Here is a 43117-nt window from a genome sequence, read left to right as displayed (position 1 = left end):
CCGCATCTCGCTATCTCTCGTGCGGAATGACAAAAGGAAGGGAAGTGCGGAATCTCACTGTACCGAAGACAAAGCAAACTTCCTACTAAAAAACATGTTCAGAATTCCAATTCATAAGATTCCGCATCTCGCTATCTCTCGTGCGGAATGACAAAAGGAAGGGAAGTGCGGAATTACAAGAATAAGAAGGGATTGTGTGGTTTAAAATTCAAATGAAATCTATACTGTAATCAAATCTTTCCATTCTGGATTCTCCTCTTCAATCAGAGCTATTTTCCAAGCTCTTTTCCATTTTTTAAGTTTTTTCTCTCGTGCAATTGCATCAATAATATACTGAAATTCTTCGTAATACACTAGATGAGTGACATTGTATTTTTTAGTGAACTTACTTCCTTCACCTAATTTATGACGCTCGAGTCGGCCATGGATTCCCGCTGTAACACCAATGTATAAAACTCCTTTAGGTTTGTTGCATAAAATATACACATAATAAGTATGATGGGTGCGTTTCATTATTAAAAGTTAGTCGGTCTAAATAAATTGTTATTTAAATAACTTACAAGTTTTTTCTTTTACTACCTCCCACCTTGACCTGTCATTCCGCAAATTTTTGAGAAAAAATTATGCGGAATCTCCCCGTAACGAAGACAAAAACATCCTTCCTAACAAAAAACACTTTCAAGTTTCCAATTCATAAGATTCCGCATCTCGCTATCTCTCGTGCGGAATGGCAAAAGGAAGGCGAACATGCGGTAATACTTATCAAGTCTGAATTTATAAAACGCTTAAAATAACCGGTTAAGACTTTAGTTCATCATCTATATCAGCTGTAAGTGTTTTCAGAAAGGCTATAATTAAGTCCACATCCTTTTCCGATATATCTTTATTACTTTGTAACTTACCCATAATTTTTACCGCTTGTGCTAAATCATCAACTGAACCATCGTGAAAATATGGATTTGTTTTTTCGATATTTCTTAAGCTAGGAACTTTAAAAATGTATTTATCCGAGTCCTTTCCTGTTACTTGGTGTAAGCCTGTATCTATTTTTTTACTGCCTGTCATTTCCCAATAATTACCAAATAAACCAAACTTTTGCTTTATATGTCCGCCTAAAGCAACTCCTGTATGACAGGTTATACATTGGTTATCTATAAAAGCCTGTAATCCCTTTTTCTCTTTTGTATTTAATGCCTTTTCATCTCCATCTAAATACTCATCAAACCTACTACTTGCATAAAGTTTTCTTTCAAAAGCTCCGATGGCGTTAGTTATATTTTCAAAAGTAATAGGTTGCTCTTCTTTGTAAATTTCAGCAAATAAATTTTGATATTCTTCAATTTTTCTAAGTTTATTAACTAAATATTCTTCATCAGGAATACCGTGTTCAATTGGGTTTAAGATGGGCATACCTGCTTGTTCTTCAACATCTTTAGCTCTTCCGTCCCAAAATTGAGAAGTATGAAAAGAAGCGTAAAAGGTTGAAGGTGAATTTCGATCTCCTAATTCTTTTGAATCTCCTGGCGAGGTAGGCAGATTATCAACGCCAAAATTGTTTAGTTGATGACAAGAATTACAGCTAATCGTATTGTTTTTAGATAAACGCTTGTCATTATATAATTGCTTTCCCAAAGCAACTTTTTCATCTGGAATAGCTTCATAGGTAATACTAGAAATAGGTTGAAAAAAAGTAGTTGCTTTTTTCATTAAGTCAGATTTCTCTTTTTTGTTTTCAGAGGATTTTAATCCATAACTAGGTTTGTTTTTCTCTTCATTAGAACATGCTAATGTGGTAATTACTAATAAAATTATGGGAATTATTCTTTTCATTTTTTACTTTTATTTAAGTTAAAATAGCAAAAAGCCCTAAAGAAATTAGCTTTTGCAATGCACCGAGTTTGATTATTTTTTCATCCTGATTTTAATTAATTAAAAGGGAAGTTTGTTGTTTTCAAAGCGTATTAAGCAACAAATAACAAACTTTTCCCTTTTCGAATTAATTAGTTAGAAAGCGTTTCAATTTTTACAACAAAGTTGTTGGACAAACATATGCTGTAACCTGCGCGTCTTTATGTTCTTTAATTTCATCAAATCCGCCTCTTACATCTACAAAATTATCCCAACCACGTTGTTTTAAAATAGAAGATGCAATCATACTTCTGTAGCCACCTGCACAATGAATAGCAAACTTTTTGTCTTTAGGAAATTCGGCTAGATATTCGTTGATTTGATTGAGCGGAGTGTTTTCTGCACCAATTAGATGCTGGCTATCAAATTCACTTTTCTTTCTAACATCAAAGACTTTAATTTCATCATTATTAAAGTTGGCTAAAAATTCATCTACGTCTAATCGATTTACTTGATCGGTTTCGCGATTGGCTTTTTTCCAAGTATCAAAACCTCCTTTTAAGTAGCCAATAGCATGGTCATAGCCTACTCTAGCCAATCGAATGATGCTTTCTTCCTCTTTTCCTGGTTCTGTTACCAAAAGAATTTGTTGTTTGATGTCAGGAATTAATTCGCCAACCCACATAGCAAAATTTGAATCTAAGCCGATATTTATGGAATTAGGAATAAAACCTTCCTTGAAGTTTTCTGCCTCTCTCGTATCAAGAATCAAAGCTCCTGTTTCATTTGCAGCTGCCTCAAATGCATCAGCTTCTAGAGGTTGTTCTCCTCGGTCTATTACATCATCAATACTTTCATACCCCTGAATGTTCATCAACACGTTTTTAGGAAAATAACCAGGAGGTGCTGTTAACCCATCTAAGAGTTTTTCAATAAACTCTTCTTTTGTCATGTCTTGCAAAGCATAGTTAGTAGCTTTCTGATTTCCTAAGGTATCTGTAGTTTCGTTACTCATCATTTTACCGCAGGCACTTCCCGCACCATGATTAGGATACACGATTAAATGATTGGGGAGCGGTAAGATTTTATTTCTTAACGAATCATATAAATGAGCGGCTAATTTTTCTTCTGTAAGGTCTTCAATAACATGTTGCGCTAAATCTGGACGACCAACATCTCCGATAAATAAAGTATCTCCCGTAATTATTCCATGCATTTCTTCATTTTCATCTACTAGTAAATAGGTAGTAGATTCCATCGTATGTCCAGGTGTATGTAATACCTTTACTTGGTAGTTTCCAATTTTAAAAATTTGATTATCTGCTGCAATTAAAGCTTCAAAACCTGGTTTTGCTGTAGGTCCAAAAACTATTTGAGCGCCAGTTTTGTTTGCCAAATCTAAATGACCTGAAACAAAATCGGCATGAAAATGTGTTTCAAATACATACTTTATTTCAGCTCCATCTTTAGTAGCTTTATCAATATAAGGCTGTACTTCTCTAAGGGGGTCAAAAATAGAAGCTTCGCCGTTACTTTCTATATAATAAGCAGCGTGGGCAATACATCCCGTATAAATTTGTTCGACTTTCATGATTTTTGTTTTTAAATTATGATTCAAAAATATAAACAAGGGAATCCTTGTTATGTTACTTTTGATACACAATGTTTTTTAAATCAACAAAATATGATAATAATCAGTTTTGAAAATACTTTAAGTTTGCTTCAACAAATTCATCAAAAAAATAAATTTTAAAGTACTACATCTGTGACTATTGTCATTTAATAGCTTCTGCTTCTACCCTATTTTTGTTTGATGAATTTGTAAAATTAAAATAATGAAAATTAACTGGGGAACATCTATAGTTATTGCAATGCTGTGTTTTATTGGCTTTATTATGTTTTTTGTGGTGCAAATGTTGTCCTCAAAAAACGATCAAGATTTAGTAGTAGAATCTTATTACCATAAAGAATTGCAAGTACAAGATGAAATTGATAAGGTAAATAATCTCAAAGGCTTAAATTCGACTTTCGAAATTGAAAAAACCTCTGAAGGTATTATTATTAACTTTCCAAGTGAATTTTCCGCAAAGCAGCTCACGGGAAAGTTAACGCTGTATAGACCTTCAGACAAAAAGCTTGATTTTACCCTCCCAATTCAACTTAAAGAAAGTAAACAACTTATTCCTCAATCGCTTTTAGCTAATGGCCGATGGAATATTGAATTAGACTTTGAGGTTGAGAATGTTCCTTACGCCTACAAAAAAGAATTAATCTGGTAACTATGATTTGGTCGGCTTTCATTCTCGGACTTTTAGGAAGTTTTCATTGCATAGGCATGTGTGGTCCAATTGCATTGATGTTGCCTTTGGGGAAAAGCACACCCGTTCAAAAGGGAATAAAAATAAGTCTTTACAACCTTGGTCGAATAAGTTCTTACGCCCTCATTGGCTTAGTTTTTGGTTTACTAGGCGAAGGTTTAATGACCTTTGGTGTTCAACAACAAATTTCTATACTTATTGGAATCCTAATGATTTTAGTCGTTTTAATTCCTGCTTCACAGTTAAATCGTTTTAAATTAACCCAACCTGTTTATAAACTTATTGGGCAGGTAAAAAAAGAAATGGGACTTGCCTTTAAAAAAGATGCTTTTTCAACATTCTATCAATTAGGTTTTTTAAATGGATTTTTACCTTGTGGTCTAGTTTATATGGCTGTTTTTGCATCTATTGCAACGCCGGGTTTATGGGAAAGTTCAGCTTATATGATTCTTTTTGGGTTAGGCACCGTACCTGTAATGGCTGGCATTATTTATTTTAAATCTTATATTGAAAAAATAAGCAGTTGGAATCCTAGAAAAATAATTCCTTATGCCGTTGTTATTTTAGGACTTTTATTTATACTTAGAGGCTTAGGTTTAGGCATTCCTTATCTATCGCCAAAACCTGTAAATACACCGGTTGATTCTAAAATTGAATGCCACAACTAAAAAATTAAACGAAGCATAAAGTTAGGCGTAAAACCTAAACCTAATTGATGAATATGTTTTACCGTTTCTTCTTCTTGGTTAGGTTCAAAAAACGAATTATACACATTTTTTTTATCGGTTAAATTCCAAAAAGCGAGTCCCGATTTTAATCTTAATTGGCTGCTGAGTTCAACGGTGTAATTTACCGAAGCATCTAACCTGAAATAGTTAGGTAATGTACGCTGATTAGGTGAATCAAAAACTAAAGGAAAATCATTTCCAGATTGCGCTAAACCTGTAAATGGAACTCCAGAGTGCCAGTTTAAGCCCGTAGAAAAATCAAAATCACCTAGTTTGTGCTGTACTCCAATATTAATAACATGTGATAGTTGATTATTACTAGGAAAAACTGAAGGCTCCAACTGATTAAATTCATAGTTATTATCCATCAGTGAATAACTAAACCAGGTAGAAGTTTTTTCAAATTGTTTATTAATTAAAAAATCTAAGCCATAAACATTGTATTCTCCAAACTCATTTGTAAATTGAAACTGATTAACAAATCCCTGACTTTGTGTGCTAATACCTTCAACTGTTTTTACATAACCTGCAATACTGAAAAGCCAGTTGTTTTTGAAATATTGAAGCGCTAATTCAAATTGTTGCGATTTTAAAATTGGTCTTTGCTTTGGATTTGCCACTACCCACCTCCTATTTTCTACACCTAAAAAATCAGTTTGTAAGTCAACCAACTGAGTAGTTGCCTGCGATTTTTGCTCTGCGGAAACTTCGAGGCTAAAATGATTAAAAAATTTTCTTCTAAAATATAATCGAGGTTCAAAAGTAAGCGAATTAAACTTGCTAAAATGATTTATTCTTCCTCCCAAGTAAAGCTTACTTAATTTATCTTTTGATGAATAATTTAATCCAGCATAAGCTCCACTTACTAAGATAGTATTTCGTTCTTCACTGAAAAAAAAGGGACTATCAAATTCTTCAATATTAGTTACTGCTGTTTCATTGAACTGAAACCCGTAAGATAAGTTAATTTGTTTGTTCCATTGTTGAATATGATGCCAATTGAAACTCCAATCTTGAACTTTATTTTGCTGAAATAGAGATTGATTTGTATTAAAAGATGCGTTAAATCCCTCTAAAGTATATTCGCTAATGCCCAATTGTATTTCTGATGTATTTGATGAATTCCATTTTCTTTTCCAGTTAAAACCACCACTCCAGTTAGATTGAGCCAATTCACTTCGCAAAGACGAATGAGTAGTTAAGCTACTTTGATTTTTAGATAAATTGAAGTCGTTTTGATGATACACAAAATTGACCCGAATAAAGTCGTCTGCTGTAATTTGGTTGAGGTACCTAACTGCGGTGTCAAAAAAATTAAAACTTTGTTCTTGAGCTGTATTATTGGTTAAGGCGTTATCAACTTCTGTATTTTGAAATATTTTGTCAAAAAAAGAATTATAAGTGGGTGTATTTAAAGCGAAATTTAACGAATGTCTGGCCGATATTTGAATGGATGATTTAGCATTAATTGGTTGATTGGTAAACACATCGGCGTTAATCAAATTAAAGCCTATTTCAGTAGTTGATTTTGTGCTTATTTGGTCTGCAGTATTCAACAAAACGCTGCCTGAAACACCGTCAAAATAACGAGCGTTTGTTGCATTTTTACTAACTTCAGTTGATTGAATCATGTAAGGACTAAAAGCTGATATCATTCCAAAAAAATGAGAAGTTTGGTACATTTTTATACCGTCCCACAGAAATAAATTTTGATCGTGAGTGCCTCCTCTTATACTCAAATAAGACAGGTCTTCTTTAGAGCTATTAACTCCTGGTAAAATTTGAATATTTTGTAACACATCTGCTTCTACAAGGCCTGGAAAGCTTTTAAATTTATTAACCTTTATTTCCTCGTTTCCTGAATTAAGTTTATTAATTCCAGAAGCAATATAATTCGAAATCAATATACTAGCCAATTCTTCGGCTTGCCTTTCTAAATAGAAAACAGAAACCTGATTTGGTTTTAAGTTTGCAACTGAAGAACGTTTAATTTTGTAGTTTTCAGCATCAATTAAAAGTGAGTTAGTAGAATAAGATTTGGGATAGTTAAGAATAAGTCTAGAGGAATCTTCAGATTTAAATATTAAATTTTTTAAAGAAATCGTAAAGGAGGAAATAGGATAATTATTAGACAAATCGATTAACTCAATTTCTGCCTTATTCAGTTCTTCTTTTAAAACTAGTGCATATACACGTTTAGATATTTGATTAATTTCAACATAAGTAAAATCTTGTATATGTTTTACGTTTTGATTTAAATTAGCAAAACTTCGATTAGGAATATAAAGACTTTCAATGGCATGATCTGCATACGAAAATAAAATTTCAAACTCAGTCTCAACAGAAGACAAGTATTCGGTTAATCGAATGACTTCGTCATTTTGCGCATTAGCATTGACAAAAAAAAATAAAAAGAGCCAGCACAATCGTTTCACAAGCTAAGCTATTTATTGTAGATAATTGCTTTGTTTTCTAAGATTTCAAATTCAAGCGATAGCGGTTGGCAAATAGATTTAAGGGCATTTTCTAAATTATCGTGCTCAAAACTACCAGAAAATTTGAGGTCTTTATTGATGCTAGAATAATTGATTTCTATAGCGTAGTAATTTTTTAATTCTCGAATTACCTGACCTACGGCAATAGTATTAAAGGTCGAAAAATTTTTACGCCAATCGGCTGATTTTACCGAAGTTTTAGATTTATTCACATTTCCGTCAAAGTTTTGAAGACGTTCTCCAGCTTCTAAAATAAAAGATTTTCCGCCTGTATCAACTTGAACTTTTCCTGAAAAACACTTGACTTCAAAGAGTTTTTCTCTATGTTTTACGTTAAACTCGGTACCTAAAACACTTACATTTCCCATACGTGTATTAACCACAAATACTTTTCCTTTTTTTACATTAAAACTTGCTTCCCCTATTAGCTTTAAAGAGCGATTATTTAACCATGTTTTGTTAGCTAATAATAAATTAGAATTAGGAGCTAAAAATACCTGAGATTGATCGGGTAAATCAAATTCAGATTTTTCTGCAATTCCTGTATGGAAGTTTTCGGTGTGAGTAAATAAATCAGCAAGTACAAAAACTCCTATTACTAACAACGCTGCAATAGCCCCAATAATTGATAAACTAACTAATTTACCACGTTTAATTTTTTTCTTATTAATTTCTTGTTGAAGATTTGTATAAGATGAATTGGTATTATAATCTAATGATTTAAAGGCTTTAGCATGAGTAATTAGAGCCTTGTATTCTTGATAAACATCCGATGCTAAAAACGAATCTAGTTCTGCGCCTTTAAGTTCGTTATTTAAATATTTATGTAGCATTTTCTCCTCTTCCATACCTTTGATATCTGCTAATTAAACAATAGTAAGTCTTTTTTTCCTACTTTAAAAATGTTAAATCTCTTTTATGTGTTTTCTTAATTCACTGATGGCTGAATATAATCTTTTTTCTACAGCTTTTCTAGAAACACCTAATAATTCAGCTACTTCTTGATGCTTTTTACCTTCAGCTTTACACATTAAAAAAGTAGCTCTTTTTTCTGGTGTTAGTAAAGATAGGGCTTGTTGATATTTTTTTAAATACTCAGCTTCTTCCATAAGAAAAGAGGGATCTTCATTATTTTGTTGTGATGAAAAGTACTCATTTTGGTATTTTAGAACAACTTGATGATGTTTAAAAGTATTAATTGCTAGGTTGTTAGTAACTGTAAATAAAAAACTTTTTGCTTTTTCAGGTAGTATATCTTTGCAGTTTTCCCATAATTTTAAAAAGGCATTTTGAACTTTATCTGCAGGGTCTATTTTTTCACCATATTTATAATACGTGAAATTATATAAATCTTGAGCATACTTTTTATGAACTTGCTCAAATATTTTTTCATCGCAAACATTAGAATTATTTTGGCTTGGCATTGGTTTTATCTTTCTAAACATAAAATTAAGATAACAATGGTAGGAATTTTTTATCTAAATTTGTTTTATTTATGAATAAATTAGTACGATGAAAAAAATTTTAAACCTGTTTTTTGTGGTTTTATGTTTCGGTTGTTATGATGATGATTTAACCATCATTGAAGACTCTGATGACGCTTTACATAATTCTTCAGAATTAACTGCCCTTCTAAGAGGAGTTAGTTCTCATAATACAATATTTGATCAATTTATTGATGGTTCAACTTGTTTTAGTATTGAGTTTCCTTATAAAGTTAAATTGGAAGATAATCATATTTTGGAACTAACTAATAAGGAAGAACTTGCTGAATTTGCTAGTCAAAATCATCAAAATTACGAGTTTCTATATCCATTACAAATTAAAACTGCCGATTATACAGCTCATCAAGTTGCGCATAAAAATCAGCATTTAGACTTATTAACTCAATGCAAGGAAGGACTGCTTTTTAAAAATCATATTGATTGTGCTGAATTAATTTATCCTATTCAATTGAAAGTAGCTTTTACCAAAAATAATAGATTTGAACAACGAGCCTTGAATGATGCTGAAGCGCTATACAACTTTCTTTCTAATCTTTCAGATGATGTACGTTTTGAGATCAAACAACCCATTGATTTATTCTTATACCAAAATGAACATTATAAAACTACAAGTAATGCAGAGTTATTGGCACTTATTTTAGAAGCTTCAAGTCAAAATTGTGACGTTATTGATTAATTTTAAATCTTATTCCCAAATTATTACTGCCTGATATTTTAAATAATTTAAGTGCCTACTTAAAATCTAAATGAATTTACAAAATTATGACTTGCATCAATAAATTCTTCATAAATAACAAATTTTAGTAATAGCTTGTTATGTATTATCTTTAATTTTTACTATTTTAGAGTTCTAAAATAAATAATTATGGATATCAATTTTAATTATGTACACGTTACAGCAAGCGAGCGTCTTGAGGAGTTTACTACTAAAAAGCTAAACAAGTTATTTGAGCGATACAATTGGATTGTTAGAGCAGAAGTCTTTTTTAAAAAAGAAAATACCAGCGAACAGGATAAGGGGATGATTTGTGATATTAAATTGAGTGCTCCTGGCCAAAATATGTTTGCTTCAAGTAGTGAAAAAAACTTTGAATCTGCTATATCTTCAAGCATTGAAGATGTAACAAGACAATTACGAAAAAAGAAAGAAAAAATGACAGCACATCATTAGTGCTTGAGAGAATTATTATTTAAAAAAAAGCCGTTTCAGATTTGAAACGGCTTTTTTATGCGCTTATAGTTTCTTCCGGTTATCTGAAGAATTTCTATCAATCAATTTGTTGTAAGGATCTATACCTACTTCCGTAGGCTCTAAATCAACCTCTATCGTGAATTCATTGAAAATGTCTTCAATTAAATGCTTCTCTAGGTAAAGAATAATTTCCTCTCCATCTTCGTCTTTACCAAAAACACCAACTTCAACATAATCTTTTAAAGGATAAGACACAAGCTCATCTTCGTCTAAATTATAACTCAATTTCTGATTAAATTGATCTTCGTAAGATTTATTTCCGGTATCATCAGATTTATATTTAGATACAATCCCAGAAAAATTCACTTGGAACTTCCCTCCTTCTTCTAATTTTTCAAATGAAGCATCTACAACTTTATTATCATATAAAGTAATGGTTTCCAACAAATCTACTACTAAGTATTGAAGCTCTTCTGGAACTATTTCACTTATATATTTAGTAAATTCTATAGACGTAGTATAAGGAGGCTCCTGAAAAGCAACGTCTTCAATATACTTGGAAAGCATTTTATTAAAAGCTGTATCGCCCACATAATCACTTATGGCGTATAAAACTAGTGATCCTTTGTTGTAATGAATATACTGTTGGTTTTCATTCAAAATTAATGGCAACTCTTTCTGACTTTCAAAAGTTCTTCCACTTAGGTATTTATCAAGCGCATCTTTTAAAAATTGACGCATTTGATTTTTTCCATAACGTTCTTCTAACACTTTTAACGAAGAATATTCTGATAAACTTTCAGACATTAGAGTTGCCCCTCTTACGTTAGCACCAATTACTTGATGTGCCCACCATTGATGCGCAACTTCGTGAGCCGTAACCGAATAAGGATAATCTACCCCACTTTCTTCATCTACATCGGCAATAAAACCAATGCCTTCAGAAAAAGGAACGGTATTAGCGAAGGCTTGGGCAAAAGTTCCTCCGGATGAAGGAAACTCTATAATTCGCAATTGCCTAAACTGGTAAGGACTAAAATTTTTTCCATAATAAGATAAAGCATCTTTAGCCCCGTTCATCATTCTGTCTAAATTATAAGTATGACCTGGATGGTAGAAAATTTGAACTGCAATACCTTCATGCTCTTCTTCCATAACTTCATATTCGGCCGACATGAAATTGTAGAAATTCAAAATCTTGTCATCCATTTTATAATGAAAATAACGTTGTCCATCTTCTACCCATTCCTTTTCCAAATAACCAGGAGCAATAGCAATTTGATCTTCACTTGTACTTACAATGGTTTCAAAATCTATCCAATCAGCTTGGTTAGAAATATAAGTATTTTGAAGTGCATCTTCATCAAAAGGAGATTTCATACGTTCTTTGAAAGGTAAATCGTATTTTTCTCTCAATTTAGCATTGTTTATTTCATAGGCTTCTTGGTATCCAAAACTAGGGAAAATATTGTTGTTTATAAACGTACCATTATACCTGACGGGCGAATTATTTCTCAACCAAGTATTAGGTTTATTTTTCATTTCAAAGCTGAAAATCAGCTCCTCACCTGGAGCTAGCGCTTCAGTTAAGTGAATGACCTTAAATTCGTAATCTTCATTTTCTAGAGATACTGAAAATTCTTTTGAGAAATCAAAATTCAAAATATCATCTTTGCTTAAATTCACCCAAAGAGAATCTATAGGTTGCTTAGTTTTATTAGTTAAGGTAAACTTTCCTTTGGCATGGTAATCTCTAGTTTTTGGGAACAAGTCTAATTCAATTTTAGTAGCTGTGATTCGCGGATGCTTCATTTGATTATAAGTACCAAAATCTCGTTCATAAGCAACCCGTTGAAGTTCTCTTTCTTTGCCAGAATAGCGCTCATTTTCTACATTATTTACGTAATAAATGTACGTTCCCAAACCTATAAAAAAGAATAAAGAACAAAACAAAATCAACTTTCGTTGAATTGAAAAACGCTCAATAAACACTTGAAGCCTTTCTTTTACGTCAACGGTTAATCCACGTTTGTAAAAAAGTGTAGCTAAAACAAGAAAAACAATACCTAGTAAAAACCAGTAAAGTTTATAAACAAAATAGCGTTTTTGGCCACTTCCAAAACCATCCATATCGGAATAGTAAACACCAGGGTCTTCTCCTAAAATAAAGATAGATTGCTCTATTCCAAAACTTGGAAAGAACCCTAATAAAATACTAAATGCCAATAAACTTACAAAGCCAACTACATAATTTTTAATCAAACTATGAAATAAAAAAGCTAGCATTACCCAAGTTATCCAATCTGAAAGTTTGATTATAAAGTAATGGTATAAATACAATCCTATTTCAAAATCATAAAAACCATTATAGGCCTGAAAACCTATTGAAATTAATATTGTTGATCCGTATAAAACTAAAATCATTAACAGAATAGCGACAAACTTAGAAATCACAAAAACCCAAGTTGGTTGCGCGCTTGCATCTAAAAGTTGATGCATTTTTGCTAAGCTACCTCGGTGAATTAACATTCCTGAAAACAAAAACACTAAAATCATTAAAAAAAAGCTGATATTTTGACTACCCAAATCAACCATAATTCTTGTTACAGGTAAAGTCTTTGTTCCTAAAATGCTAAAACCTTCACTAAGTATTAAAAACAAAACAAAAACAGACACAACATAAATACTTATGAAGGCCCAATTCTTTAAAATGTATTTTAAATCAAATAAGGCATGAGTCCATGTAGTTTTGATAAGTCGTAAGTTTGAAAAATCAAGATTTACTTTAGGTAATTCAGCAATTTTATACCCACCAAAATTTCTTTTTGTGAATCGCTTTTCATTCTTTCTTTTAAATAGTTTTAATTTTGGAGCAGCATGTTGAAAATTAAAACGATTATAGATGAAGGCAAAAACAATGAAGCTTATTCCCAGCCATAGCAAACGGTTATAGAGCAAGTAACCTTCAAATGGTATCAATTGACTATTTTGTTCTTCTACAGTCCAATATTCGGTAATAAAACTTATGGCGTTCGTTCCTAATGGGTCTAGAAGTGCGCCTATAGCTTTTGTATCTAATTCTGCCATATAGCTGCCTGCCAAACCTTGTAAAACCAGTAAAACTAAAACCACAATAAAGCCAACAAATATATTTCTTGAAAATGTAACCACACCAAAAACTATCGAGCCAAAAAAGATAAAGTTAGGTACAATAATTAATAAAAATGGCTGAAGATAATTGATTAGTTGAAACTCGTTTAATAAATCTTGATTTACTCCAGGTAAATAACAGGCAATTATAATACCTAGAAGTGCAACAATAACAATAAGTAAAGAAGCAAATAAGCTACTAAAAAACTTAGCTAGTAAATACTGGGCTTTGGTAAAGGGATAAGAAAATAAAACCTCGTGCATTTCTGATTTATAATCCTTATAAATAGAATTTCCTATTATAGAGGGAAGTAAAAAATAAATCAAGAAAGCAATTCCAGAAAGTAATCCAGCAATAGCTAGTGGCGAATTCATTTTTTTGATACCTACTACACTCATTGTAGAATTATCAAAAATTCCTAGCGCTATACCCATAACAAAGATAGAAAGCACAAATATTAATGCCATGTAGGTATAAAAGAGATAACTTTTAAACCAATAGCCGATTTCAAATTTAAAAATTTTCGCAAACATATAATTATGAATTTGGTTGAAGGCTTGGTTCATCTTGTTTTAGGTGAACAAAATACACATCATTTAAATCAGCTTGAACTGATTGAAAGTTTTGATTAGGTTTTTCTTCTGAATAAACACGAACGTTTAAACTATTATCTTGGTTAAAGCTTGAAGAAATTACATTAAGTTCCTTGCTAAGTTGTTCTTCTCCTTCTCTATTGGTAACGGTTGTCCAAATTTTGCCATTCAAATCTTCTACCGCATTAACTGGATTCATTTTACTTAAAATTTTACCGCCGTTAAGAATAGCCATATCATTACAAAGTTCTTTTACATCGTCAACAATATGTGTAGATAAAATAACAATATTATTGGTTCCAATTTCCCGTAGGACGTTTAAAAATCGGTGTCTTTCTGCTGGATCTAGCCCAGCTGTAGGTTCATCAACAATAATTAATTTGGGGTTATTGAGTAACAGTTGTGCAATACCAAAACGCTGTTTCATACCTCCTGAATAACCTGCTACGTGCTTGTCTTTTACATCTGTAAGGTTAGTAACTTCTAAAGCGTAGTCCACTATTTTTTTCTTTTCCATTTTGTTTCCAATTCCTTTTAAATCAGCAAAATAGTGTAAAAGTTTTTCGGCAGACATCTTAGGATACACCCCAAATTGTTGAGGCAAATAACCAAGCACTTTTCTTAATTCCATTTTCTGTTTTAAGATATTGATGTCTCCTAAATGAAGTTCTCCTTCGTCAGGTTTTTGAAGCGTGGCAATTGTTCTCATTAAAGTAGATTTGCCCGCTCCATTAGGTCCGAGTAGGCCAAACATACCCGGCTCAATCGTTAAATCGATATGGTCTAAAGCTTTTACTCCGTTTGGATAAGTTTTAGTAACATTTTTAAGTGCTAATTGAATCATTGATTTTAAAGTTTAAGTTACAATTGAATAAGTAGGAAGAGTATTGATTTTGTTACAAAAAAATTAAGCTTTATTCTCAGCCACAAAAAGTTCATCAATTTCATAAATCACAAGCATAAAAAATCCCGATTTCAATACTAGAAATCGAGATTTTTAAAATTTAAATTAAATAGGCCTAGTTGTTTCCAAGAATAATAGGCATTCCATCATCTCCAGAACCAATTACAACAACTTTTGAATTATTAGACTTGGATAATTCAACAGTAGCTTGAATACCTTTTTCTTTCAAAATTTTATCGGTAAGCGACTTACTAAGAATATCGTTAGCTCGAGCTTTACCTTCTGCATCAATTCGTTGTCTTTCGGCTTCTTGAACAGCTTTTGTTAAGCGGTATTCATATTCTAAAGCTTCTTGTTCTTGTCTTAACTTACGTTCAATAGCTTCCTTTATAGTTGAAGGCAAAGAAATATCTTTTACTAAAACACGTTTTACTTCAACGTATTGTCCAATTAACATTTCTTCAGTTTCTTCGTAGATTTCATTTTGTATGGCTTCTCTTTTACTGGCATATAATTGTTCAGGCGTATATCTACCAACAACCGTTCTTGTGGCTGAGCGAATTGCGGGTTGCAAAACACGTTGAATGTACTTTTCTCCACGCTCTTGATGTAACTTACCAATCTGTCCTTCTTCTGGTCGAAACCATATTGAAGCATCTAAACGAATATCTAGACCATTTGAAGATAGCACTTTCATACTCTCTTCCAAGGATTGTTGTCTTACTTCATAAATAAATACATCATTCCAAGGAGCTACAATGTGAAAACCTTCCCCCATGGCTGGTTCATCGGTAACTACACCTCCACCAAATCGCTCAAATAAAACCCCTGCTTGACCAGATGATATGTTTATTGCAGATTTTGAAATAATAATAATAACCACTACCGCTAAAATAATAAAGGGTAATGCAATCTTAGGTAATCTTTCCATAGTTTATACTTTAAATTAATCCGTTATATTTTCTAAAAAACCATTCTAATGACAAAGATACTATTAAAAAAATGAATAAAATCTTCCAATCAATTAAAGGTTTTAAATTTATACTTTCTTTTTGAATTAGTTGGTAAGTCTTGCTTTCTAAGAGGCTTCTCTTTAAAACTTCAAAGTCATTTAGGGTGAATAGCTTTGCGTTTTTTGATATGGATTTCAATACTTTTGAATTGGCATTGACAAATTGAGATTCTGCAGAATAAGGAATTAATTTAAACCTTCCTGTTCGACTCAATTTTTGTTCTGGTGAAAAAATTTCATAATTGTAATCGCCCGCCTCTAGCGCATCTAAATTAAATTCAAAACGAGAACCCGTAAAAAGCATAGGGAATTCTCTTGTTGTTCCTTCTTCATTTTCAAACTTAATATACAAGCTAGAATTTCTATCTATGGTATAATTTTGATCAAACAAAGTAGCTTTAATCTTTGCATTTCGCTGGGTCTTATAAAACGAATTAGCTTCAACTATAAGCCTAGATTTCTTTTGTTCTAAAGATAGATAACCTACCCATTTATTCATAAAGTTATCAAAAGATTGAAAGCTTTTGTTTTCTTGTAAAAAGGATTCTGCTCTCCAACGCCAAAATTGTTCACCTAAAAGATAAGCGCGTTTTGGTGCTGATTGTGAAACAAAAAACATCATAGGTTCTTCTGTTTCAACTCCTTGAATTTTTTGATGTAAAAGAACATTTGCAGCCTGTTTTAACTCAATGCTTCCAAACGTATCTTCTAGAGGAGGAAAATTGTTGAAATTTAAATCGTCTTGTTGGTAAAGCGAAAAGTTTGTGTTGAAAGAAGGAAAATATTCTTCCTTAGATTGATTGATTTGCTTAGTAAAATCATTCTGAATTCGATTTAAAAAAGAATAATTGGTCTTGGTGCCTGTAATAACAATATGAGGGATTTTAGCTTGATTAACTTGCTCAAAAGCTGAAGCAAAATCACTTTTAGGTTGATAAAAAATGACTAAGTTAACATCCTCTAGGTTACCTGAAAACTCTTCAATAGGTAAGATTTTAAGCTTTCGTTGTTGGTTAGATTCTATCGATTTTTTTAAAGCACTTAAATCTGGATGTAGAAAACTAGTTACTATGAGAATATTTGTAGATTCATCAATGATTTCGATTCCAATTTCTTGAATGTTGTTTTCTAATTGTTTTTCATTGGTTTGTGGCTTAAGGCGAACTTCAAAATTTTTCACACCAACTTCACTAGCTAAAACTTCAAACATAATTCGTTTAGTAGGTTGATTTTTTGAAAAACTTACCAATTGCTCTTCAATAATTCTACCTTTTTCTCTAAGCTGAATTTTTGTATCAAAATCAGATTCACCTTGGTAACTTACAAATATTTCTATGGGAAATTTATTGTTCAAAAAAGCATACGAATTAAGATTAATCTGATCAATTTTTGAATCGGCATAAGAGGTCGTATCACCCAATACCACAGGAAAGACATGAAACATAGCCTGCTTACTTTCAAAAACCGGGTTGCTTCCAAAGGTTGTATTACCATCAGAAAGTAAAACCATTGGAGCTTTTTTTGAACGAATTAGTTGTTTGCTTTCTAAAAATACATCTCCTAGATTCGTTTCTTGTTCTAAAAAGTCTAATTCTTGTAAAGTATTGATTTGATTACCAAACTGAAGGTTTACAAGATTAAATCTTTCATTGATTTTTTCATCTTCTATAAATGAATTTACCCATTCTTTCACTTGGGTTGTGTCGGCTAATTGAGCAATAGAATTTGAATTATCAACAGCTAGCACTAAATCTGTAAGTTGTTTTTCTGAAGTGCGTTGCTTGATACTCAATTGCAAAAGTAAAACGCCAATAATTGAATAACTTATTCCACGAAGAACAAAAAGCAATAAAGCTGTTTTATCTTTTTTGAAAACAGCTTTATGATATTGAAATAAAGACAGACCAAAGCCAAGTATTATAATCAAAAAAATAAATAATAAGCTTTGGTGAGTCATTTAGGACTATTTTTAAGTTAGCATTCCGCCATCTACATTTAGGGTTTGTCCAGTAACATAAGTACTTAAATCTGAAGCTAAATACAAACAAGCATTAGCTACATCTTCAGTAGTACCTCCACGTTTTAAAGGAATAGCTTGTCGCCAGCCATCTACTGTTTTTTCATCTAGTTTAGCCGTCATTTCGGTTTCTATGAATCCTGGAGCAACTACATTACATCTAATGTTTCTTGAGCCCAGTTCGAGAGCTGTTGATTTACTAAAGCCAATAACTCCTGCTTTAGAAGCCGCATAATTAGCTTGTCCCGCATTTCCTTTTACGCCAACAACCGAACTAATATTGATTATACTTCCAGCACGTTGCTTAAGCATAGGTCTTAAAACCGCTTTAGTCATGTTGAAAACAGAATTCAAATTAACTTGAATTACTTTGTTAAAGTCCTCTTCTGTCATCCTCATTAAAAGGTTGTCTTTTGTGATTCCTGCATTATTAATAACCACATCAATCGAACCGAAGTCTTTTATAACTTCAGATACAAAATCTTGAGCTTGATCAAAATTTGAAGCATCAGACTTATACGCTTTAGCTTTTACGCCAAGCTGAGTAAGTTCATCTTCTAAATCTTGTGCAGGTTGCACAGAAGAATTATAAGTAAAAGCAACGTTTGCACCGTGTTGTGCAAAAACTTGAGCAATTCCTTTTCCAATTCCTCTACTTGCTCCTGTAATGATGACATTTTTATTTTCTAACATTTTCATGATTACATTTTTTATCGCAATTAAATTTGCAGTAGTAAATTTCAATAAAAAGAAAACCTTTGAAGCTAATTTGATGCTTCAAAGGTTTTTTGATAGGTTTATAAATTTAGCCTAAAACTTCAGCTACTTTTTTTCCAATTTCGGCAGGAGAATCAACAACGTGAATCCCACAATCTCTCATAATAGTTTTTTTAGCTTGAGCAGTATCTTCGCTACCACCTACAATTGCACCTGCGTGACCCATTGTACGTCCGGCTGGAGCTGTTTCACCAGCAATAAAACCAACTACAGGCTTTTTACTTCCACTATTTTTATACCAATTGGCAGCATCAGCTTCTAACTGACCACCAATCTCACCAATCATTACAACGCACTCAGTTTCTGGGTCGTTAACCAACAATTCAACTGCTTCTTTGGTTGTTGTACCAATGATTGGGTCTCCACCTATTCCAATAGCTGTAGTAATTCCTAATCCTTCTTTTACTACTTGGTCTGCGGCTTCATAAGTAAGCGTTCCAGATTTAGATACAATTCCTACTTTTCCTTTTTTGAAAACAAAACCAGGCATAATACCAACTTTAGCTTCCTCAGGAGTTATTACTCCAGGACAGTTAGGGCCAATTAATCTACAATCTTTATTTTTGATATAATTAGAAGCTTTAATCATATCTTTTACAGGAATTCCTTCAGTAATTGCGATAATCACTTTAATACCAGCATCGGCAGCTTCCATGATAGCATCAGCTGCAAATGCAGGGGGCACAAAAATAATAGAAGTATCTGCACCAGCTTTTTCAACCGCTTCTGCAACGGTGTTAAATACGGGCTTTTCTAAATGGGTAGTACCTCCTTTTCCTGGGGTTACTCCACCAACAACATTGGTCCCATATTCAATCATCTGACCCGCATGAAAAGTACCTTCACTACCCGTAAAACCCTGAACTATTATCTTTGAATTTTTGTTTACTAAAACGCTCATAATATTGTCTAATTTTTGTTTAACAAATGTAATTTTTTTCCGCTGATTTTAAAAACAATTTGATTATTATTTTTCTTCGCGATTACTCCTATGGCTCATTATTTCTCCACCTACAATTAAATTGTCTTCAATTTCCCAAAAACAAGAAAACTCACCTAGCGGAAGAACATCTTCGGCTTCTAAAGTTTCCACATCATAAGAAAAGCTAATGGCTACTTTATTACCTTCTGCAATGCACTGATTAAGATTAAAATCTAAGCCATGAAAAGATTTTCCCATCTCTACAATTAATTCTGAAAACTCCTTCCCGGTTAAATGCCTAATACCTGTGGTACCATTCCACTCTATAGTAGCTGAAGGTTTTAAATACCTACCTAAAATTTGAGGATTATTATAGAAATCTGATGACAAAAAATCGATAATCAATTGTTTGTTCTTAGTTGTCATTTTTAAGCTTTTTTATTAGTTGAGGAAGCTGACTTAAACTGGCCACTTCTCTTGCTTTTTGTTTAAAAGGTCCAGCAGGTGAACCAAAATATGTTCCTTTATCTATTACTTCTTTTCCAACACCAGATTGTGCTAAGAAAACGCTTCCTTTGGCTATTCTAATTCCACTAATCACGCCAACTTGTCCCCAAAAAGTTACTTCATCTTCCACTATTACGCAACCCGCAATACCAACTTGAGAAGCAATTAAACAGCGTTCTCCAATTTGAGTATCATGACCAATTTGTACTTGATTATCTATTTTAGTTCCTTTTCCTATGCGTGTTGTTCCTGTAACACCACGATCAATTGAAGTTAAGGCTCCTATTTCTACATCATCTTCAATAGCAATATCTCCTGTAGAAATTAGTTTGTCAAAATGGTCTCCCCGGTTTTTGTAATAAAAGGCATCTCCTCCTAAAACACTTCCTGAGTGAATAATTACCTGATTGCCAATTTTGGTTCCACTTCCAATACTCACATTAGCGTGAATTAAACAATTTTGACCAATTTCAACATTCTCACCTATAAAAACATTAGGTTGTATAATGGTATCCTTGCCTATTTTAGCTGTTGGTGAAATTGTGCTTAAAGCGGGCTGAAACTTTTGAAAATGACTTGCTAACTTGTTGAAAGCTGAAAAAGGATCTTCTGCAATTAACAATGCTTTGCCTTCAGGACAATCTACTTTTTTATTAATGAGTATTACAGTTGCTGCCGAATTTAACGCTTTTTTGTAGTACTTTGGATGATCTACAAAAACTATATCGCCTGGTTCAACCATGTGTATTTCATTCATCCCCTGAACAGGAAAATCAGCTCTACCTATAAATTCACAGGATAAAATTTCGGCTATTTGAGAAAGATGATAAGTGATTGGAAACTTCATTCAGTTTTATTCTTTTATTCTTTCTTTGTAAGTTCCTTTTTCCGTTTCAACTTTAATCTTATCTCCTTCATTAATAAATAAAGGAACATTAACTGAAGCTCCTGTTTCTACAGTGGCTGGTTTAGTTGCATTGGTAGCTGTATTCCCTTTAACACCAGGTTCTGTATGAGTTACCTCTAAAATAACATTAGCAGGCATTTCTACAGAAAGTGGCAAATTGTCTTCAGTGTTGATTATTACTGTAACAACTTCACCTTCTTTTAATAAATCTGGGCGATCTAAAGCAGCTTCAACCAACCTAATTTGCGTATAGTCTTCGGTATTCATAAAATGGTAAAATTCACCCTCCTGATAAAGGAATTGAAACTTGTGTGTCTCTACCCGAATTTCTTCTATTTTATGACCTGCAGAAAAAGTATTTTCTACTACTTTACCAGTAGTAACGCTTTTTAATTTAGTTCTTACAAAAGCTGGTCCCTTGCCAGGTTTAACGTGTAAAAACTCTGTTATTTTATAAATGTCATGATTGTACTTAATACAAAGTCCGTTTCTAATATCACTTGTTGTTGCCATAATTGTTTTTTTAATTTGTGAAATATCCTTTCATTATACCACGTTGCGAATTCTTAATAAACTGAAGAATTTCATCACGCTCTGGAGTAGCTTCCATTTCAGCTTCAATGATGGAAACTGCTTGCGAATTATTGTAATTTTTTTGGTAGAGAATTCTGTAAATGTTTTGAACTTCTCTTATTTTTTCAGTATCAAATCCTCTTCGCCTTAAACCTACCGAGTTTATTCCAACATAAGATAAAGGTTCTCTTGCTGCTTTCACGTAAGGAGGTACATCTTTCCTTACCAAAGAACCTCCTGTAATAAATGCATGCTTTCCTATGCTACAAAACTGTTGCACAGCAGACATTCCAGCTAAAACAGCAAATTCTCCTACAGTGGTATGACCAGCTAAGGTAGAGTTATTTGAAAACACACAGTTATCACCAACAATACAATCGTGTGCAATATGACAATATGCCATAATCCAACAATTTTTTCCAACGCGAGTTGTGCCTCGATCTACTGTACCTCGATTAATGGTCACACATTCTCTAATCGTTGTTCCATCTCCAATTTCAGTAGTGGTCTCTTCATCATCAAACTTTTTATCCTGAGGAACTGCTGAGATGACAGCGCCAGGAAAAATACTTACGTTTTTTCCAATTCTAGCGCCTTCCATAATGGTTACATTAGAGCCGATCCAAGTACCTTCACCTATCACCACGTTATTGTGAATGGTTGTAAAAGGTTCAATGACTACATTTTTGGCAATTTTTGCGCCGGGGTGAACGTATGCTAAAGGTTGATTCATCTAGTCTTCTTTTTTCTGTTTTACTATTTGTGCCATCAATTCGGCTTCACAAGCTAGTTTTCCATTGGTATATGCATAAGCTTGCATGTGGCAAATACCTCTCCTTATTGGAGTAATCAATTCTAATTTAAAAATAAGGGTGTCTCCAGGAACCACTTGTTGCTTAAACTTAACATTATCTATTTTCATAAAAAACGTCAAATAATTTTCAGGGTCTGGAACAGTACTTAAGGCTAAAATACCGCCCGTTTGTGCCATGGCTTCAACCTGTAAAACTCCCGGCATAACAGGCTTACCAGGGAAATGTCCAACAAAAAAAGGTTCATTCATGGTAACATTTTTCACGCCAACCACGTAAGTATCGGTAAGCTCGTATATTTTATCAACCAACAAGAAAGGCGACCTGTGCGGAAGCATTTCCATAATTTGGTTAACGTCTTTCAACGGACAAGCATTTAAGTCGATTTTGGGCACTTTATTGCGTTTTTCCATTTTAATAATTTTGGAAAGTTTTTTAGCAAACAAAGTATTTATTGTGTGACCAGGTTTATTGGCAATAACTTTACCTCTTATTCGTGTTCCCACTAAAGCTAAATCGCCGATAACATCTAGCAATTTATGTCGAGCTGCTTCATTGGGATGATGTAGTTCTAGATTATCTAAAATACCATTCGATTTAACAGCAATGTCGTCTTTATCAAAAGCTACTTTTAGTTTTTCCATAATTTCAGGAGAAAGTGCCTTATCTACATAAACAATTGCATTGTTTAAATCACCTCCTTTAATTAAACCGTGTTCTAACAAGGCTTCTAATTCATGTAAAAAACTAAAAGTTCTTGAACATGCAATTTCATCTTTAAATTGAGAAATATTAGAAATTGACGCATTTTGTGTTCCAAGCACTTTTGTACCAAAATCTACCATTGTGGTTACTTGGTATTCATCTGAGGGCATCACAAGAATTTCAGAGCCTGTTTCTTCATCGGTGTAAGAAATCACATCTTGCACCACAAATTCATAGCGGTCTGCATTTAACACTCGTTTTCCTGCCTTTTCTAAGGCTTGAACAAAAGCTTTAGAAGAACCGTCCATAATTGGTGGTTCTGAAGCATTTAACTCAATAATTACATTATCTATATCTAAACCAACACAAGCAGCTAGTACATGTTCTGAGGTATTAATACTTACTCCATTTTTTTCTAAGCTTGTACCTCTTTGTGTGGAAGTTACTAGATTAGCATCTGCTGGAATTTGCGGATTTCCTTCTAAATCAGTTCTTACAAATACATAACCTTGGTTAGCTTCAGCAGGTTTGAAAGTAAGCTTTACTTGTTTGCCTGTATGAAGACCTACTCCATTTAATGAAACTTCATTATTAATAGTGGTCTGTTTGGCTTTATTCTTACCCATTTTCATTAAGTTGTTTGTCAATATTATTGATTTGTTTTACTATTTCAGGTAAATTCTTAAAATGTACATACGATTTATTGAAATCGCCGTAATTTATTGCTGGTGTTCCCTGCAAGACTTCATCGTCTTTAACATTTCTTCCTATTCCTGTCTGTGCTTGAATTTTCACTCGATCACCAATTTGTATATGCCCCACAATTCCAACCTGACCTCCAATTAAGCAATGCTTACCAATTTTGGTAGAACCAGCAATTCCGGTTTGAGCCGCTATGGCTGTATGCTCACCTATTTCAACATTATGGGCAATTTGTATTTGATTATCAAGCTTTACTCCTTTTCTAATAATGGTAGAGCCTAATGTGGCTCGATCAATAGTAGTTCCTGCGCCAACATCTACATGATCTTCAATAATCACATTACCAATTTGAGGTACTTTTTTGTATTCGCCTTCATCATTAGGAGAAAATCCAAAACCATCGGCTCCTATAACACATCCTCCATGAATAACACTGTAATCTCCTATAAGTGTTTCAGAATAAATTTTACTCCCTGCAAATACAATTACGTTATTTCCAATCTCAACATTATTTCCTATGTAGGCATGCGGATAAATCTTTACATTATCGCCTAATTTTACATTTTTACCAATATAGGCAAATGCTCCAATGTAAACAGATTCTCCGTAAACTGCACTATCATCAATGTAACTTGGTTGTTCTATGCCTGATTTGCTTAATTTTACTTGATTGTAATAATCAAGTAGTTTTGAAAAAGCTTCATAAGGTTGAGCTACTTTAATTAAAGTAGTAGAAAGCGCTTCTTGTGCTTCAAAATCTTGGCTTACAATACAAATACTCGCTTGGGTTGAATATATATAAGAAGTATATTTAGGATTAGCTAAAAAGGTTAAGGAACCTTTTGTTCCTTCCTCTATTTTAGAAAGATGATCTACTTCAACACTTCCATCACCAACAACTTGGCCTTCTAAAATTTCTGCTATTTGTTCTGCTTTAAATTTCATTTTGACAAAAATAGAAAAAAAACTTAATTATAAAATTTTGGATAGCATATATAATATTTAACTACGGGTTGTGATAGCGCTTTTAAGTTAAATTGATCACTTGCTTTAGCTACATCTTTTGTTTTTCCATTTTTGTAAAGAATATTAATTTGCTCTTCTTTAGCGCGATAAGCCGTATTTGAAGTCTTTCCTGTAAACACAAAGTAAGTTGCCTCTTCCTCGCTAATTTGATAAATTTCCCTTACCTTCTTTAACTTTTCAGCAATCTTATTTTTGCTCAATGCTTTACTTTTAAGCTTAATTTTTAATAAATTTCTGTCAATTAACATAGAACATAAGTTACTCAGCACAAAATCTTTATGGGTAGTCCATTTCTTAATTGCAGATATTACATCATAATCATCTAATTTAGAAAAAGTAGTCAAGATTTCACTATTTAGTTGACTTTCTGAAACATTTTTTTTCAAAAAGAAATCCAAATTTTCGGAACTTTCAACAGCTACCGAATTATTTTTTAAATATTTTGCACGCTTAAATATCTTAATTAGTAGTTGTTCTGCTACCAATCCTGTTTTATGCAAATAAACTTGCCAATACATTAATCGCCTGGCCACTAAAAACTTTTCAACCGAATAAATTCCTTTTTCTTCAATCACCAATTCATTATCGGCAACATTCATCATAGTAATAATTCGTTCAGAATTAATATTTCCTTCGGCTACTCCTGTAAAAAAACTATCGCGTTTTAAATAATCCAAACGATCTATATCTAACTGACTAGCTAAAAGTTGCTGTAAGTACTTTTTAGGGTGTTTTTTAGTAAAAATTTGAATAGCTAAATCTAAACGACCTCCAAAGATATCATTGAGAGATTGCATGAACTTTAATGAAATTGTTTCATGACTCACCCCTTCTATAATGCTGTGTTCCATAGCATGAGAAAAAGGTCCGTGACCAATATCGTGTAATAAAATAGCTACTAGCAAAGCTTCTTCTTCTTGTGAAGAAATTTCAGTTCCTTTAAAGCGTAAAATACTTACTGCTTTTCGCATTAAATGAACACAACCTAAAGCATGATGGAAACGTGTGTGATGAGCCCCTGGATAAACTAAATAAGACATGCCCATTTGCGAAATCCTGCGTAATCTTTGAAAATAAGGATGTTCAATTAGGTCGAAAATTAATTCAGAAGGAATGGTAATAAAACCATAAACAGGGTCGTTAATTATCTTAAGTTTGTTTCTTTTGTTCAACTGAATAAGATTTTAAGCAAATATATACAATTATGACTAAGATAAGCGTACTTTGGGTAGATGATGAAATAGATTTACTTAAACCTCACATATTATTCCTTGAAAAAAAAGATTATGAAGTTACCACTTGCCAAAGTGGTACTGAAGCTTTAGAAGAGGTGAAAATTAAAAATTTCGATATTATTTTCCTAGACGAAAACATGCCTGGCCTCACAGGGTTAGAAACCCTCCACGAACTGAAGTCTTATAATAGTCAAACGCCTGTGGTTATGGTTACTAAGAGCGAAGAAGAGAATATTATGGAAGAAGCTATTGGAGCTAAAATCGCCGATTACTTAATCAAGCCCGTAAATCCTAATCAGATTTTACTTTCCATAAAGAAAAACCTAGACCACAATCAATTAGTTAGTCAGAAGACTTCCTCTAATTATCAGCAAGAATTCAGGAAAATTGCTATGGATTTATCTATGATTAATTCGTATCAAGAATGGATTGACATTTACAAAAAACTGGTTTACTGGGAGTTGGAATTAGACCAAGTTAATGACGAAAGTATGTTAGAAATACTTCAATCTCAAAAAACAGAGGCTAATAATGAATTCTTTAAATTTATTGAAAAGAACTACGAATCTTGGTTTAAACAGGGCGAAGAAGCACCTGTTTTGTCGCATACTTTACTTAAGAAAAAAGTGTTTCCATTAGTAAATAAGAAACGACCAACCCTTTTGGTAGTCATTGATAATTTGCGCTACGATCAGTTTAAAGTATTTGAAGAGCAGATTAATAAATACTACAAAAAAACTGAAGAAGAAAGCTTCTTTAGTATTTTACCTACCGCCACTCAATATGCTAGAAATGCTATGTTTTCAGGTTTGATGCCCGCTGATATGGAAAAAATATACCCTGAATATTGGAAAAATGACACCGAAGAAGGGGGTAAAAATAATCATGAAAAAGAATTTTTGGAAACTCAAATTAATCGATTAGGTAAAGATATTGACTTCGATTATATCAAAATAACAAACTTTAGGAGCGGTAAAAAGCTAGTTGAAAATTTCGGTCGGCAGAAAAATAAAGATTTAACTGTTTTAGTGTATAATTTTGTTGATATGCTTTCGCATGCAAAAACTGAAATGGAAGTTATTAAAGAGTTGGCTGCAGATGACAAATCCTACCGTTCAATAACCGATAGTTGGTTTAAAAATTCGCCTTTGCTTGAAGTTATTCAGCAAGCCAAACATATGGGCTTTCAATTAATGATAACCACCGATCATGGAACCATCAATGTAAAAACGCCTTCTAAAGTAATTGGCGATAAAAACACGAGTTTAAACCTTCGTTATAAAACAGGAAAAAGCTTGACTTTTGAAGCTAAAGATGTATATGCGGTAAAAAAACCTAAAGATATTCACTTACCAAGTATAAACATGAGTAGTTCATTTATTTTTGCACGAGGTGATTATTTTTTAGCTTACCCCAATAATTTTAATTACTATGTTAATTATTATCGAAATACTTTTCAACATGGTGGCGTTTCTTTAGAAGAAATGATTATTCCATTTGGTGTATATTTGCCGAAGTAAATTTGAATTATGGATTTTTCAGCTGAATATTCTCTTAATAACCTCCATCAAATAGGGAAAGAAATCATATCAAAAGCGCAACACCAGAGCCTGTTGTTTTATGGCGAAATGGGGGTAGGTAAAACCACTCTAATCAAGTCTATTGTTCAACTTTTAGAGTCAAATGATGTGGTGAGTAGTCCTACTTTTTCTCTTGTGAACGAGTACCATATCCCCAAGGGAAGAATTTTTCATTTTGATTTGTACCGAATTAACAATGAAGAAGAAGTAGCCGATATTGGTTTTGAAGATTATTTTTATGAGGAAACTGATTGGCAATTGATTGAATGGCCTGAATTAATTCCTAATTTAATTCCTGAAAAACACACTGCTATTTATATTCAATTACTCAATTCGAATCAACGAAAGATCGATTTAAAAAATTTCTAAAAGAAGTTTGTGGTTTTCTTTTAATTTTTGTTAATTTAGGATGTTTTTAAAACCATAAAATGAGTCAACCCACTACCCCGTTTACCAAAAAAGAATTGCTTCCACAGGAAGAAATGTTAGAGTTAAAAAGAGATAAAGGCGAATTGTTTATTGGTATTCCTAAAGAATGTAATTTTCAAGAAAAAAGAGTCTGTTTAACTCCTGACGCAGTAGCTGGAATTACCGCTAACGGTCACCGAGTCTTAATGGAAAAAGGAGCAGGTTTACATGCTAATTTTACCGATCAAAATTACAGCGATGCAGGAGCTGAAGTAACAAGCGATTCTTCAAAGGTTTTTGGTTGCCCTATAGTTCTAAAAGTAACACCGCCAAGCCTTCAAGAGTTGGATTTAATGCACCCTCATTCTACATTAATTTCGGCACTGCAATTAAAAACAATAGAAAAATCTTATTTTAAAAAGTTAGCCGACAAACGAATTACCGCCTTAGCTTTCGATTTTATTAAAGATGAATACGGTAGTTATCCTGCGGTTGAAGCTTTAAGTGAAATAGCTGGAAATGCTTCAGTATTAATTGCCTCCGAATTACTCTCTAATACTTCAAACGGAAACGGATTAATGTTTGGTAATATTAGCGGTGTCCCGCCTACCGAAGTAGTTATTTTAGGAGCCGGTACGGTTGGGTTTTACGCTGCAAAATCTTCTTTAGGTTTGGGGGCTAATGTTAAGGTATTTGATAGTTCACTCACTAAGTTGAGAAAAATTCAAAAAGAATTAGGGCAAAACATTTACACCTCTACCTTACAACCTAAAAACTTAATCAAATCTCTAAAACGTGCAGATGTTGTTGTTGGAGCTGTGCGCGGTAAAAACAGAGCACCAATTATAGTTACTCAAGAAATGGTGGAAAAAATGAAGCAAGACTCGGTAATTATTGATGTAAGCATTGATATGGGTGGGTGTATTGAAACTTCAGAAATAACCACACATGATCACCCTGTGATTAATAAATTTGGCGTTATTCATTATGGTGTTCCCAATATACCTTCTAGATACGCACGCTCTGCCTCCGTTTCTATCAGCAATATCTTTACTCCTTATTTATTGCATATTGGTGAAGAAGGTGGTATTGAAAACGCACTTCGCTTTGATTTAGGACTTAGAAACGGATTGTATGCCTACCACGGAGTGATTACCAAAAAAGCCATAGCCCATTGGTTTGGTATTGAATATAGAGATATAAATTTACTGATTTTTTAAAGGTTATAAAACGGGCCTTAGCTTCATAAAATAAAAAGCAACATTTATGAAGTTGATAAGATTTTTTACCATGCTTTTTTTTAAATTCACTCAAAATTTAAGTGATGAAATTATCTAAAAAAGAAATACAAGAAAAAATTGCTAATTTGTCTGATTGGACTTACAATGAAAATGCAATTCACACTAAAATAGAGTTTGAAAACTTCAAGGAAGCCTTTAGCTTTATGACGCGAGTAGCTTTTGAAGCCGAAGCACAAGCTCATCACCCAGAGTGGACCAATGTGTATAACCAAGTGGAAGTTTCTTTAGCAACGCATGACGCAGGTGGTGTAACCCAAAAAGATTTTCAACTTGCCAAAACAATTGACCAACTTTTAGGCGAAGAATAATGAGCAGAAAAATTAAATTTATTTGGGACTTTAGAGGCCCAGATGCAAAAAAAATCGCAACCCATCACTGCATTCACTTAAACGAATACATTAAAAAAGAAAAACTGAGTCTGCAAGTAGTTGGTGATGAAAAAATTTCTGAAATTCACCATATAGCTTTCATGCTTGTTGATGAGGTTTCGATGAAAAAACATAGAGATGCACTACAGCCTCACCGCGGGCAAGTTTATACCGAAAAAGCTTAGCCTATTAATTTAATTTTTGAAATCCATCCTATTCGCTAAATTTCATTTACATAGCTTTGTGCCTTCATCATTTTATCAACACCTAAACAACTAAGTAGTGATTAGCTATTTAAAAAAGCATCGTTTTTTGATTGGATTTGGGTTTTTGCTAACTTTTCTTTCAAGTTTTGGGCAAACCTTTGTAATTTCATTATATCTACCGAATATTCAGGAATCCTTTGATTTATCGGATGGTGAATTTAGTTCGGTGTATTCAGGAGCCACTTTATTAAGCGCATTTACCATTACTTGGTTAGGTCGCTTTATTGATAAAGTTAGGTTAACCAGATTTACTAAAGCCGTGATGCTAAGTTTGATTGTGTTTTTATTACTCCTGGCCTTTTCTTACCATATTGCTGTTTTATTTATTGCCCTTTACGGAATGCGCTTGTTTGGACAAGGTATGCTTTCACACACTTCCATAACCAGTATGGCGAGATTTTTTGAAAAAGGAAGAGGCAAAGCTATTAGTTTTGCTTCCTTAGGTCATTCTTTTGGAGAAGCCTTTCTGCCAATTATACTAGTAGGCGCAATGTATTGGATAGGCTGGCGATTTACGTTAGTTGCTTCGGCTGGCTTTTTAGCTTTTTGTATTCCTTATGCCATTTACTTGCTAAGAAAAAACTCTAATTTTTCGCAATTAAGAAAATACATTCCTAAGCCTTTTTCTAAAGAAGAAGAAAAAAGTGCAAGGCCAATTACTATTTTAAAAACCCAAGCTTTTTGGATGATTATGCCAAGTAGTTTAGCCGCTGCTGCCATTGGAACAGGTTTTTTGCTTTTCAAATTAAAATTAGGCATCGCCAACGATTGGTCGCCTGCCTTTATTGCCGGTGGATTTACTGCTTATGCTGTAGGAAACGCAGTAAGTAATCTTGTTGCTGGCTTTTTAGCTGATCGATTTTCAGGCAAAAACCTCTTCCCTATTTATTTAATTCCTGGAATTATTGGTATTTCTATGCTCTTAGTTTCTTCAGAAATGTGGGTGTATATTGCCTTAATTGGTGGTATTGGTGTCACAAATGGATTTGGCTCAACACTAAAAAATGTTACTTTGGCCGAAGTTTACGGAGAACGAATTATTGGCTCTGTGCGAAGTCTTTTCACTACAGTAATGGTTTTTTCTACCGCTTTAGGCCCCCTTCTTTTTGGTTTTTTACTTGATTTTGGCTATAGTTTTGAATACATAGGTATCATTGCCATCATTATTTACCTAATCTGTAGCTTAAATGCACTTCGAATTATAAAATTGAAAATATAAATAAATTTTGACCTTGATGACAATTAAGTAAGGAATTAATTTTTTGTTCCACAGAAAAACCAAATTGTATCGAAGTACGATTACTGAGTGATTTGAATTTCAGTAAAAATCAAATTGTACCGAAGTATGGTTACTGAGTGATTTGAATTTCAGTAAAAATCAAATTGTACCGAAGTATGGTTGCTGAGTGATTTGATTTTCCAGTAAAAATCAAATTGTACCGAAGTATGGTTACTGAGTGATTTGAATTTCAGTAAAAATCAAATTGTATCGAAGTATGGTTACTGAGTAATTTGAATTTCAATAAAAATCAAATTGTATCGAAGTATGGTTACTGAGTGATTTGAATTTCAATAAAAATCAAATTGTATCGAAGTAATTCAATACATTTTTCTCAATACGCTGATTGATATTCGTTAAATCAGCTTTGATAAAACTTTTACCCGTAATTTTCTCGTACAATTCAATATATCGTTGGGTAATTTCATTGATGAATTGTTCTGGTAAGATTGGGATTTCTTGTCCTTCTTTACCTTGAAATCCTTGTTCTATCAACCATTCTCTCACAAATTCCTTAGAAAGTTGTCGTTGTTTTTCGCCTTTAGCTTGTAATTCTTCATAAGTATCGCCGTAGAAATAACGTGAAGAATCGGGAGTGTGAATTTCGTCAATGATTACAATTTTACCTTCAGCAGTTTTTCCAAATTCATATTTAGTATCTACTAAAATCAAACCACGTTCATTAGCCATTTGACTTCCTATTTCAAAAAGTTCATGGGTATATTTTTCAAGAATTTCGTAATCTTCTTTACTAACAATATTCTTGGCTAAAATAGCTTCTCTAGAGATATCTTCATCGTGGTCACCTACAGCAGCTTTAGTGGTGGGTGTAATGATAGGTTTTGGCAAACGATCGTTTTCTTTCAATCCGTCAGGTAAACTTACCCCACAAATTTCACGTTTTCCCGCTGCATATTCGCGGTAAGCATGTCCAGCTAAGTAACCACGAATCACCATTTCTACCTTAAAAGGTTTACAGGCAAGACCAATACTAACATTAGGATCTGGGTGAGCTATTAACCAATTAGGAACAATTTCTTGAGTAGCCTCCAACATATAACAAGAAAGTTGATTTAAGATCTGACCTTTATAAGGGATGCCTTGAGGCAAAATTACATCAAAAGCACTTAGACGGTCGGTGGCAACCATAATCATTTGATGATTTTCCAGAAAATAAACTTCTCTAACTTTTCCTTTATAAACAGATTTTTGATTTGGAAAATTGAAATTGCTTTCAGCTAATGTTGACATCTTAATTATTTTCTAATTCTTTGTAAGCATTGATAATTCGTTTTACTAATCGGTGACGGATAACGTCTTTATCATCTAGAAATAGAGTTCCCACACCTTTTACGTTTTTTAGTACCAAAAGGGCTTCTTTTAGTCCAGAATTTATTCGTCTTGGCAAATCAATCTGTCCTGGGTCTCCGGTAATCATGAACTTGGCATGTTTTCCCATTCGGGTTAAAAACATTTTCATTTGAGCTGTAGAAGTATTTTGAGCTTCGTCTAGAATTACAAAAGCATTATCTAAAGTTCTTCCACGCATAAAGGCCATTGGTGCAATTTGAATGACGCCTTTTTCTATATAAGCTTCTAATTTTTCATGTGGAATCATGTCTCGCAAAGCATCATAAAGCGGTTGCATGTAAGGGTCCAACTTTTCCTTTAAATCGCCTGGCAAAAACCCAAGATTTTCTCCAGCTTCAACTGCAGGGCGAGTTAGAATAATCCTCCTTACTTGTTTGTTTTTTAGAGCTTGAACCGCTAAGGCAACGCCTGTATAGGTTTTTCCTGTTCCAGCTGGACCAACGGCAAAAACCATATCGTTTTTACGCATTAATTCAACCAATTTCTTTTGATTGGGCGTTAGCGGTTTAATTTGTCTTCCCCCTACACCATGAACTAAAACTTCAGAAGCAAAATCAGCTTTGTTTTCTTCCGCATTAACATCTGAAGTAAGAATACGTTCAATGCTTACTTCGTCAAGTTTGTTGTATTTTGAAAAATGCTCGGCCAACAAGGTAATGCGAAGGTCAAATTCCTCAAGCAGTTCCTCATCACCAAAAGCTTTGATTTTATTTCCCCGAGCAACTATTTTGAGTTTGGGGTAATATTTCTTGATTAATTCAATGTTTGCATTGCGACTTCCAAAGAAATCACTAGGATTAATTTCAGAAAGTTCTATAATAAGTTCATTCAAAGGCGGAAGATTTATACATTATAATTAAATTCGCATTACAAAAATAAACAAAATAATTCAGCTTACAGCTAGTTTTAGTTTAAGAAAAAATGAAATGCCAATAATTACCTTAACTTCCGATTTTGGAACAAAAGATCACTCGGTGGCTGCCGTAAAGGGGGCTTTATATTCTGAGCTTTCTCAAGTAACTGTTGTTGATATTAGTCACGAAGTACCTCCATTTCATATTACTGAGGCTGCTTATATTATTAAAAATGCTTATCACAATTTCCCTAAAGGAAGCATACACATTATTGGTATTGATTCAGAATTAACTCCAGAAAATAAGCATTTAGCTTTGTTTTTAGATGGACATTATTTTATTTGTGCCAATAACGGAATTATGTCCTTAATTGCTAAGGAAATTAGGCCAGAAAAAATGGTAGAAATTAATATTCATAATTCAATTGATACTAATTTTACTGTTTTAGATGTTTTTGTTCGCGTTGCAGCTCATATTTTTAGAGGCGGTACACTTGAAGTAATAGGTAAGCCTATTCAGGCAATTAAGGAAATCAAAAATATTGAACCTGTTTTATTGGAACAAAAAAACCAACTTATTGGTCATGTTTTATACATTGATAACTTTGGCAACGTTGTTACCAATGTAACCAAAAAGTACTTATTACAAGTAGCTAAAGGAAGAAAAATTAAAATTAAAGTTAGAGGAATTGAGTTTAACCAAGTTTATGATAGTTATAGCGACGCCATTAACTTTAACGAACCCAAGGATAAACGCGTTGAAGAAGGGAAGAAAATAGCTCTTTATAATGCTTCAGGCTATTTAGAATTAGCCATTTACCGAAGTAATTTAAACACCGTTGGAAGTGCCTCAAGTCTATTTGGGTTAAAACTCATGAGCACCATCAACATAAATTTTAGCTAAATATGCTTATACGAATTGTAAAAATGACCTTTAAGAAAGAAGAGGTAGAGAATTTTCTCAATCTATTTCATACCAACAAAAATAAGATTAGAAACTTTGAAGGTTGTCAACACCTTGAACTTTATCAAGATCAAAAAAATCCATGTTTGTTCTTTACTTACTCTTTTTGGGAATCTGAAAAAAAACTGAATAATTATAGAAATTCAGATTTATTTGCCGATGTTTGGAAAAACACAAAAGTAAAATTTAGTCAGCGGCCAGAAGCTTGGTCAGTCAACCAACTTGTTGAATTAAAGTGATTTATGAAAGCTATATTTTATAAGGAATTACAAAGTTTTTTCACTAATCCGTTAGGGTACATTATTGTTGGTGTTTACTTAATGATGAACGCTTTGTTTTTGTGGTGGATTAATAACGATTTTAATATTTTTGAATCAGGTTACGCCCAACTAGTCAATTTTTTTGAACTCAGTTCCTGGTTATTTATCTTTATTGTTCCTGCTATGGCTATGAAAAGCTTTTCAGAAGAAATTAAACGAGGAACCATAGAAATTATCTTCACACAACCCATCACCACCTGGCAATTGGTTTTAGGTAAGTTTTTAGGGCATTTAGTCTTAGGTATTTTTGCTTTATTGCCAAGTTTATTTTATATCTTTAGCCTTTCGCAAATAGCTGAGAGCTCTAATTTAATAGATTATGGAGCTATTGGTTTAGGCTATTTAGGTTTAATTTTATTAATCAGCTGCTTTACAGCTATTTCATTGTTAACTTCAAGCTTCACCAGTAATCAAATTACTAGCTTTTTAGTGGGGGTTGTAACTTGTTTGATTTTATTCTATGCATTTCACGGCATTAGCACATTTCAACTATTTGGCTCAGAAATTTATAGTCTAGAATACCTTAGTTTGCATTACCATTTTGCTAGTTTAAGTCGCGGTGTGGCAGATACACGAAATGTTTTATTTATGCTTTCGGTTAGCTTTTTGTTTTTATTGATTACCTATCAACGCATAGAAAAATTAAAAAACTAATATGAAAAAGTCTATTCAACAATTAATAATAGTGGTTATTGGTTTGGTGTTGATTAACTTTTTAGCCGCCAATAAGTTTGCTCGATTTGATTTTACCATAGATCAACGGTACAGTATTTCTGAAGCATCAAAAAGTTTACTTTCCGAAGTAAATCAACCTTTAAAAATCAAAGTTTATTTAGCAGGAGATTTACCTTCTACATTCAAGCAACTTCAGTTAGAAACCCGCTACTTACTTGAAGAATACAAAGCACAAAATCCTAACATAAGTTTTCAATTTGTCAATCCTGTTGAAGACGGAGAAGATGCTACAGAAATAGCAAAAAAATTTTATGAGCAAGGAATGACTCCTGAGCGAGTAAATATTGCTGAAAATGGAAAAGTTACCGAACGAATAGTTTTTCCATGGGCTGAAGCTTCCTACCAAGGAGAAAAATTTCCCCTACCTTTACTAAAGAAAAAGATTGGTGCCGAAACTGAAGAAATGCTAACGGCTTCTATTCAGCATTTAGAGTATGCTTTTAGTGATGGACTTCGTAAACTTGTGAAAGAAAGAAGCAAGAAAATTGCTGTTCTTAAAGGAAAAGGGCAATTGGAAGACAAGTATATAGCCGATTTTTTTAGAAGTTTACGAGATTATTACCTTATTGCGCCATTTACCTTAAGAAGCATTGAAAATGAACCCAATAAAACACTTGAGCAATTAAATGAGTTTGATTTGATTATTGATGCAAAGCCCGAAAAAAAATATAGCGAAAAAGAAAAATATGCGTTAGACCAATACTTAATGCAAGGAGGAAAAGCTTTGTGGCTTGTAGAACAAGTCACTGCCGAACAAGACAGTTTAAAAAAATCTGGTAGCACTTTAGCTTTTCCAAAAGAATTAGATTTATACGACTTCTTTTTTAATTATGGCGTTAGAATTAATCCTCAGTTAGTAAATGATTTGTATTCTGCGCCTATAATTTTAGCACAAGGAAGCGGAAGTCAGGCTCAATTTAATCCTTTTCCATGGATGTATAAACCCTTGGCAGCGCCAGCAGGTAATCACCCTATAACTAGTGCTATTGAGCGCGTTCAATTTGATTTCGCTAACCCTATTGATTTATTAAAAACAGACATTAATCAAACTGTACTACTCCACTCTTCCGAACTCACTAAATTAGAAGGTGTTCCCCGAGAAATTAGTTTAAACCTTATTGAAAAAGAACCTAATTTTTCAACTTATACTAAGCCTAATCAAGCCTTAGCGGTTTTATTGGAAGGCGAATTTAAATCGCTTTATAAAAACAGAGTTCTGCCTTTTGAAAACCCCAACCACTTAGACAAAAGTTTACCTACCCAACAAGTGGTAATTAGCGATGGTGATGTGGTGAAAAATAAGTTACGAAGAAATCAACCCGAAGAATTAGGTTTTCAGCCGTTTACAGGAGAAACCTATGGAAACAAAACCTTCTTAATGAATACCGTTAATTTTTTATTGGATGATGATGCCTTATTGGCTTTGCGAAACAAACCTGTTATTTTAACTCCTATTAGTGATGAAGTTTTAGCGAAGTCTAATTACTTTTGGGCTCTATTTAATCTTATTGCTCCGCTAGCCTTTTTATTTGTTTTTGGAGGCTTATTAATAAGGCGAAGAAAGAAAAAATTCGCCTATTAATTCGTCAATTCTTTGAAGACCTAGTACGAATTTTTTGCTGGCATGAATCAGCAAAAAAAACAACTGAATTCTGATTGATATTGAATAAACTAAAATATTTTACTAAATTTGAGAATTATAAAACTTAATTTATGAGAAAAGTTACTTTACTATTTATGGCTTTTATTACGCTAATTGCTTGTGAAAGTGATAAAAAACAAACTGAGGCAACTAAGAAAAAACCAGCTGAGCAAGAAGAAATAGATGCTTACGAAAAAGAGCAATTAGTAGATTATTACGGAGAATACAGTGGCGAACTTCCATGTGATGATTGCGAGATGATTTATTTTAAAATCGCATTAGACAAAAAACAATATTACTTAAAATACGCTAAATCTTCTAGTTCTGGGGATACTTATTTTGAAGAGGGAAATTATGCCTTGAAAGAAAATGTTCTAATTTTTTATTCTGAAAAAAATAACTGGCGTTTTAAGCTAAAAGACCAAGGACTATTAATGCTTAATTTTGAAGGTAGAGAACTAAGGGAGGGAGAAATGAATCAATATTATTTAAATCGAATTAACTAATTTGAAAAAATCAACCTTTATTAAAGACTGGGAAAATACAAGGAAAAAAGGCCGTAGGTCTTATTCCTTGTATCACGGTTTTGGATTTGGGTTAATTATTTTTTTATTTTATTGCATTATTAACTATTACTTATCTGGCGAAATAAAAACCAGTTTCTTTAGTTCACAATGTTTAACCGCTTTTGTTTTTTTGAGCCTAGCAGGTGTATTATTTTACTTCTTCATCATCTGGCCTTTTAATGAATTTTTTTATAGAAAATCTCAAAAATAAAGGGTTTTGTGTAGCTTATTGATTAAATTTTTTCCAAGTTATTTTTAATCCTTCTCTTACTGAAAATTTAGGTTGATAATTTAATAATTCTCTTCCTTTAGAAATATCCGCTAAGGAATCTCGCACATCGCCTTGTCTTGGTGGACCATAATTAGCTTCTACTTCTACGCCAGATATTTCTTTTAAGTCGCTCCACAATTGGTTCAAGCTAATACGTTCTCCGTAGGCTACATTATAAACTTCATTAATAGCTTCTTTTGGAGCGAAAGCAGCTTTTATATTTGCTTGAATGGCATTTTCAACAAAGGTAAAATCCCGCGTTTGTTCGCCATCACCGTTAATAGTAGGTGCTTTTTCGTCTTTTAAAGCTTGCATGAATAATGGAATTACTGCCGCATAAGCGCCATTTGGACTTTGTTTAGGTCCGAAAACATTAAAGTAACGCAAGCCAATAATTTCAATTCCGTAAGTTTTCGCAAACACATCAGCATAAAGCTCATTAACGTATTTGGTGACCGCATAAGGCGAAAGTGGTTTGCCTATGTTTTTCTCTACTTTTGGCAGAGCCTTAGAATCACCATAAGTAGATGAAGAAGCTGCATACACCAATCGTTTTACGCTTTTCGATTCTTTTTGAGCTACAAGCATATTTAAAAAACCTGAAACATTTACTTCATTAGAAGAAATTGGATCATTAATAGAGCGTGGAACAGAGCCTAAAGCAGCTTGATGTAAAACAATATCAATTCCTTGCATAGCTTTTTTACAAATTGATAAATCACGGATATCTCCTTCTATAAACTCAAAATTCGGATGACTTTCAAACTCTTTAATATTCTTGTAATAACCGTTAGAAAGGTTATCTAAAACAACTACCCGTGGGCAATTATTACTGAGTAAGTGTTCAACAATATTACTTCCTATAAAGCCAGCTCCTCCGGTTATTAAAAAATTGTTGTATGCTATGTTGTTTTTCATAATTTTTAAAATTAATTAGAAACGAATATAAAATGTAAATCTACAGAAGCTTAAATAAAATATTGTTTTAGATTTTTTTAAAAGGGAATTACCAAGAATAATTCCCACTCTAAAAAAGCCTTATATAGAGCTCATTTAATTTAAATTAATATTGCTAAAATTTGTGCTTATAATGAGCACAAATATAGAATAAATCAGTGTTTAAAAAAAATATTAATGCTTAAATACTAATTTATCTTAGCTTCTAAATTCAATTTACTTGTTATATATTCTAACTCTTTAAAATCGTTTATTCTTGTCTAATTAAATCAAAATATTTCCACTTATTTTATACTCTTCTTTAATATAAAAATATTGTTTTCACCATTCTTCTTCTTTTCAGCTCTTCTGCTAACTTTTTGATAGTTAAATCATAACTCTTTAGTTCACGAAAATATAGTGTTCTTATTATGATTTATAAAATTTATCCTTTCCCCATTGCTTAGGATTTTTGATGATATAATTTGATATGTTTCGAAAAGCCCTTTCATTGCGAATGATATGCTCGTAATAATTCCGTTGCCATATTTTGAAATCTAAATTAATGATTTTTTTTGTCGCCGTTGGGGCGAATCCCTCTGTTGGGGCGAATTGCGCCGGTGGGGCGAATTGCGCCGGTGGGGCGAATTGCAATTCGCCCGTACTATAATTTTCCTTTTTATCTCCCTCTTTTAATTCGCCCGAATTAGAATTTTTAATTAAATCCTTAATCCTTTTTATCGTGGCTATTTTATAGCCGCGAATAATTGATCCGATGCTTTGCGAAGGGGATTTGAATGCGCCGATTTCTGGGGTGTTGCTCTTTTGAAAGGTGATTTCTAAGATGCCATGCATGTGGTTAGGCATGATGATGTGTTCATGAAGCGATACGTTATCTCTTATGTTTGGAGTGTTGAGCCATTCATGATCGGCTATTTTTCCGAAAGCGTTTAGCTGCATTTCGCCATTTTTGATTTCGCCAAAAATAGGTTCTCGGTCTTGTATGCAAAGCGTAATAAAGTACAATCCTTCTTGCGTATAATCGTATCCTTTTAAGCGGATAGATCTGCGGTGATGGTATTTAGGATTTTAATTGGACATAAATAATAGGTGTATAAGCTAGTTGTATTCAAAACTCGAATTTAATAAATTATTTTCATTCAATCTGAAAACCAAAGCGTTAATTCAATACGCATGACATTTTAAGATTTAAAAACCACAACTATCAACATCTCAAATCAACTCGCATTTCTCAAGTTGATTCGATAAACCAAAGAAAAAATTAGTCTAAAAATCACTTCCCAATACAAAAATTAGCAAAAATATTCCCTAAAATTTCATCGTTGGTCACTTCTCCAGTAATTTCACCAATATGGTAAAGGCATTGCCTGATATCAATGGCCAACAAATCTGAAGTCAATCCAGCGGTTAATCCTTCTTGTACGCGATTAATTTCTTCTAATGCACCTAATAAGGCTTGGTAATGACGCGAATTAGTGACAATTGCATCTTGATTTTGCAAGGCGCCTGTATCTACAAATTCCAATAACTTGTTTTGCAATTCCGCTACCCCCTCTTTTTCCTTAGCCGATAAAAATAAAAGCTTTTCAAAATGAATTGCTAACTCCACTTTTTGGTCAGGCGTTAATAAATCTGCTTTATTGGCAATCAAAAGATAAGGACGATTTGGAAATTTCTCATTTAAATCAGTTACCGCTTTTTTAATGCTAGTCAAATGTCCTTCATGAAGTTTTCCGTCTTCAAAAAGCAAAGTGGTATTAAGTAAGTGAACAACGACTTGCGATTGCTCTATTTTTTCGAAAGTACGCTGAATTCCTAAGCCTTCAATAGTGTCTTCAGTTTCTCTAATCCCCGCCGTATCAATAAATCGAAATCCAATTCCCTTAATCGAAATCTCATCTTCAATCGTATCTCGCGTAGTTCCTGCAATATCACTTACAATAGCTCGTTCTTCGTTCAAAAGCGCATTCAATAAAGTCGATTTCCCAACATTGGGTTCGCCTACAATGGCTACTGGAATGCCTTTTTTCAGGACATTCCCTACTGAAAATGAATCAATTAATCGCTGTAAAGTTTTCTGAATTTTCATCACTAAAGCCTGAAACTCATCGCGATTAGCAAATTCAACATCCTCTTCAGAAAAATCTAATTCCAATTCAATTAACGAAGCAAAATTGAGTAATTGTTTTCGCAACTGACTCAGTTCATTGGCAAAACCGCCCCGCATTTGTTGCATGGCCAATTGATGACTTGCCGCATTTTCAGATGCAATTAAATCGGCTACCGCTTCTGCCTGGCTCAAATCCATTTTGCCGTTGACAAAAGCACGTAGGGTAAATTCGCCAGGTTCAGCGGCTCGCCCCCCTTTCCGAATCAATAACTGTATCATTTCCTTCAAAATAAAAGCACTTCCGTGGCATGAAATTTCTACCACTGGCTCCCCCGTATAAGAGCGATTTCCACGAAAAACTGAAACCAAAACTTCATCTAAAATTCGTTCTCCATCTTTAATCACCCCCAGTTGTAAGCTATGCGATTTCTGTTCCAACAAAGAGGTCTTCCCCTTCGGGAAAAACACCGGATTCACTAACTCAATAGCCTCACTCCCACTCACTCTCACTACACCAATCGCCCCGCTTCCGTTGGGAGTTGCTAAAGCAATAATACAATCGTTTTTATTCATGCCACAAAATTACTAAAAACTAAGATTGTGCATTCAATTTATTCTATTTAATTAGGGCGTTTTAACGGGCTGTCCGCTACAAGTCCGCAGTGCGCTAATAAGTAGTATAAGCCTTTCCAAGAGCTTCCTTTGGGTCGCTTTTCCAAGGCAATACTACTAAATTAGCTCACTTTACGGGCTCATATCTTTGTATTTTTAAACAGTTAAATCATTAAAGCTAGGGTAGCAAATTGTTTGCGGGCTAGTTACAATCATTGATTGATAATGCTGATAAAGGCAAATCTATCCTAGTCTTTTTCTTAAAGATTCAATAGTACCTAAATACTATAATTTAGTTATAGATATTGTATTACATGAGCAAAGTCTTAGAGAAAAATTTTAATGATTATTACGCAAAAAATACTTTTATTATGAATTTAAAATTTTCAGTAGGTCTTGATGTGTCAAGTAAAAAAGTAGATGCTTGTATAAGCACGATAGACTGTAATCAAAGCGTGAAGGTTAAGTCTTCTTGTAGTGTTTCTAATTCAAAAGCAGGCTTTTTAAAGCTAGTAAAATGGATTGATAAATGGACAAAAAAAGAGTCTATTCCAATAGTTGTTAGCTTAGAAGCTACTGGTGTTTATCACGAAGAACTTGCTTATTATCTAGATGATGCAGGGTATAGAGTTTCTATTATTTTACCAAACAAAGCAAAAAAGTATTTACAATCTATTGGCTTAAAAAGTAAGAATGATAAAATAGACGCTAAAGGTTTGGCACAAATGGGGGCAGAACAAAATTTATCTCAATGGATTAGACCTAAAGATGTTTTTGTAAGCCTAAGGTCTTTAACACGACAGTATCAATCCATTCAGGAATCGATTACGGTAGAAAAGAATAAGCTACATGCAGAAGAACAATCAGCTTTATCAAACAAGCATGTGATTAAGCAAATGAAAAGCCATATACGTTTCTTAGAAAAGCAAAAAACAAAGACAGAAATTGCTATCGAAGAAGTCATAAAAAGTGATGAGGAGCTAAAATTAAAAGTAGAGAATATTTGCACAGTTAGAGGATTATCAATACTTTCTGTAGCTACTGTTATAGCAGAAACAAATGGATTTAATCTGTTTAAAAATTACAAGCAACTAGTGAGTTATTCTGGGTATGATGTTGTAGAAAATCAATCAGGTTCTCATAAAGGCAAGACAAAAATATCGAAAAAGGGAAACTCAAGGATTAGACGAATTTTACACATGCCATCGTTAATAGCAATAGGTTCAGAAGGGACAGTTTTTAAGAACCTTTACCTTAGAGTTTATGAAAGAACAGGCATCAAAATGAAAGGTATTGTCGCTGTTCAAAAAAAATTATTGTTAACAATTTATTACTTGTGGAAAAAAAACGAACCCTTTGATATTAATTATCAAAATAAAGGAAATAAAAATATCCAAGAGGAGGAGAAGGAGCTTTCCTCTCGGTACGCCTCTGAAAGAGGCGAAAAAAATAGCCAAACAAAAAGTTTGGCTATACAAGGTAAACATCCAGTGAGTGATCAAAGTATGCTTCCTCTCGGTAAAATCAAAGATAAAAAAATTATGGTTGAAAATTAAAAAAATGTTTGGATTTAAAGATAGTACCT

At 33.1% G+C, this 43117-nt stretch carries 40 protein-coding genes; 16 read left to right on the top strand and 24 right to left on the bottom strand.

Features of this window, described 5'->3' with window-relative positions; genetic code table 11:
* Positions 1–219: 219 nt before the first annotated feature.
* From G7034_RS06015 to G7034_RS06005, 3 genes are all read right to left on the bottom strand, one after another.
* A complete protein-coding gene (locus G7034_RS06015; protein WP_166400065.1) occupies positions 220–513 on the bottom strand; it encodes a GIY-YIG nuclease family protein in 294 nt (97 codons plus the stop codon).
* A gap of 285 nt (positions 514–798) precedes the next feature.
* A complete protein-coding gene (locus G7034_RS06010; protein WP_166400064.1) occupies positions 799–1830 on the bottom strand; it encodes a cytochrome-c peroxidase in 1032 nt (343 codons plus the stop codon).
* Between the two features lie 193 nt (positions 1831–2023).
* A complete protein-coding gene (locus G7034_RS06005) occupies positions 2024–3439 on the bottom strand; it encodes an MBL fold metallo-hydrolase (RefSeq protein WP_166400063.1) in 1416 nt (471 codons plus the stop codon).
* 244 nt (positions 3440–3683) lie between these two features.
* On the opposite strand from G7034_RS06005, the gene G7034_RS06000 reads away from it, so the two are divergent.
* Together G7034_RS06000 and G7034_RS05995 are read left to right on the top strand one after the other, a co-directional pair.
* Positions 3684–4127 (top strand): FixH family protein, encoded by a 444-nt coding sequence (locus G7034_RS06000; RefSeq protein WP_166400062.1) that lies wholly within the window; start codon positions 3684–3686, stop codon positions 4125–4127.
* A 2-nt stretch (positions 4128–4129) separates the two neighbouring features.
* Positions 4130–4834: a sulfite exporter TauE/SafE family protein gene (locus tag G7034_RS05995; protein WP_166400061.1), complete on the top strand. Its 705-nt coding sequence runs from the start codon at positions 4130–4132 to the stop codon at positions 4832–4834.
* On the opposite strand, the gene G7034_RS05990 is transcribed toward G7034_RS05995, so the two are convergent.
* The 3 genes from G7034_RS05990 to G7034_RS05980 are packed head-to-tail and all read right to left on the bottom strand — an operon-like array spanning position 4831 to position 8834.
* Positions 4831–7329, bottom strand: a complete 2499-nt coding sequence (locus tag G7034_RS05990) for a TonB-dependent receptor plug domain-containing protein (RefSeq protein ID WP_166400060.1) — start codon at positions 7327–7329, stop codon at positions 4831–4833. The genes G7034_RS05995 and G7034_RS05990 overlap by 4 nt on opposite strands.
* An 8-nt stretch (positions 7330–7337) precedes the next feature.
* Positions 7338–8237 (bottom strand): FecR family protein, encoded by a 900-nt coding sequence (locus tag G7034_RS05985; RefSeq protein WP_166400059.1) that lies wholly within the window; start codon positions 8235–8237, stop codon positions 7338–7340.
* 57 nt (positions 8238–8294) lie between these two features.
* The gene (locus G7034_RS05980; RefSeq protein WP_246166764.1) at positions 8295–8834 is read right to left on the bottom strand and encodes an RNA polymerase sigma factor; all 540 of its coding nucleotides are present in this window, start codon (positions 8832–8834) and stop codon (positions 8295–8297) included.
* 67 nt (positions 8835–8901) lie between these two features.
* Here G7034_RS05980 and G7034_RS05975 point away from each other — a divergent pair, with 67 nt between their 5' ends.
* The gene (locus tag G7034_RS05975; RefSeq protein WP_166400058.1) at positions 8902–9570 is read left to right on the top strand and encodes a hypothetical protein; all 669 of its coding nucleotides are present in this window, start codon (positions 8902–8904) and stop codon (positions 9568–9570) included.
* Between the two features lie 189 nt (positions 9571–9759).
* The gene (hpf, locus tag G7034_RS05970) at positions 9760–10065 is read left to right on the top strand and encodes a ribosome hibernation-promoting factor, HPF/YfiA family (protein ID WP_166400057.1); all 306 of its coding nucleotides are present in this window, start codon (positions 9760–9762) and stop codon (positions 10063–10065) included.
* A gap of 63 nt (positions 10066–10128) precedes the next feature.
* Here hpf and G7034_RS05965 read toward each other — a convergent pair whose 3' ends face one another.
* From G7034_RS05965 to G7034_RS05905, 13 genes are all read right to left on the bottom strand, one after another.
* Positions 10129–13704 (bottom strand): ABC transporter permease/M1 family aminopeptidase, encoded by a 3576-nt coding sequence (locus G7034_RS05965; protein WP_246166762.1) that lies wholly within the window; start codon positions 13702–13704, stop codon positions 10129–10131.
* A gap of 70 nt (positions 13705–13774) precedes the next feature.
* Positions 13775–14674 (bottom strand): ABC transporter ATP-binding protein, encoded by a 900-nt coding sequence (locus G7034_RS05960; RefSeq protein ID WP_187349869.1) that lies wholly within the window; start codon positions 14672–14674, stop codon positions 13775–13777.
* 175 nt (positions 14675–14849) lie between these two features.
* The gene (locus G7034_RS05955) at positions 14850–15665 is read right to left on the bottom strand and encodes a prohibitin family protein (RefSeq protein WP_166400056.1); all 816 of its coding nucleotides are present in this window, start codon (positions 15663–15665) and stop codon (positions 14850–14852) included.
* 10 nt (positions 15666–15675) lie between these two features.
* Positions 15676–17703 carry a vWA domain-containing protein gene (locus G7034_RS05950; protein ID WP_223177606.1) on the bottom strand — a complete coding sequence of 676 codons (2028 nt, stop codon included), beginning with the start codon at positions 17701–17703 and terminating at the stop codon, positions 15676–15678.
* A 12-nt stretch (positions 17704–17715) separates the two neighbouring features.
* The gene (fabG, locus tag G7034_RS05945; RefSeq protein WP_166400054.1) at positions 17716–18462 is read right to left on the bottom strand and encodes a 3-oxoacyl-[acyl-carrier-protein] reductase; all 747 of its coding nucleotides are present in this window, start codon (positions 18460–18462) and stop codon (positions 17716–17718) included.
* A gap of 106 nt (positions 18463–18568) precedes the next feature.
* Complete coding sequence (gene sucD / locus G7034_RS05940; RefSeq protein ID WP_166400053.1) at positions 18569–19441, bottom strand: succinate--CoA ligase subunit alpha; 873 nt, start codon at positions 19439–19441, stop codon at positions 18569–18571.
* 66 nt (positions 19442–19507) lie between these two features.
* On the bottom strand, positions 19508–19888 hold the full coding sequence (locus G7034_RS05935) for a hypothetical protein (protein WP_166400052.1): 381 nt from the start codon (positions 19886–19888) through the stop codon (positions 19508–19510).
* Positions 19878–20816 carry a UDP-3-O-(3-hydroxymyristoyl)glucosamine N-acyltransferase gene (locus G7034_RS05930; RefSeq protein ID WP_166400051.1) on the bottom strand — a complete coding sequence of 313 codons (939 nt, stop codon included), beginning with the start codon at positions 20814–20816 and terminating at the stop codon, positions 19878–19880. Before G7034_RS05930 ends, G7034_RS05935 begins: the two co-directional genes overlap by 11 nt.
* Before the next feature lie 6 nt (positions 20817–20822).
* Positions 20823–21389: an elongation factor P gene (efp, locus tag G7034_RS05925; RefSeq protein WP_166400050.1), complete on the bottom strand. Its 567-nt coding sequence runs from the start codon at positions 21387–21389 to the stop codon at positions 20823–20825.
* A 10-nt stretch (positions 21390–21399) separates the two neighbouring features.
* Entirely contained in the window at positions 21400–22182 is a 783-nt protein-coding gene (gene lpxA, locus G7034_RS05920) for an acyl-ACP--UDP-N-acetylglucosamine O-acyltransferase (protein WP_166400049.1), read from the bottom strand.
* Positions 22183–23592 carry a bifunctional UDP-3-O-[3-hydroxymyristoyl] N-acetylglucosamine deacetylase/3-hydroxyacyl-ACP dehydratase gene (locus tag G7034_RS05915; protein ID WP_246166760.1) on the bottom strand — a complete coding sequence of 470 codons (1410 nt, stop codon included), beginning with the start codon at positions 23590–23592 and terminating at the stop codon, positions 22183–22185. It lies immediately after the preceding gene.
* Positions 23585–24613 carry a UDP-3-O-(3-hydroxymyristoyl)glucosamine N-acyltransferase gene (gene lpxD, locus G7034_RS05910; RefSeq protein ID WP_166400048.1) on the bottom strand — a complete coding sequence of 343 codons (1029 nt, stop codon included), beginning with the start codon at positions 24611–24613 and terminating at the stop codon, positions 23585–23587. The genes G7034_RS05915 and lpxD overlap by 8 nt, the downstream gene beginning before the upstream one ends.
* 23 nt (positions 24614–24636) lie before the next feature.
* Positions 24637–25866 (bottom strand): HD domain-containing protein, encoded by a 1230-nt coding sequence (locus G7034_RS05905; RefSeq protein ID WP_166400047.1) that lies wholly within the window; start codon positions 25864–25866, stop codon positions 24637–24639.
* Positions 25867–25898: 32 nt separating this feature from the next.
* Between G7034_RS05905 and porX the strand changes: the two genes are divergently transcribed.
* The 6 genes from porX (at position 25899) to G7034_RS05875 (ending at position 31071) form a co-directional block, all read left to right on the top strand.
* Positions 25899–27449 carry a T9SS response regulator signal transducer PorX gene (porX, locus tag G7034_RS05900; RefSeq protein ID WP_166400046.1) on the top strand — a complete coding sequence of 517 codons (1551 nt, stop codon included), beginning with the start codon at positions 25899–25901 and terminating at the stop codon, positions 27447–27449.
* A gap of 9 nt (positions 27450–27458) precedes the next feature.
* Complete coding sequence (gene tsaE / locus G7034_RS05895; protein ID WP_166400045.1) at positions 27459–27878, top strand: tRNA (adenosine(37)-N6)-threonylcarbamoyltransferase complex ATPase subunit type 1 TsaE; 420 nt, start codon at positions 27459–27461, stop codon at positions 27876–27878.
* Between the two features lie 59 nt (positions 27879–27937).
* Positions 27938–29137: an alanine dehydrogenase gene (locus G7034_RS05890; protein WP_166400044.1), complete on the top strand. Its 1200-nt coding sequence runs from the start codon at positions 27938–27940 to the stop codon at positions 29135–29137.
* Positions 29138–29238: 101 nt separating this feature from the next.
* Complete coding sequence (locus G7034_RS05885; protein ID WP_166400043.1) at positions 29239–29526, top strand: 4a-hydroxytetrahydrobiopterin dehydratase; 288 nt, start codon at positions 29239–29241, stop codon at positions 29524–29526.
* Positions 29526–29771, top strand: coding sequence for a hypothetical protein (locus tag G7034_RS05880; RefSeq protein WP_166400042.1), 246 nt, complete (start codon positions 29526–29528; stop codon positions 29769–29771). The genes G7034_RS05885 and G7034_RS05880 overlap by 1 nt, the downstream gene beginning before the upstream one ends.
* Positions 29772–29868: 97 nt before the next feature.
* A complete protein-coding gene (locus tag G7034_RS05875; RefSeq protein WP_166400041.1) occupies positions 29869–31071 on the top strand; it encodes an MFS transporter in 1203 nt (400 codons plus the stop codon).
* 360 nt (positions 31072–31431) lie between these two features.
* Here G7034_RS05875 and G7034_RS05870 read toward each other — a convergent pair whose 3' ends face one another.
* Entirely contained in the window at positions 31432–32382 is a 951-nt protein-coding gene (locus tag G7034_RS05870; RefSeq protein ID WP_166400040.1) for a phosphoribosylaminoimidazolesuccinocarboxamide synthase, read from the bottom strand.
* 1 nt (position 32383) lies between these two features.
* On the bottom strand, positions 32384–33334 hold the full coding sequence (locus G7034_RS05865) for a PhoH family protein (RefSeq protein ID WP_166400039.1): 951 nt from the start codon (positions 33332–33334) through the stop codon (positions 32384–32386).
* Between the two features lie 94 nt (positions 33335–33428).
* On the opposite strand from G7034_RS05865, the gene G7034_RS05860 reads away from it, so the two are divergent.
* The 5 genes from G7034_RS05860 (at position 33429) to G7034_RS05840 (ending at position 37522) form a co-directional block, all read left to right on the top strand.
* Complete coding sequence (locus G7034_RS05860) at positions 33429–34259, top strand: SAM hydrolase/SAM-dependent halogenase family protein (RefSeq protein WP_166400038.1); 831 nt, start codon at positions 33429–33431, stop codon at positions 34257–34259.
* Between the two features lie 2 nt (positions 34260–34261).
* Positions 34262–34558 (top strand): putative quinol monooxygenase, encoded by a 297-nt coding sequence (locus G7034_RS05855; RefSeq protein WP_166400037.1) that lies wholly within the window; start codon positions 34262–34264, stop codon positions 34556–34558.
* 3 nt (positions 34559–34561) lie between these two features.
* Complete coding sequence (locus tag G7034_RS05850) at positions 34562–35293, top strand: ABC transporter permease subunit (protein WP_166400036.1); 732 nt, start codon at positions 34562–34564, stop codon at positions 35291–35293.
* Position 35294: 1 nt separating this feature from the next.
* The gene (gldG, locus tag G7034_RS05845; RefSeq protein WP_166400035.1) at positions 35295–36956 is read left to right on the top strand and encodes a gliding motility-associated ABC transporter substrate-binding protein GldG; all 1662 of its coding nucleotides are present in this window, start codon (positions 35295–35297) and stop codon (positions 36954–36956) included.
* 131 nt (positions 36957–37087) lie between these two features.
* Complete coding sequence (locus G7034_RS05840; RefSeq protein ID WP_166400034.1) at positions 37088–37522, top strand: copper resistance protein NlpE N-terminal domain-containing protein; 435 nt, start codon at positions 37088–37090, stop codon at positions 37520–37522.
* A gap of 286 nt (positions 37523–37808) precedes the next feature.
* On the opposite strand, the gene G7034_RS05835 is transcribed toward G7034_RS05840, so the two are convergent.
* The 3 genes from G7034_RS05835 to mnmE form a co-directional block, all read right to left on the bottom strand.
* On the bottom strand, positions 37809–38771 hold the full coding sequence (locus G7034_RS05835) for an SDR family oxidoreductase (protein WP_166400033.1): 963 nt from the start codon (positions 38769–38771) through the stop codon (positions 37809–37811).
* A gap of 447 nt (positions 38772–39218) precedes the next feature.
* Positions 39219–39749 (bottom strand): hypothetical protein, encoded by a 531-nt coding sequence (locus G7034_RS05830; protein ID WP_166400032.1) that lies wholly within the window; start codon positions 39747–39749, stop codon positions 39219–39221.
* Positions 39750–40083: 334 nt separating this feature from the next.
* The gene (mnmE, locus tag G7034_RS05825) at positions 40084–41493 is read right to left on the bottom strand and encodes a tRNA uridine-5-carboxymethylaminomethyl(34) synthesis GTPase MnmE (protein WP_166400031.1); all 1410 of its coding nucleotides are present in this window, start codon (positions 41491–41493) and stop codon (positions 40084–40086) included.
* Between the two features lie 410 nt (positions 41494–41903).
* Between mnmE and G7034_RS05820 the strand changes: the two genes are divergently transcribed.
* Positions 41904–43088 carry an IS110 family transposase gene (locus G7034_RS05820; RefSeq protein WP_166399234.1) on the top strand — a complete coding sequence of 395 codons (1185 nt, stop codon included), beginning with the start codon at positions 41904–41906 and terminating at the stop codon, positions 43086–43088.
* Positions 43089–43117 lie beyond the last annotated feature (29 nt).

The sequence above is a fragment of the Psychroflexus maritimus genome, assembly GCF_011089875.1.
Classification (GTDB): Bacteria; Bacteroidota; Bacteroidia; order Flavobacteriales; family Flavobacteriaceae; genus Psychroflexus; species Psychroflexus maritimus.
The sequence above is the reverse complement of the archived record's forward strand: the minus strand, read 5'-3'. Positions and strand labels throughout refer to the sequence as shown.

Bases quoted from the DNA above. Each gene is read 5' to 3' on its own strand.
- G7034_RS06015 (WP_166400065.1), bottom strand. From the start codon at position 513: ATGAAACGCACCCATCATACTTATTATGTGTATATTTTATGCAACAAA.
- G7034_RS06010 (WP_166400064.1), bottom strand. From the start codon at position 1,830: ATGAAAAGAATAATTCCCATAATTTTATTAGTAATTACCACATTAGCA.
- G7034_RS06005 (WP_166400063.1), bottom strand. From the start codon at position 3,439: ATGAAAGTCGAACAAATTTATACGGGATGTATTGCCCACGCTGCTTAT.
- G7034_RS06000 (WP_166400062.1), top strand. From the start codon at position 3,684: ATGAAAATTAACTGGGGAACATCTATAGTTATTGCAATGCTGTGTTTT.
- G7034_RS05995 (WP_166400061.1), top strand. From the start codon at position 4,130: ATGATTTGGTCGGCTTTCATTCTCGGACTTTTAGGAAGTTTTCATTGC.
- G7034_RS05985 (WP_166400059.1), bottom strand. From the start codon at position 8,237: ATGGAAGAGGAGAAAATGCTACATAAATATTTAAATAACGAACTTAAA.
- G7034_RS05980 (WP_246166764.1), bottom strand. From the start codon at position 8,834: ATGTTTAGAAAGATAAAACCAATGCCAAGCCAAAATAATTCTAATGTT.
- G7034_RS05975 (WP_166400058.1), top strand. From the start codon at position 8,902: ATGAAAAAAATTTTAAACCTGTTTTTTGTGGTTTTATGTTTCGGTTGT.
- hpf (WP_166400057.1), top strand. From the start codon at position 9,760: ATGGATATCAATTTTAATTATGTACACGTTACAGCAAGCGAGCGTCTT.
- G7034_RS05965 (WP_246166762.1), bottom strand. From the start codon at position 13,704: ATGGCATTAATATTTGTGCTTTCTATCTTTGTTATGGGTATAGCGCTA.
- G7034_RS05960 (WP_187349869.1), bottom strand. From the start codon at position 14,674: ATGATTCAATTAGCACTTAAAAATGTTACTAAAACTTATCCAAACGGA.
- G7034_RS05955 (WP_166400056.1), bottom strand. From the start codon at position 15,665: ATGGAAAGATTACCTAAGATTGCATTACCCTTTATTATTTTAGCGGTA.
- G7034_RS05950 (WP_223177606.1), bottom strand. From the start codon at position 17,703: ATGACTCACCAAAGCTTATTATTTATTTTTTTGATTATAATACTTGGC.
- fabG (WP_166400054.1), bottom strand. From the start codon at position 18,462: ATGAAAATGTTAGAAAATAAAAATGTCATCATTACAGGAGCAAGTAGA.
- sucD (WP_166400053.1), bottom strand. From the start codon at position 19,441: ATGAGCGTTTTAGTAAACAAAAATTCAAAGATAATAGTTCAGGGTTTT.
- G7034_RS05935 (WP_166400052.1), bottom strand. From the start codon at position 19,888: ATGACAACTAAGAACAAACAATTGATTATCGATTTTTTGTCATCAGAT.
- G7034_RS05930 (WP_166400051.1), bottom strand. From the start codon at position 20,816: ATGAAGTTTCCAATCACTTATCATCTTTCTCAAATAGCCGAAATTTTA.
- efp (WP_166400050.1), bottom strand. From the start codon at position 21,389: ATGGCAACAACAAGTGATATTAGAAACGGACTTTGTATTAAGTACAAT.
- lpxA (WP_166400049.1), bottom strand. From the start codon at position 22,182: ATGAATCAACCTTTAGCATACGTTCACCCCGGCGCAAAAATTGCCAAA.
- G7034_RS05915 (WP_246166760.1), bottom strand. From the start codon at position 23,592: ATGGGTAAGAATAAAGCCAAACAGACCACTATTAATAATGAAGTTTCA.
- lpxD (WP_166400048.1), bottom strand. From the start codon at position 24,613: ATGAAATTTAAAGCAGAACAAATAGCAGAAATTTTAGAAGGCCAAGTT.
- porX (WP_166400046.1), top strand. From the start codon at position 25,899: ATGACTAAGATAAGCGTACTTTGGGTAGATGATGAAATAGATTTACTT.
- tsaE (WP_166400045.1), top strand. From the start codon at position 27,459: ATGGATTTTTCAGCTGAATATTCTCTTAATAACCTCCATCAAATAGGG.
- G7034_RS05890 (WP_166400044.1), top strand. From the start codon at position 27,938: ATGAGTCAACCCACTACCCCGTTTACCAAAAAAGAATTGCTTCCACAG.
- G7034_RS05880 (WP_166400042.1), top strand. From the start codon at position 29,526: ATGAGCAGAAAAATTAAATTTATTTGGGACTTTAGAGGCCCAGATGCA.
- G7034_RS05870 (WP_166400040.1), bottom strand. From the start codon at position 32,382: ATGTCAACATTAGCTGAAAGCAATTTCAATTTTCCAAATCAAAAATCT.
- G7034_RS05860 (WP_166400038.1), top strand. From the start codon at position 33,429: ATGCCAATAATTACCTTAACTTCCGATTTTGGAACAAAAGATCACTCG.
- G7034_RS05855 (WP_166400037.1), top strand. From the start codon at position 34,262: ATGCTTATACGAATTGTAAAAATGACCTTTAAGAAAGAAGAGGTAGAG.
- G7034_RS05850 (WP_166400036.1), top strand. From the start codon at position 34,562: ATGAAAGCTATATTTTATAAGGAATTACAAAGTTTTTTCACTAATCCG.
- gldG (WP_166400035.1), top strand. From the start codon at position 35,295: ATGAAAAAGTCTATTCAACAATTAATAATAGTGGTTATTGGTTTGGTG.
- G7034_RS05840 (WP_166400034.1), top strand. From the start codon at position 37,088: ATGAGAAAAGTTACTTTACTATTTATGGCTTTTATTACGCTAATTGCT.
- G7034_RS05835 (WP_166400033.1), bottom strand. From the start codon at position 38,771: ATGAAAAACAACATAGCATACAACAATTTTTTAATAACCGGAGGAGCT.
- G7034_RS05830 (WP_166400032.1), bottom strand. From the start codon at position 39,749: ATGCAGCTAAACGCTTTCGGAAAAATAGCCGATCATGAATGGCTCAAC.
- mnmE (WP_166400031.1), bottom strand. From the start codon at position 41,493: ATGAATAAAAACGATTGTATTATTGCTTTAGCAACTCCCAACGGAAGC.
- G7034_RS05820 (WP_166399234.1), top strand. From the start codon at position 41,904: ATGAATTTAAAATTTTCAGTAGGTCTTGATGTGTCAAGTAAAAAAGTA.